At 71.8% G+C, this 56,332-nt stretch carries 51 protein-coding genes and 3 pseudogenes (1 of these 54 only partly in view); 34 read left to right on the top strand and 20 right to left on the bottom strand.

Annotated elements, in window-relative coordinates:
• Positions 1 to 184 precede the first annotated feature (184 nt).
• The 6 genes and pseudogenes from ACIBCU_RS14815 to ACIBCU_RS14790 all read right to left on the bottom strand — a co-directional run bounded on the left by ACIBCU_RS14815 (position 185) and on the right by ACIBCU_RS14790 (position 6,388).
• A complete protein-coding gene (locus ACIBCU_RS14815; protein WP_399231638.1) occupies positions 185 to 847 on the bottom strand; it encodes a lysophospholipid acyltransferase family protein in 663 nt (220 codons plus the stop codon).
• Positions 848 to 981: 134 nt separating this feature from the next.
• Complete coding sequence (locus ACIBCU_RS14810) at positions 982 to 2,154, bottom strand: VWA-like domain-containing protein (RefSeq protein WP_399231636.1); 1,173 nt, start codon at positions 2,152 to 2,154, stop codon at positions 982 to 984.
• Positions 2,147 to 3,346 (bottom strand): AAA family ATPase, encoded by a 1,200-nt coding sequence (locus tag ACIBCU_RS14805; RefSeq protein ID WP_362935735.1) that lies wholly within the window; start codon positions 3,344 to 3,346, stop codon positions 2,147 to 2,149. The genes ACIBCU_RS14810 and ACIBCU_RS14805 overlap by 8 nt, the downstream gene beginning before the upstream one ends.
• Positions 3,343 to 5,085 carry an ankyrin repeat domain-containing protein gene (locus ACIBCU_RS14800; RefSeq protein WP_399231634.1) on the bottom strand — a complete coding sequence of 581 codons (1,743 nt, stop codon included), beginning with the start codon at positions 5,083 to 5,085 and terminating at the stop codon, positions 3,343 to 3,345. The genes ACIBCU_RS14805 and ACIBCU_RS14800 overlap by 4 nt, the downstream gene beginning before the upstream one ends.
• The gene (locus tag ACIBCU_RS14795; RefSeq protein WP_399231632.1) at positions 5,082 to 6,218 is read right to left on the bottom strand and encodes a gala protein; all 1,137 of its coding nucleotides are present in this window, start codon (positions 6,216 to 6,218) and stop codon (positions 5,082 to 5,084) included. Before ACIBCU_RS14795 ends, ACIBCU_RS14800 begins: the two co-directional genes overlap by 4 nt.
• Positions 6,219 to 6,312: 94 nt before the next feature.
• Positions 6,313 to 6,388: pseudogene (locus tag ACIBCU_RS14790) on the bottom strand.
• A gap of 60 nt (positions 6,389 to 6,448) precedes the next feature.
• On the opposite strand from ACIBCU_RS14790, the pseudogene ACIBCU_RS14785 reads away from it, so the two are divergent.
• Positions 6,449 to 7,292 (top strand): annotated as a pseudogene (locus ACIBCU_RS14785) (FAD-dependent oxidoreductase); the annotation flags it as partial.
• Positions 7,293 to 7,323: 31 nt separating this feature from the next.
• On the opposite strand, the gene aceB reads toward ACIBCU_RS14785, so the two are convergent.
• Positions 7,324 to 8,943, bottom strand: coding sequence for a malate synthase A (gene aceB, locus ACIBCU_RS14780; protein WP_399231630.1), 1,620 nt, complete (start codon positions 8,941 to 8,943; stop codon positions 7,324 to 7,326).
• A 255-nt stretch (positions 8,944 to 9,198) separates the two neighbouring features.
• Positions 9,199 to 9,804 carry an NTP transferase domain-containing protein gene (locus ACIBCU_RS14775; protein ID WP_399231628.1) on the bottom strand — a complete coding sequence of 202 codons (606 nt, stop codon included), beginning with the start codon at positions 9,802 to 9,804 and terminating at the stop codon, positions 9,199 to 9,201.
• Between the two features lie 191 nt (positions 9,805 to 9,995).
• Between ACIBCU_RS14775 and ACIBCU_RS14770 the strand changes: the two genes are divergently transcribed.
• A complete protein-coding gene (locus ACIBCU_RS14770; protein ID WP_399231626.1) occupies positions 9,996 to 10,316 on the top strand; it encodes a DUF5955 family protein in 321 nt (106 codons plus the stop codon).
• Positions 10,317 to 10,354: 38 nt separating this feature from the next.
• Here ACIBCU_RS14770 and ACIBCU_RS14765 read toward each other — a convergent pair whose 3' ends face one another.
• Together ACIBCU_RS14765 and ACIBCU_RS14760 are read right to left on the bottom strand one after the other, a co-directional pair.
• Positions 10,355 to 10,987 (bottom strand): response regulator transcription factor, encoded by a 633-nt coding sequence (locus tag ACIBCU_RS14765; RefSeq protein ID WP_362935717.1) that lies wholly within the window; start codon positions 10,985 to 10,987, stop codon positions 10,355 to 10,357.
• Positions 10,984 to 12,210: a sensor histidine kinase gene (locus tag ACIBCU_RS14760; protein ID WP_399231624.1), complete on the bottom strand. Its 1,227-nt coding sequence runs from the start codon at positions 12,208 to 12,210 to the stop codon at positions 10,984 to 10,986. Before ACIBCU_RS14760 ends, ACIBCU_RS14765 begins: the two co-directional genes overlap by 4 nt.
• Positions 12,211 to 12,320: 110 nt before the next feature.
• Between ACIBCU_RS14760 and ACIBCU_RS14755 the strand changes: the two genes are divergently transcribed.
• Together ACIBCU_RS14755 and ACIBCU_RS14750 are read left to right on the top strand one after the other, a co-directional pair.
• On the top strand, positions 12,321 to 13,400 hold the full coding sequence (locus tag ACIBCU_RS14755; protein WP_399231622.1) for an ABC transporter permease: 1,080 nt from the start codon (positions 12,321 to 12,323) through the stop codon (positions 13,398 to 13,400).
• Positions 13,397 to 14,077, top strand: coding sequence for an ABC transporter ATP-binding protein (locus ACIBCU_RS14750; protein WP_362935708.1), 681 nt, complete (start codon positions 13,397 to 13,399; stop codon positions 14,075 to 14,077). The genes ACIBCU_RS14755 and ACIBCU_RS14750 overlap by 4 nt, the downstream gene beginning before the upstream one ends.
• An 18-nt stretch (positions 14,078 to 14,095) precedes the next feature.
• On the opposite strand, the gene ACIBCU_RS14745 is transcribed toward ACIBCU_RS14750, so the two are convergent.
• Positions 14,096 to 14,899: an IclR family transcriptional regulator gene (locus ACIBCU_RS14745; RefSeq protein ID WP_362935705.1), complete on the bottom strand. Its 804-nt coding sequence runs from the start codon at positions 14,897 to 14,899 to the stop codon at positions 14,096 to 14,098.
• Between the two features lie 357 nt (positions 14,900 to 15,256).
• Here ACIBCU_RS14745 and allB point away from each other — a divergent pair, with 357 nt between their 5' ends.
• The 3 genes from allB (at position 15,257) to ACIBCU_RS14730 (ending at position 18,139) form a co-directional block, all read left to right on the top strand.
• A complete protein-coding gene (gene allB, locus ACIBCU_RS14740; protein ID WP_399231619.1) occupies positions 15,257 to 16,600 on the top strand; it encodes an allantoinase AllB in 1,344 nt (447 codons plus the stop codon).
• Positions 16,601 to 16,603: 3 nt separating this feature from the next.
• Positions 16,604 to 17,719 (top strand): allantoicase, encoded by a 1,116-nt coding sequence (alc, locus tag ACIBCU_RS14735; protein WP_362935699.1) that lies wholly within the window; start codon positions 16,604 to 16,606, stop codon positions 17,717 to 17,719.
• 90 nt (positions 17,720 to 17,809) lie between these two features.
• Entirely contained in the window at positions 17,810 to 18,139 is a 330-nt protein-coding gene (locus ACIBCU_RS14730) for a putative quinol monooxygenase (protein ID WP_362935696.1), read from the top strand.
• A gap of 68 nt (positions 18,140 to 18,207) precedes the next feature.
• Here ACIBCU_RS14730 and ACIBCU_RS14725 read toward each other — a convergent pair whose 3' ends face one another.
• Both ACIBCU_RS14725 and ACIBCU_RS14720 read right to left on the bottom strand, forming a co-directional pair.
• Complete coding sequence (locus ACIBCU_RS14725; RefSeq protein ID WP_362935693.1) at positions 18,208 to 19,044, bottom strand: aldo/keto reductase; 837 nt, start codon at positions 19,042 to 19,044, stop codon at positions 18,208 to 18,210.
• An 81-nt stretch (positions 19,045 to 19,125) separates the two neighbouring features.
• On the bottom strand, positions 19,126 to 19,593 hold the full coding sequence (locus ACIBCU_RS14720; RefSeq protein WP_362935690.1) for a hypothetical protein: 468 nt from the start codon (positions 19,591 to 19,593) through the stop codon (positions 19,126 to 19,128).
• A 181-nt stretch (positions 19,594 to 19,774) separates the two neighbouring features.
• Here ACIBCU_RS14720 and ACIBCU_RS14715 point away from each other — a divergent pair, with 181 nt between their 5' ends.
• Positions 19,775 to 20,401 carry a dihydrofolate reductase family protein gene (locus tag ACIBCU_RS14715; RefSeq protein ID WP_362935687.1) on the top strand — a complete coding sequence of 209 codons (627 nt, stop codon included), beginning with the start codon at positions 19,775 to 19,777 and terminating at the stop codon, positions 20,399 to 20,401.
• A gap of 61 nt (positions 20,402 to 20,462) precedes the next feature.
• Here the strand turns inward: ACIBCU_RS14715 and ACIBCU_RS14710 are convergent, their stop codons facing one another.
• On the bottom strand, positions 20,463 to 21,116 hold the full coding sequence (locus ACIBCU_RS14710; protein ID WP_362935684.1) for a TetR/AcrR family transcriptional regulator: 654 nt from the start codon (positions 21,114 to 21,116) through the stop codon (positions 20,463 to 20,465).
• Positions 21,117 to 21,338: 222 nt separating this feature from the next.
• On the opposite strand from ACIBCU_RS14710, the gene ACIBCU_RS14705 reads away from it, so the two are divergent.
• The 4 genes from ACIBCU_RS14705 (at position 21,339) to ACIBCU_RS14690 (ending at position 25,275) form a co-directional block, all read left to right on the top strand.
• The gene (locus tag ACIBCU_RS14705; RefSeq protein ID WP_399231693.1) at positions 21,339 to 22,259 is read left to right on the top strand and encodes a DMT family transporter; all 921 of its coding nucleotides are present in this window, start codon (positions 21,339 to 21,341) and stop codon (positions 22,257 to 22,259) included.
• Positions 22,260 to 22,459: 200 nt separating this feature from the next.
• On the top strand, positions 22,460 to 23,632 hold the full coding sequence (locus ACIBCU_RS14700) for a cytochrome P450 (RefSeq protein WP_399231616.1): 1,173 nt from the start codon (positions 22,460 to 22,462) through the stop codon (positions 23,630 to 23,632).
• 15 nt (positions 23,633 to 23,647) lie between these two features.
• A complete protein-coding gene (locus tag ACIBCU_RS14695) occupies positions 23,648 to 24,067 on the top strand; it encodes a PaaI family thioesterase (protein WP_362935678.1) in 420 nt (139 codons plus the stop codon).
• An 11-nt stretch (positions 24,068 to 24,078) separates the two neighbouring features.
• A complete protein-coding gene (locus ACIBCU_RS14690) occupies positions 24,079 to 25,275 on the top strand; it encodes a cytochrome P450 (protein WP_399231613.1) in 1,197 nt (398 codons plus the stop codon).
• 36 nt (positions 25,276 to 25,311) lie between these two features.
• Here the strand turns inward: ACIBCU_RS14690 and ACIBCU_RS14685 are convergent, their stop codons facing one another.
• Entirely contained in the window at positions 25,312 to 26,316 is a 1,005-nt protein-coding gene (locus ACIBCU_RS14685; RefSeq protein WP_399231611.1) for a Gfo/Idh/MocA family oxidoreductase, read from the bottom strand.
• A 93-nt stretch (positions 26,317 to 26,409) separates the two neighbouring features.
• Between ACIBCU_RS14685 and ACIBCU_RS14680 the strand changes: the two genes are divergently transcribed.
• From ACIBCU_RS14680 to ACIBCU_RS14660, 5 genes are all read left to right on the top strand, one after another.
• Positions 26,410 to 27,171 carry a GntR family transcriptional regulator gene (locus tag ACIBCU_RS14680; RefSeq protein WP_399231608.1) on the top strand — a complete coding sequence of 254 codons (762 nt, stop codon included), beginning with the start codon at positions 26,410 to 26,412 and terminating at the stop codon, positions 27,169 to 27,171.
• Positions 27,172 to 27,411: 240 nt separating this feature from the next.
• Positions 27,412 to 28,392 (top strand): sugar ABC transporter substrate-binding protein, encoded by a 981-nt coding sequence (locus tag ACIBCU_RS14675; RefSeq protein ID WP_362935798.1) that lies wholly within the window; start codon positions 27,412 to 27,414, stop codon positions 28,390 to 28,392.
• The gene (locus ACIBCU_RS14670) at positions 28,389 to 29,438 is read left to right on the top strand and encodes an ABC transporter permease (RefSeq protein WP_362935666.1); all 1,050 of its coding nucleotides are present in this window, start codon (positions 28,389 to 28,391) and stop codon (positions 29,436 to 29,438) included. The genes ACIBCU_RS14675 and ACIBCU_RS14670 overlap by 4 nt, the downstream gene beginning before the upstream one ends.
• Complete coding sequence (locus ACIBCU_RS14665) at positions 29,435 to 30,295, top strand: ATP-binding cassette domain-containing protein (RefSeq protein ID WP_362935663.1); 861 nt, start codon at positions 29,435 to 29,437, stop codon at positions 30,293 to 30,295. The genes ACIBCU_RS14670 and ACIBCU_RS14665 overlap by 4 nt, the downstream gene beginning before the upstream one ends.
• A gap of 132 nt (positions 30,296 to 30,427) precedes the next feature.
• Positions 30,428 to 31,594 carry an ROK family glucokinase gene (locus tag ACIBCU_RS14660; RefSeq protein ID WP_356714477.1) on the top strand — a complete coding sequence of 389 codons (1,167 nt, stop codon included), beginning with the start codon at positions 30,428 to 30,430 and terminating at the stop codon, positions 31,592 to 31,594.
• 90 nt (positions 31,595 to 31,684) lie between these two features.
• On the opposite strand, the gene ACIBCU_RS14655 is transcribed toward ACIBCU_RS14660, so the two are convergent.
• On the bottom strand, positions 31,685 to 31,858 hold the full coding sequence (locus ACIBCU_RS14655; protein WP_399231604.1) for a hypothetical protein: 174 nt from the start codon (positions 31,856 to 31,858) through the stop codon (positions 31,685 to 31,687).
• Between ACIBCU_RS14655 and ACIBCU_RS14650 the strand changes: the two genes are divergently transcribed.
• From ACIBCU_RS14650 to ACIBCU_RS14630, 5 genes are all read left to right on the top strand, one after another.
• Positions 31,836 to 32,345, top strand: coding sequence for a hypothetical protein (locus tag ACIBCU_RS14650; RefSeq protein ID WP_362935656.1), 510 nt, complete (start codon positions 31,836 to 31,838; stop codon positions 32,343 to 32,345). The two genes, ACIBCU_RS14655 and ACIBCU_RS14650, sit on opposite strands and share 23 nt — an antisense overlap.
• A gap of 540 nt (positions 32,346 to 32,885) precedes the next feature.
• Positions 32,886 to 34,163, top strand: coding sequence for an alpha/beta fold hydrolase (locus tag ACIBCU_RS14645; RefSeq protein WP_399231690.1), 1,278 nt, complete (start codon positions 32,886 to 32,888; stop codon positions 34,161 to 34,163).
• 12 nt (positions 34,164 to 34,175) lie between these two features.
• A complete protein-coding gene (locus ACIBCU_RS14640) occupies positions 34,176 to 34,823 on the top strand; it encodes an MBL fold metallo-hydrolase (RefSeq protein ID WP_362935653.1) in 648 nt (215 codons plus the stop codon).
• Between the two features lie 34 nt (positions 34,824 to 34,857).
• Positions 34,858 to 35,637: an exodeoxyribonuclease III gene (locus ACIBCU_RS14635; RefSeq protein ID WP_362935650.1), complete on the top strand. Its 780-nt coding sequence runs from the start codon at positions 34,858 to 34,860 to the stop codon at positions 35,635 to 35,637.
• 62 nt (positions 35,638 to 35,699) lie between these two features.
• Positions 35,700 to 36,449 carry a Clp protease N-terminal domain-containing protein gene (locus tag ACIBCU_RS14630; RefSeq protein ID WP_399231601.1) on the top strand — a complete coding sequence of 250 codons (750 nt, stop codon included), beginning with the start codon at positions 35,700 to 35,702 and terminating at the stop codon, positions 36,447 to 36,449.
• Positions 36,450 to 36,512: 63 nt separating this feature from the next.
• Here the strand turns inward: ACIBCU_RS14630 and ACIBCU_RS14625 are convergent, their stop codons facing one another.
• Positions 36,513 to 37,292, bottom strand: coding sequence for an SDR family oxidoreductase (locus tag ACIBCU_RS14625; RefSeq protein ID WP_362935644.1), 780 nt, complete (start codon positions 37,290 to 37,292; stop codon positions 36,513 to 36,515).
• Positions 37,293 to 37,399: 107 nt separating this feature from the next.
• On the opposite strand from ACIBCU_RS14625, the gene ACIBCU_RS14620 reads away from it, so the two are divergent.
• From ACIBCU_RS14620 to ACIBCU_RS14595, 6 genes are all read left to right on the top strand, one after another.
• Positions 37,400 to 37,861 carry a DUF6278 family protein gene (locus tag ACIBCU_RS14620; protein WP_362935641.1) on the top strand — a complete coding sequence of 154 codons (462 nt, stop codon included), beginning with the start codon at positions 37,400 to 37,402 and terminating at the stop codon, positions 37,859 to 37,861.
• Between the two features lie 102 nt (positions 37,862 to 37,963).
• Positions 37,964 to 38,707: an amino acid ABC transporter ATP-binding protein gene (locus tag ACIBCU_RS14615; protein WP_362935638.1), complete on the top strand. Its 744-nt coding sequence runs from the start codon at positions 37,964 to 37,966 to the stop codon at positions 38,705 to 38,707.
• An 11-nt stretch (positions 38,708 to 38,718) separates the two neighbouring features.
• Positions 38,719 to 39,633 carry a glutamate ABC transporter substrate-binding protein gene (locus ACIBCU_RS14610; RefSeq protein ID WP_362935635.1) on the top strand — a complete coding sequence of 305 codons (915 nt, stop codon included), beginning with the start codon at positions 38,719 to 38,721 and terminating at the stop codon, positions 39,631 to 39,633.
• 16 nt (positions 39,634 to 39,649) lie between these two features.
• Positions 39,650 to 40,294 carry an amino acid ABC transporter permease gene (locus tag ACIBCU_RS14605; RefSeq protein WP_362935632.1) on the top strand — a complete coding sequence of 215 codons (645 nt, stop codon included), beginning with the start codon at positions 39,650 to 39,652 and terminating at the stop codon, positions 40,292 to 40,294.
• The gene (locus ACIBCU_RS14600; protein WP_362935629.1) at positions 40,291 to 41,163 is read left to right on the top strand and encodes an amino acid ABC transporter permease; all 873 of its coding nucleotides are present in this window, start codon (positions 40,291 to 40,293) and stop codon (positions 41,161 to 41,163) included. The genes ACIBCU_RS14605 and ACIBCU_RS14600 overlap by 4 nt, the downstream gene beginning before the upstream one ends.
• A 344-nt stretch (positions 41,164 to 41,507) precedes the next feature.
• Positions 41,508 to 42,041: an SRPBCC family protein gene (locus ACIBCU_RS14595; RefSeq protein WP_362935626.1), complete on the top strand. Its 534-nt coding sequence runs from the start codon at positions 41,508 to 41,510 to the stop codon at positions 42,039 to 42,041.
• Positions 42,042 to 42,073: 32 nt separating this feature from the next.
• Here ACIBCU_RS14595 and ACIBCU_RS14590 read toward each other — a convergent pair whose 3' ends face one another.
• Positions 42,074 to 42,853: an Fpg/Nei family DNA glycosylase gene (locus ACIBCU_RS14590; RefSeq protein ID WP_399231597.1), complete on the bottom strand. Its 780-nt coding sequence runs from the start codon at positions 42,851 to 42,853 to the stop codon at positions 42,074 to 42,076.
• A gap of 27 nt (positions 42,854 to 42,880) precedes the next feature.
• On the bottom strand, positions 42,881 to 44,092 hold the full coding sequence (locus tag ACIBCU_RS14585; protein WP_399231595.1) for an aromatic acid exporter family protein: 1,212 nt from the start codon (positions 44,090 to 44,092) through the stop codon (positions 42,881 to 42,883).
• A gap of 369 nt (positions 44,093 to 44,461) precedes the next feature.
• Between ACIBCU_RS14585 and ACIBCU_RS14580 the strand changes: the two are divergent.
• The 5 genes and pseudogenes from ACIBCU_RS14580 to ACIBCU_RS14560 all read left to right on the top strand — a co-directional run.
• Positions 44,462 to 44,627, top strand: a pseudogene (locus ACIBCU_RS14580) (tripartite tricarboxylate transporter permease); the annotation flags it as partial.
• Between the two features lie 248 nt (positions 44,628 to 44,875).
• A complete protein-coding gene (locus tag ACIBCU_RS14575; RefSeq protein ID WP_399231593.1) occupies positions 44,876 to 45,688 on the top strand; it encodes a type VII secretion system-associated protein in 813 nt (270 codons plus the stop codon).
• Complete coding sequence (locus ACIBCU_RS14570; protein ID WP_399231591.1) at positions 45,685 to 46,926, top strand: ricin-type beta-trefoil lectin domain protein; 1,242 nt, start codon at positions 45,685 to 45,687, stop codon at positions 46,924 to 46,926. The genes ACIBCU_RS14575 and ACIBCU_RS14570 overlap by 4 nt, the downstream gene beginning before the upstream one ends.
• 146 nt (positions 46,927 to 47,072) lie before the next feature.
• Complete coding sequence (locus ACIBCU_RS14565) at positions 47,073 to 50,390, top strand: right-handed parallel beta-helix repeat-containing protein (protein ID WP_399231589.1); 3,318 nt, start codon at positions 47,073 to 47,075, stop codon at positions 50,388 to 50,390.
• Positions 50,387 to 51,625 (top strand): S8 family serine peptidase, encoded by a 1,239-nt coding sequence (locus ACIBCU_RS14560; protein ID WP_399231586.1) that lies wholly within the window; start codon positions 50,387 to 50,389, stop codon positions 51,623 to 51,625. Before ACIBCU_RS14565 ends, ACIBCU_RS14560 begins: the two co-directional genes overlap by 4 nt.
• Positions 51,626 to 51,715: 90 nt before the next feature.
• Here ACIBCU_RS14560 and eccCa read toward each other — a convergent pair whose 3' ends face one another.
• A complete protein-coding gene (gene eccCa, locus ACIBCU_RS14555) occupies positions 51,716 to 55,732 on the bottom strand; it encodes a type VII secretion protein EccCa (RefSeq protein WP_399231584.1) in 4,017 nt (1,338 codons plus the stop codon).
• 454 nt (positions 55,733 to 56,186) lie between these two features.
• Here eccCa and eccD point away from each other — a divergent pair, with 454 nt between their 5' ends.
• Positions 56,187 to 56,332: the start of a type VII secretion integral membrane protein EccD gene (gene eccD, locus ACIBCU_RS14550; RefSeq protein WP_362933374.1), read on the top strand. The gene runs 1,261 nt beyond the window's last position; only the first 146 of its 1,407 coding nucleotides appear in the window; its start codon is at positions 56,187 to 56,189; its stop codon lies off the right edge, out of view.

Below are 56,332 nucleotides of genomic sequence, written 5' to 3'. Positions count from 1 at the left end.
CCCGATCAGTATCGCCCCCGAGCGGGCCGGCACGCTAAGGTACCGGACCCCGGCGGCGGTGCCGGAGCCCGCGGAGGAGGCGGTCGGCAGGCGAGGTGCGCGGGCTTCCCGGCGTGTGGTCACCCGGGGCCATGTCTTCAAGGACTACGTGGACATCCCCTCCGGCGGGTGAGCCGGCGACTCCTCAGGCGGCGAGCGCCGCGGGCTCTCCGAGCCGTGCGGCAGCCGTCCGCCAGGCGGCCGTCACCGCGGTGCGGGCCTGTTCGGTCCGGGCGGCACCATCCGCCGTCAACTCGAGTGGCGCTCCCACGTGTACGTGCAGTTCCGGGCGGCGCAGCGGGGCCGTGAACAGGCCCGCGAGCTGCTTGGCCGTGCTCCCCGAGGTGACCCGGCGTGCGCCGGCCTGGCCCACCGGCACCACCGGGGCCCCGCTGCGCCGGACCAGCCGGGACAGGCCGCTGCGGAAGGCTTCGGGTGCCGCTTCCGCGGCGTCCGTCCGGTGCGGGAGACCGCCCTCGGCGTAGATCAGGACCAGGCGCCCGCGCCCGAGCGCCTCGACGGCTCCGTCCAGGGCGTCCGCCGCGCGCCGGTCGCCCCGGTGGACCGGGATGTGCCCTTCGAGGGCGAGCACACGGCCGAGCAGCGGGACGCGCCACAGTCCGGCGGCCGCCATGACGACCGGACGGACCCCGAGGCGGTGCAGCGCGGCGAGCACGACGGCGGGGTCGGCGAGCGACGTGTGGTTGGCGACGATGATGCTGCCGGGGGCGAGTTCGGCGCCCGCGTCGGTGGTGATCGAAAGGCGGCCGACGGTGGGCACCAGGACGTCGGCGAGGCGGCTGAGCATGTCCGGTCTCCTGAGCTCGACGATGTTGATGCCCATCGTCGGCCGTGGGGGCGCCACGAGCCTGAGTAGCCGCACTCATCTTCCGCGGCCCGGTGCTCAGGAGCGGACCACGGCCCGCTGTCGTCCACCGGGGCTCAGCCCGTGACGCGCACCGTCTCGACCCACGGGGGAGCGGCCGGGGCGGACGGGCCGATGAGGGCGGCGACGAGCCGGCACGCCGGGGGCTCGTCCGGCCACGGCGTATGACCGTCCGTCAGAATCACGATCACGTCCGGGCGTTCGGGCCCCCCAAGCGCCGCCGCGATCCCGGCCCGCATGTCGGTTCCACCGCCGCCGCCCAGCGTGACCTGTTCGGCGGACGTCACCCGGGAGACGGCCTGGACATCGGCGTCGCAGGCCAGGACCGTCACCCGGTTTCCCCGGATCCCCACCTCGCGCAGCACACCGGTGACCTCGGCGAGCGCGGCGGCGATCTCCGCCTCGCCCATCGACCCCGAGGTGTCGATCACGACCGCGACCCTGGGCAGCGGCCGCCGCAGGCTGGGCAGCACGACGCCGCGCAGCGCCGCGCTCCGGCGGGACGGCCGGCGGTAGGTGTAGTCGAGCGCCCCGGCGGCCCAGGCGGCCGCTTCCCGTACGGCGCCCGTGAGCACCTGCCGCCAGTCGACCGTGGGCTCGAGGAGCTCGTCCGCCCAGCGCTGCCAGCCACCGGGCAGGGCGCCCCTGGCACGTACATGGGCGCGCATGGCCTCCGCCGTCGCGCGCCTCAGCGCCTCCGCCTCGACCGGGCCGACTCCCCTCGCCTCCGTACGCCCGCCCGACTCCCAGGGGGACGGCTGCCCATGGGCTCCCGACCCGCAGTCGTGGATGACGGGGGAGGGCGGCAGGGCCGGCAGATACGCCTCGAAGAGCTGCCCCTGCGGAAGGCCGAAGAGACGCGGCTCCAGCCGCCCAGCGGGCAGGGGCAGTCCGTCGGCGATCAGGTCGTCGTTGATCTCGCAGTCCTGCGCGATGTTCACCCGGTGCCGGTCACGCTGCTCCGCCGCGGGCAGCAGCTCCGCCCGCCCGTGGTGGTCGCGCAGCAGGTGCGCCACCTCGTGCACCCACACCGCCGCGAGCTCGGCCACCGGGGTCCGCTCGACGAAGCGGGGCGAGACGTAGCAGCGCCAGTGCCGGTCCACGCCCATGGTCGGCACCTCGTCGCTCGGCACCACGGTCAGGGCGTACAGCGCCGACGCGAGGTACGGACGGTCCGCCGCTGCCCGGTAACGCGCCGCGAGCAGCTTCGTGGTGTCCAGGTCAACCACCGTGCGGCAGGGCGCCGGACTGCCGAAGCAGGTCCAGGAAGCCGTCGATGCCGGGCGGTACCGGCCAGTCGAGGCTGCGCATCCCCGCCAGGTCGACCGCGGCCCGGGCGGCCACGTCGGGCACACCCGCGTCCACGGCCTTCGCCAGCACGGCCCACCCCGCCTCCCAGCGCTCTCGGGTGAGATCACCCTGGACCGCGGCGACGACCGCGATCAGGAAGGCGAGCTGCCGGTCCCCGCGCCCGGGCAGCGCGAACGCGTCAGGATCGGCGAGTACGCGGTCGGGATCGGGCAGGTCCAGGTGCTCCAGGTAGGACAGCAACTCGATGCCGGCACCGTCCCCGACCGCACCGGTGAGCACGGCCGCGACAGCCTCCCGCCCCGCACCCGCCGCGTAGCCCGTGGCCAGCAGCCGCAGAGCCATGTCCCAGGTCCTCGGGGACGGCCAGGCCCGGCCCCGGCTCTCCGCGTCGGCCGGAATGTGGTGGACCAGGCCCGGCCGCGCCGTCAGGAAGCCGGAGACCGCACCCCGGGCCCGTGCCACCGCGCCCGGCACCCTGGCCGGATCGACGACCGGCACGCTCAGGTCGGGCCATGTCCCCGCCATGCCGCGGGCGACGGTGCGCGGGTCGTGCGTCCACCGCAGATGGACGAAACGGTTGGCGAGCGGCGGGCTGAGATGCCAGCCGTCCGCCGCGCTCGACGGAGGGTTGGCCGCCGCCACGACACGTACGGCGTCCGGCAACCGCAGGCTGCCCACCCGCCGTTCGAGCACGACCCGCAGGAGTGCGGCCTGCACCGCGGGAGGCGCCGACGACAACTCGTCGAAGAACAACAGGCCCTGGCCGGTACGGGTGAGCCGGACCGCCCAGTCGGGTGGCGCCATCGGTACACCCGTCACCGCCGGATCGTCCCCCACGACCGGCAGCCCGGCGAAGTCCGACGGCTCGTGGACGCTCGCGATGACCGTCTCCAGCTCCAGGCCGAGACCGGCGGCGAGCTGCTCCATCCCGGCGGACTTGCCGATTCCGGGCTCGCCCCACAGGAGCACCGGCTGATTGGCCGTCACAGCCAGTGCCAGCGCCTCCAGTTGCGGACTCCCGGAGGGCTCGGTGCGGGTGGTGCGCAGCCGCCGGTTGAGCTCGTCGGCCGCGTCCAGCGGTCCGGGGGCGGGCCGGGTGGTGGCGGTCACCGTTCCTCGTCCTCTTCGGCGTTCTCGATCCACTTGTCGTACCCCGCCGACCCGATGCCCGGGTGCTCCGCGACCACCCGCTCCCGGAGGAAGCCGAGCTCCCCGCGCTTGTACCTGCGGATCATCTGGGCCAGCGAGAGCTCCGTCGCGTCGGTCACGTCGATCCGGGCACCGGCGTCGAGCAGCGCCCGCACCAGCGCGGTGGAGCCCCTCTCGCTCACCGCGACGGCCAACGGGGTGCGCTCGATGTGGTCATGGGCCTCCAGATCGAGTCCTGCCGCCAGCAGCCGGGGCAACAACGTCTCGTGATCGAGCAGAGGCAGGACATGCAGCAGGCTCCGCCGTCTGCCGTCCTTCACCCGGAGGTCCACGCCCGCGGCCAGCATCTCGAGAACTCCTGGGGTGTCCCCGTGCTGGGCCCGCTGGAACAGCTCCTGGCGCTGTTCCCGCAGCCCCTTCGGGAGCCGCCCCGTTCCCGACGTGACGGAGTGCTCCGCCGCGAAACAGCCGGCTACGGCACCGCCGAACGCCCGCATTGCACTCTCGCGTCGTCGCTCCTCCTCGGTGTGCGGGGACCGGAGCGCACCGTCCCGGAAGGCGACTTCGTGCCACTCACCGCGGCACCTCACCCGCACGGGACGCGGCGCGGAAGGGCCCGGCGGGCCGAACGGCCCTTCGAGGGAGGGGAACAGAGCACGCGCGACCAGCGGATGCAGCCACCCCGGCGGTATGGCGCCGATCCGCAGCAGGTCGAGGTCGGGGAGACGGCGCCAGGCCGCCTCCGGGAGGGAGGGGGGCTCCGCGGCCGGCCTCCTCGACTCGACGACGCGGGCCCGGAGCCGTCCGCCGCCGCTGTGATCCGTGAGGTCCAGCAGGACGTGCCCCCGATAGAAGTTCGCGACCAGGAAGCGCTCCCTGCCGCTCACGGCCGTCGCGCGCCGCACAGCCGACTCCAGCCGGGGGATGTCGATGGCCGTCCGGCGGACGATCTCCTCGGCGTCCACGCGCCGCCACGATCGCTCGGACGGCGGCAGCGAAGGATCCCAGTCGACACCCGCGGCGGCGAACGCCTCGGAGACCTTGCCCTCCTGATGAAGCAGAGTCACCCGTTCCGCCCGGGCCGCCGCGTCGTCACCGGGAGCGGCGAGTTCCTCGGGGGTGAGCGGCGTGCCGTCGTCGTGGAAGAAGGGAATCCGGCCGCCACCGCCACCGACCGCCGCCCGAAGCCCGTCCGTGTGCCGCGCGTCCCACAGGTGGCGGACCGACCGCCAGTCCTCGATACGCACGGCGAACACACCTGGAGAGGTCTCGCCGGGCACGGCACCGAAGCGCAGTGCGAGCCGCTGCGGGCCGTCGGCCATCGGAGGCGTACGCAGATGGAGATACGGCGCCATGGGCAGTCCGGCCCCGTAACCCGCCAGGACGACCGTGCGGTCGGTGTCGATCGTCGAGCGGCCCCCGAGGACCCGGGGCAGATGCCAGCGCACCAGGTCGGGCACGAGGTGGCGCAGGTCCGACACGAGGGACGCGGCCACGACGCTCCCGTACGTGGCGGCCGCCTCGGCCGGGTCGAAGGCCACGTCGACCCCCGCCACCGCGAGAGCACCCCGCCAGTCACCGGCCAGCCGCCGTTCCGTGGCCTGCTCGATCAGCCGGCGGGGCACCGCGTACCGACGGATCCGCCGCAGGCCGGCCACGTCCTCCGTGGAGATGAACCGCTTCTCGGGACCACGCCTCACCGGTAGACGCTCCGTATCGCACGGAGATCCGCGTGGGCGCCGGCATCCGGACGCAGCCGCGCGGTGAAGGACCGCTTCACCTTGCGGGGGAGTCCGGGGCCGAGACCCACGTACTCCAGCCGGGAGTCCGCGCCGACAGCGCCCAGCAGTTCCTTCGCACCGCGGCCGGTCAGTCCCGTGTGGGCCAGTTCGAGGCGTCGCAGCGGGCTGCCGGGCAGGGCGGCGGCCAGCGCGTGGGCCCCCGCGTCGCCGGTCGCGTTGCCGGTCGCCCCGAGGCTGCGCTGCGACAACGGGCGCCCCAGGTCGAGCGCCTCGATCCCGCCGAGCGCGTCGGCCAGAGCGGACGCCCCGGCAGGCCCGATCCCGTTGCCGCCGAGCCCGAGCCGGACCGGGCGCGCCGGGTCGGCCGCGGCGGCGAGCTGGGCGGCTCCCGCGTCACCGAGGTGGTTGGCCGGCAGGTACAGCTCCCGCACGCCCGCCTCACGGATCAGCGCGGCAAGGAGCGGCGCGGACTCCGCACCGAGCCCGTTGCCGCCGAGGAACAGCCTCTCCAGGGGCTGTTCCCGGGTCCGGAGCACGTCGAGCAGGACCTCCAGCGCGGCAGCCGTGATCCCGCTGTTGACCAGGTCCAGGGTGCGCAGCACGGTGTTGCGGGCCAGCATCGGCGCGAGCGTCCGTACCCCCGCGTCACCCAGCGGATTGCGCTTCAGCCAGAGAGCCCGGACGGTGCTGTCCGGGCCGAGCGCCCCGGCGAGCGCGGCGGCGCCCTCGGCCCCGATGCGATTGCAGCCGAGATAGACCGTCCGCAGCCCGTGCCCGTCCAGCCGCAGTGCGTCCGCGACCGAGCGCGCGCCCTCGTCCCCGAGGGAATTGGTGCCGAGGAGGACATGCGCGGCGTGCGGCGACCGCGCGAGCGCGGGCATCACCCTGGCCGCACCGGAGGCCCCGAGCCCTTGCTTGCAGAGATCGACACGCCCGTCGCCGCGCAGGGTCCCCAGCGGGAACACCTCGTCCGCCCCGACAGGCGGCTCCGCGGCGAGCCGCGTCACCAGCGGATCCAGCAGCGCCGTGTCGGCGAGCGGGATGTCAGGGTGTTCGATCGCCGGGCAGCGCACGGGCATCGGCTGCGACATCACAACTCTCCAGTCCCTTGCCGGCTCACCCGGCCGGAGCGGACACCGCGTCCCCCGCCGCCCGGCATGCCGACGCCATCCCTCCAAGAACAGGTGGCAAGACCGGCCGGATTCGAACCGGCGTCCTCCAGCTTGATGCGTGGGCGCGACGACCTCTGCGCTACAGCCTTGCCGTGCGTGATCATAACGGCGCCCGGTTCGGTGTCGCACGCCAGTACGCGGTTCCCCCGATGCGGGTCCTCGAGCCGGACGGGACGGTCCTGTCCGACCAGGCCGACGACGGCACGGGGGCACGCCCCGAGGTGCTGCGCGGTGAGCTGCGGCAGATCCTGCTCGAATCGCTCCCGGCCGGCACCGTCCGGTGGGGGCACAAGCCGGTCTTCGAGGCCTACCTGTTTCGATGCCGAGACCCGGCACCCCGCTGCCGCGAAAGCGGTCGGCAGCGGGTCGATGATCGTGCTCACACCGGGCAGGGAGAACTTCGCCCACCGGGAGAAGGGCGACACGCTGCACGCCTACGTGGGGCTGACCGAGCCGCAGGACTGGTTCGCCGCCGTCGATTCCACCGATTCCGAAGCGGCCACCGCACGGATCGCCCAGGAGTTCGAGGGATGGGCGCCGGAGCTCACCGCGCCGGTCACCGACGGCGACACCGCGCAGGTCCTGCGCACCCTTCACGCCCTGCCGACCGGCCACCGGTGGGGCCGTGTGCCGGGAGTGACGCTGCTCGGCGACGCCGCCCACCTCTCGGTCCCGAACGGCGAAGGCGCCGACCTGGCCATGCTCGACGGCGCCGAACTCGGCAAGGCCATCGCCGCACACCCCGATGACATCGAGGCCGCGCTCACCGCATACGAACAGGCCATGTTCCCGCGCAGCGCCGCGGCCGCCGTCTTCGAAGGTGCCGAAGCCCACGGAGCCGACTCGGACATCACCACGGCCCATGACCTGACGCCGCGTTCACCAGGCAGGAGGAGCCGCAGTAGGGCATTGCCCCGGCGTGTTCGCCGTCGTGCGGGCTTCGGGGCGCCGGCGGACTCCCCGCATGCCGGAAGCGCCGCACCCGTGCGGTGAATCGCGGGGTGCGGCGCTTCGCGGTGTGCGGTCAGCCCAGCTGCTCGTACGCCGGCAGCGTCAGGAAGTCCGCGTAGTCCTGGTCCAGCGAGACCTGGAGCAGCAGGTCGTGGGCCTGCTGCCACTTGCCGGACTCGAAGGTCTCGTCGCCGATCTCCGCGCGGATCGCGTCGAGCTCCTCGGCGGCGACCTTGCGGGCCAGGTCCGCGGTGGCGTGTTCGCCGTTCTCGAAGACCACGTCCGCGTTGATCCACTGCCAGATCTGCGAGCGCGAGATCTCGGCGGTGGCCGCGTCCTCCATCAGGTTGAAGATGGCGACCGCGCCCATGCCCCGCAGCCACGCCTCGATGTAGCGGATGCCGACCGCGACCGCGTTGCGCAGGCCGTCGTACGAGGGCTTCGCGTCCAGCGTGTCGATGGCGATCAGGTCGCCCGCCGCCACCGTGACGTCCTCGCGCAGCCGGTCCTTCTGGTTCGGCTTGGCGCCCAGGACCGCGTCGAAGGACTCCATCGCGATCGGGACCAGGTCCGGGTGCGCCACCCAGGAGCCGTCGAAGCCGTCGTTCGCCTCGCGGTCCTTGTCGGCCTTGACCTTCTCGAAGGCCACCTTGTTGACCTCGGCGTCACGCCTCGACGGGATGAAGGCCGCCATGCCGCCGATGGCGTGCGCGCCGCGCTTGTGGCAGGTGCGGACCAGGAGTTCGGTGTACGCCCGCATGAACGGGGCGGTCATCGTGACCAGGTTGCGGTCCGGCAGGACGAACTTCGAGCCGCCGTCGCGGAAGTTCTTGACGATGGAGAAGAGGTAGTCCCAGCGGCCCGCGTTCAGCCCGGAGGCGTGGTCGCGGAGCTCGTAGAGGATCTCCTCCATCTCGTACGCGGCGGTGATCGTCTCGATCAGGACGGTCGCGCGGACCGTTCCCTGCGGGATGCCGACGTAGTCCTGGGCGAAGACGAAGATGTCGTTCCAGAGGCGTGCCTCCAGGTGCGACTCCGTCTTCGGCAGGTAGAAGTACGGGCCCTTGCCGAGGTCGATCAGGCGCTGCGCGTTGTGGAAGAAGTAGAGACCGAAGTCGACCAGCGCGCCGGGCACCGGGGTGCCGTCGAGCTGGAGGTGGCGCTCGTTCAGGTGCCAGCCGCGGGGGCGCGTGACGACGGTCGCGAGCTCCTCGGCGGGCTTGAGGGCGTACGACTTGCCGGAGTTCGGGTCGGTGAAGTCGATGTTCCGGGTGTACGCGTCGATCAGGTTGAGCTGGCCGGTGATCACGTTCTCCCACGTGGGGGCGGACGCGTCCTCGAAGTCGGCGAGCCAGACCTTGGCGCCCGAGTTCAGGGCGTTGATGGTCATCTTGCGGTCGGTCGGACCGGTGATCTCCACCCGGCGGTCGTCCAGCGCGGCCGGGGCCGGGGCGACCTTCCAGGTGTCGTCCACGCGGACCGCTTCCGTCTCCGGCAGGAAGTCCAGTGTGGAGGTGCGGGCGATCTCGGCGCGGCGCTCGCCTCGGCGGGCGAGCAGCTCGTCACGCCGGGGCGTGAACCGCCGGTGGAGCTCGGCCACGAACGCGAGGGCCGCATCGGTCAGGACCTCTTCCTGCCTCGGCAGGGGCTCGGCGTCGACGATGGCCAGCGGGGACGGCGCTGGTGCGGACATGAGCTGTCACTCCTTCAGCGGGTGGTGCGGCGGCATCCCACGGCCGCCGGGTCGCCCGGGACGGCACGGGGTGCCAGGGGTCCGAGATACGGCCATGGGTACCGCCGAGGAACCGGAAGCGGAACCATGGGCTTCTGATCAGTGGATATTAGTTTCCTCATGGTGGAAGTTCAATGGTTTGTTGATGTCGAGATTCTCCGGGTCGACAGACGTGCCGCTCCGGTGGCGCGGCGTGCCAGGTCCGGTACGGTCCGTTCACTCCAGGCGCGTCAGGTCCTCCGCCGTGTCGATGTCGTACGCCTGAGCCACATCGGAACACTCGACGAGCGTGATCGCATCGCGATGCGCCCGCAGGTACGCCCGCGCCCCCTGATCGCCGACCGCGGCCGCGGAGATGTCCGGCCACCGGTCGGCCCCGAACAGCACGGGATGGCCGCGCTCCCCGTCGTACGCGGCAGCCGCCAGCGACGCCCGGGAGCGGTACGCCGAGCGCACGCGCGCCACCGCCTCCGCCCCGATGCCCGGCTGGTCGACCAGGAGCACGAGGGCCGCGTCCACGTCCGAACCGGCGAGGGCGCCCAGCCCCGCCCTGAGCGAGGAGCCCATCCCCTCCTCCCACGACGGGTTCACCGTCACCTCGCACGCCGAGAGGTCCGCCAGAGCCTGCACCTCCTCGGCCGCTGCACCCAGGACGACTCGGACGGGTCCGCACCCGCCGTTGCGCAGGGACCGCACCGCGTGCTCGACCAGGGGGCGGCCGCGGTGTTCCAGCAGGGCTTTCGGCCGGCCGCCGAGGCGACGGCCGCCACCGGCGGCGAGCAGCACTCCGGCGATTACGGGGATCGGTTGTGTGAGAGCCATGTGCCCTGGATACCACTGCGCCATGCGTACCGGCGGAGTGGCTGTCACACCCCGGAGGTACCCTGATTCCTTGTCCGCACAGTGGCGCCCGCCACCTCCGGTGGCGTTAACTTGCGGACGGCCCCAGGCACTTGACCGCCGCCCGGGGCCAGGTCGACACACCGGCACAATGACGTGCGAGGGGGAGTGCTTTGTTGCGAAGCGTGGGGCAGGAGCGGTTGACCGGGAGCGGCGAGGACCCGAGGGTGACGGAGCTGCGTACGGCCGTATCCCGGCTCCGCCGCGAACTCGCCGGGCATCCCGCCGAGTTCCCGGACCGGGGTATGGCCGAGGACGAGCTGGCCGCGCTGGACGCCATGGCGGTCAGCGGGAGGCCCGAGATACCCAGGCTGCGCCGTTCGCTGCTGCTGGTCGCGGGGGCGATCGGTTCGGTCAGCGCCCTGGCCCCGGGCCTCCGGGACGTACGGGTCGCCGTGGAGCTCTTCGGGGAGCCGCCGCGCCGCCACCTGTGACGTGAGCGGGGCCCGCGACGTCAGGGGCGCCCGCGACGTCAGCGGCGGATCAGCCGCCGCGCCGTCGCCGCGGCCACGGCCGAGGTGCGTGAGTCGACGCCGAGCTTCGCGTAGATGTGCACCAGATGGGACTTCACCGTCGCCTGGCTCAGGAAGAGCCTCTTGCTGATCTGCTGGTTCGACAGGCCCTCGCCGACCAGCTGGAGCACCTCCAGCTCACGCCTGGTGAGGGCCTGAGCCGGTGTCCGCATGCGGTCCATCAGCCGGTGGGCGACCGCCGGGGCCAGCGCCGAGCGGCCGGCCGCCGCCGTACGCACGGCGGCTGCCAGCTCCTCCGGCGGGGCGTCCTTCAGCAGATAGCCGCCGGCGCCCGCCTCGACGGCGGCCAGGATGTCGGCGTCCGAGTCGTACGTCGTGAGGATCAGTACCCGGGGCGCGTCCGGGGCGGCGGTGATCGCCGCGGTGGCCTCCGCCCCGTGCATGCCCGAGCCGAACTGCAGGTCCATCAGGACCACGTCGCAGACGCCGGTCGCGGCCAGGGCGACGGCGCGTTCGGCGGTGGAGGCCTCGGCGACCACCTGGAAGTCCGGCTCGGTGTCCAGGACCGCGCGCAGCCCCGCGCGGACCACCGGATGGTCGTCGGCGAGCAGCAGCCTGACCGGGCCGGTCACGCCGCCCTGCCTTCCGTGGTTCCGATGTACTCCGCCGCCGGCCCGTCGGCCGACGGGAGCGGCAGTGTGACCGCGACGGCCGTCCCCTGGCCGGAACCCGACTCCACGCTCAGCGTCCCGCCCAGCGAACGGGCCCGTGCGCGCATCGCGGGCAGGCCGAAGCCGCCGCCGCTGCTCGTCACCGGCTCGGCAGCCGTGTCGAAGCCCCGGCCGTCGTCCACCACGTCCAGGGCCACCGAAGTCTCCATGAAACTGAGGGTGATCTCCGCCCGTCGCGCGCCCGAGTGCCGCACGGTGTTGGCCAGCGCCGACTGCGCGGTCCGCAACAGCGCCACCTCGTACGGGGTGGGCAGCTCGGCCGGCCTGCCGCTGACCGCGAACTGCACCGTGAGACCAGGTGCAGAGGTACGGGACGAGAGGCGGGACAGGGCCGCCGCCAGGGAACCCCGCTGCAGGTCCGGCGGGGTCAGGGCCCGGACGAAGCGGCGGGCCTCGGCCAGATTGTCCTGGGCGGCCTCGCGGGCCCGCCGGACGTGCGTGGTCGCGGGGGAGTCCCCGGGGAGCGAACGCTCGGCGGCCCGCAGCAGGAGCTGGATGCTCGACAGGCCCTGGGCGAGGGTGTCGTGGATCTCCCGGGCCAGTCGCTCCCGCTCGGCCAGGGTGCCCGCGGCGCGCTCCGCGGCGGCGAGCTCCGCCCGGGTGGAGACGAGCTCGTCGATGAGCTCGCGGCGCCGCTCGCTCTCGCGGAACAGGGCGTCGTAGCCGAACACGGTCGCGACGGCCACCGCCGCGCCCAGCAGCGGGCCGATGAAGGAGCCGGGCGTGACCTCCTGCCCGTGCAGCACGAAACTGGCGATCGCCGCCGCGGCCGTCACCGCGACGGCGGGCAGGCCCCACCGCGCCGGCAGCAGATGCAGCTGGAGGAAGTAGAGCGGGAAGGCGACCCACAGCGCGTCGGACGACAGGACGAGCAACGCCAGCCACACGGCGCCCAGCGCGGTGAGCCAGACGGCGGCGGCGCGGGTGTGCGGCCGGACGACAGGGGCGAGCGCGCCCGCCCCGTACAGCGCGGCCATCACACCCGCCAGCACGACGACGGCCGTGTCGTGCCGGGCGCCGTCGCCGGTCGCGCGGAGCGCGGCGAGCAGCAGCAGCCCCACCAGCAGCGCGTGCAGACAGAGCCGCAGCGCGGTGGTGACGGAGGTGGGTGCTCGCGAATCCATGACCGTTCCAGCGTAGACGCGCCGGGCGCCGGGCCGGTCAATCGAAAGGTTGATGCCGGCCCCGTCCGACGCGCGATGTTCTCGCAGGTCCGGGGGTCGAACCTGGAGGCATGTTCGTCGCATGGAGAGATCTACGGTTCGCCAGGGGCAGGTTCGCCCTCATGGGCACGGTCGTCGTGCTGATCACGCTGCTCGTGGGGCTGCTGTCCGGCCTCACAGCCGGCCTGGGAAGGGAGAACACCTCGGCCGTCACCGGCCTGGACGCCGACCGTGTCGCGTTCGCCGCGCCACCGGACGGCCGGTCGGTGTCCTTCTCCGACTCGGCCGTGAAGGAGAGCGCCTGGCGCACCTGGGCGGAGCGGCCGGGCGTCACCGCCGCCCGGCCGTTGGGCATCCGGACGCTGAACGCCGCAGCCGGCGACGGGAACCGCACGGCCGCGGTGTCTGCCTTCGGCGCCGAACCGGACGGCGGGCTCGCGCCCGACGGTCTGGGAGAGGGCCGGGTCGTGCTCTCCGCGCAGGCGGCCGACGAGCTCGGTACCGCGGCAGGCGACTCCCTCGTCCTGGGCGGTTCCCGGATGACCGTGTCGGCGGTCGGCGGTGACGCCTCGTACAGCCACACACCGGTGGTGTGGACCTCGCTCGCCGACTGGCAGCGCATCGGCGGGACCGGGCGGCAGGCCACCGTGATCGCCCTGACCACGACCGCCGGCGCCGATCTCCCCGCCGGTGACAGGGCGGCGGGCACCAGCACGCTGACCCTGGAGGACTCCCTCACGGCGATCGGCTCCTACCAGGCGGAGAACGGCTCGCTCCAGCTGATGCGCGGCTTCCTCTTCGCCATCTCCGCGCTCGTCATCGGCGCCTTCTTCACGGTCTGGACGATCCAGCGCAGCGGCGACGTGGCCGTGCTCAAGGCGCTGGGCGCCTCCACGCCGTATCTGCTGAAGGACGCGCTCGGGCAGGCCGTGGTGATGCTGGCCGTCGGCACGGGCGTGGGCACCGTGCTCGCCTCGGGGATCGGCGCGCTGGTCGGCGGGGACGGCGGCGCGGTGCCGTTCGTCCTCGACGCGTCGACCGTGCTCGTCCCGGGCGGCGTGATGATCGTCCTCGGCGCACTCGGGGCCGCCCTGTCCATCCGGCGGATCACCGCCGTCGACCCCCTCACCGCACTCGGGAGCGCCCGATGACCCTCACACTCACCGATGTCACCCTCACCTACCCGGACGGCGACGCCCGGCTCACCGCACTCGACCGGGTCTCCCTGGAGGTGCCGGCGGGCACGCTCACGGCGGTCGTCGGACCGTCCGGTTCGGGCAAGTCCAGCCTTCTCGCGGTGGCCGCCACGCTCGTCACCCCGGACCGCGGACGCGTCGTCGTCGCCGGTACGGAGACCGCAGGGCTCAGCCGTGCCGACAAGGCGGCCCTGCGCAGGGACCGTATCGGCATCGTCTTCCAGCAGCCCCATCTGCTGCCGTCGCTCACGGCCGTGGAGCAGCTCCAGGTGATGGCGCATCTGTCGCACGGCTCGGTACGCGCGGCCCGGGGCCGGGCGCTGGAACTCCTGGAGTCGGTGGGCCTGGCCGACAGGGCCGGCCGCAGGCCGCACCAGCTGTCGGGCGGTCAGCGCCAGCGGATCAACATCGCCCGCGCCCTGATGAACGAACCGGCGGTGCTGCTCGTCGACGAGCCGACCAGCGCGCTCGACCACGAACGCGGCGCGGCGGTCCTCGACCTGCTGCTCGGGCTGACCCGGGAGCGCTCGACGGCCACGGTCATGGTCACCCACGACCGGGCGCACCTGGACAGGGTGGACGCCACGGTGACCATGGTGGACGGACGCCTCTCGGTGCCCGCCCCGGCCTGAGGGGCCGCCCGGCGGGGCTCAGCCCGTCGAGCCGCCGCTGCTGGCCAGTGCCTCCGAGAGCTCCTTCGCGATCTGCTGCAGGATCGGCACGATCCGCTCGGTCGCCGTCTCCGTCACCCGGCCCGCGGGCCCGGAGATGGAGATGGCCGCCGAGGTGGGGGAGTCCGGCACCGATACCGCGAGGCAGCGGACCCCGATCTCCTGCTCGTTGTCGTCCACCGCGTAGCCCGCCCTCCGCACCTGTTCGAGCGCGTCGAGGAAGCCGTCCGGAGTGGTGATCGTCTTCTCGGTGGCCGCCGGCATGCCCGTACGGGCCAGCAGGGCACGCACCTCGTCCGCCGGGGTGTGCGCGAGGAGGGCCTTGCCCACACCGGTGGAGTGGGGGAGCACCCGCCGGCCGACCTCGGTGAACATCCGCATCGAGTGCTTCGAGGGCACCTGGGCGACGTACACGATCTCGTCCCCGTCGAGCAGCGCCATGTTCGCCGTCTCGCCGGTCTCCTCGACCAGCCGCTGGAGGTAAGGCCGCGCCCATGTGCCCAGCAGGCGGGCCGAGGACTCGCCGAGGCGGATCAGACGGGGGCCCAGCGCGTAACGCCGGTTGGGCTGCTGGCGCACGTAGCCGCAGACGACCAGGGTGCGCATCAGCCGGTGGATGGTCGGGAGGGGGAGTCCGCTGCTCGCGGAGAGCTCGCTGAGCCCGACCTCGCCCCCGGCGTCCGCCATGCGCTCCAGCAGATCGAAGGCGCGCTCGAGGGACTGCACGCCGCCGCTCGGACCGGCGGGCTTGGAGTCGGATGTGCTGGCGTGGGACGGCGGCACGTCAACGGTCCTTTCGAAGCGGAGGCAAGGCAGCAGCCTACCGGGCTGTTCCCGATCGGCCCACTGCTCCCGGTGCGGCGTCCTTGCCGGTCAGGACCTGTTTTGTCCTGGTGTCGGCGGTCCGGGACGCGTACGGCCCGAAGCGCGGTGGTGCCGCTCATGGCCCATTCTACGTTTCGCATGTCGAAAATGAACTTTTACTTCGTGGAAATATCCAATCAGTGTCACGGGTGCTCCGATGGGTGCTCCACGGGTCCGTCCACGGGGGCGCCCAGGGCGGGGGAGGGGTCTTGACGGGCCGCCGCCCCGAGTGAAGACTCCTTCAACAAATCGTTGAAGTCTGCGTGAGGAGCACAGGTGTCCGGAGTGGGCAAGAAGCAGGTACTCCGCTCGACGCGCGTGGTCACCCCCGAGGGAACCCGCGCGGCGGCGGTCCTCGTCGCCGGCGGGGAGATCGAGGCGGTCCTGCCGTACGACACCGAGGTGCCCGACGGCGCCCACGTCGAGGACTTCGGGGACGACGTCCTGCTGCCCGGCCTCGTCGACACCCACGTCCATGTGAACGACCCCGGCCGCACCGAGTGGGAGGGCTTCTGGACCGCCACCCGCGCCGCGGCGGCGGGTGGCATCACGACCCTCCTCGACATGCCGCTCAACTCCCTCCCGCCGACCACCACCGTCGAGCATCTGCGCGTCAAGCAGGGTGTGGCCGCCCCCAAGGCGCATATCGACACCGGCTTCTGGGGCGGTGCGATCCCCTCCAACACGAAGGATCTGCGCCCCCTGCACGAGGCCGGGGTCTTCGGCTTCAAGTGCTTCCTCTCGCCCTCCGGCGTCGAGGAGTTCCCCGAGCTGGACCAGGAGCAGCTGGCCCGCTCGATGGCCGAGATCGCGGGCTTCGGCGGGCTCCTGATCGTGCACGCGGAGGATCCCCACCACCTGGCCGAGGCTCCGCAGAAGAGCGGGGAGAAGTACACAGACTTCCTCGCCTCCCGCCCCCGTGACGCGGAGAACGCCGCCATCGAGGGCCTCATCGCCCACGCGAAGCGGCTGAACGCCCGCGTGCACGTCCTGCACCTCTCCTCCAGCGACGCCCTGCCGCTGATCGCCGCCGCCAAGCGCGAGGGCGTACGCGTCACCGTCGAGTCGTGCCCGCACTTCCTCACCCTGACCGCGGAGGAAGTCCCCGACGGTGCCACCGAGTTCAAGTGCTGCCCGCCCATCCGGGAGGCCGCGAACCAGGACGCGCTCTGGGCCGGGCTCGCCGACGGCACGATCGACTGCATCGTCTCCGACCACTCGCCCTGCACCACGGACCTCAAGACCCCCGACTTCGCCTCCGCCTGGGGAGGGATCTCCTCGCTGCAGCTGGGCCTGCCCGCCATCTGGACCGAGGCACGCCGGCGCGGCCACACCCTCGACGACGTGGCGCGTTGGATGTCCGCCGCCCCCGCCGGCCTCGCCGGGCTCACCCGCAAGGGCGCCATCGAGGCCGGACGGGACGCGGACTTCGCGGTTCTCGCCCCCGACGAGACCTTCACCGTCGATCCGGCCGGACTCTTCCACCGCAACCAGGTCACCGCCTACGCGGGCAAGACCCTGCACGGCGTCGTCAGGTCCACCTGGCTGCGCGGCACGCGGATCGCGGCCGACGGCGTACTCGCCGAACCCACCGGCCGCCTCCTCGAAAGGAACCGCTGATCCATGACGGCGACACCGCACTTCACCGGCGACGCGAGCCCTTACGGGGGAGGCGACCCGTACGCCGACTACCGCACCGCCGACTTTCCCTTCACCCACCTCGTGGACCTCGCCGACCGGCGTCTCGGCGCAGGGGTCATCGCCGCCAACGACGAGTTCTTCGCCGAGCGGGAGAACCTGCTGAAGCCGGAGCCCGCGGAGTTCGATCCCGAGCGCTTCGGGCACAAGGGCAAGATCATGGACGGCTGGGAGACCCGCCGCCGGCGCGGTACGGGCGCCGCAGAGCCGCACCCCACCGACGAGGACCACGACTGGGCCCTCGTACGCCTCGGCGCTCCCGGTGTGGTCCGTGGGCTGGTCGTCGACACCGCGCACTTCCGCGGCAACTACCCGCAGTCGGTCTCCGTCGAGGCGACCTCGCTGCCCGGCTCCCCGTCGCCCGAGGACCTCCTCGCGCCCGGCGTGAAGTGGACGACCCTCGTCCCCCGTACGGCCGTCGGCGGCCACGCGGCCAACGGCTTCGCCGTCGACGCGGGGCAGCGGTTCACCCACCTCCGGGTCAATCAGCACCCCGACGGAGGCATAGCCCGCCTGCGCGTCCACGGCGAGGTGGCCCCCGACCCGGCATGGCTCGCCGCGCTCGGTACGTTCGACCTGGCGGCCCTGGAGAACGGCGGCCAGGTCGAGGACGCCTCCGACCGCTTCTACTCCCCGGCCACCAACACGATCGCGCCGGGCCGCTCCCACAAGATGGACGACGGCTGGGAGACCCGCCGCCGGCGCGACAAGGGCAATGACTGGATCCGCTACCGGCTGGCGGAGCAGTCGGAGATCCGGGCGGTCGAGATCGACACGGCCTACCTCAAGGGCAACGCGGCGGGCTGGGCGGAGATCTCGGTCAGTGACGGCGATGACGGCGAGTGGTCGGAGATCCTGCCCCGCACCCGGCTCCAGCCCGACACGAACCACCGCTTCGTCCTGCCTGAGCCCGTGCGCTCCACGCACGTCCGGATCGACATCTTCCCGGACGGCGGGATCTCCCGGCTGCGGCTCTTCGGCTCGCTCACCGAGGAGGGGGCGGCGCGGCTGACCGCCCGTCACGAGGCGCTCGGCGGCTGACGGCCCCGGGGCTGGTGTGCCGGTTCACGCCCGGCCTGTACGGATATGGGACCCTGGTCGGGACGCCGCCGCCCCCGACCAGGAGTCCCCATGATCTTCATCGTCGTCAAGTTCACCGTGCGTACCGCCGAGCGGGACAACTGGCTCCCGGCCGTCGAGGACTTCACCCTCGCCACCCGCCAGGAGGAGGGCAACCTCTTCTTCGACTGGTCCTACAGCGTCGAGAACCCGGACCAGTTCGTCCTGCTGGAGGCGTTCGCGTCGGAGGAGGCGGGTGTGGCGCATGTGAACTCCGAGCACTTCAAGAAGGCGATCGACACCATGTCGGAGCTCGTCAGCGAGGTACCGGAGATCATCAACGTCGAGGTGCCCGGGGACGACTGGTTCCGGATGTCGGAGGTCACCCCGCGCAACCGGTGACCGCGGCCCCGCGCGGCCGGTGGCGGCCGGGGCGCCCCGGCCGCCACCGGTGACGCCCGCGACCGCGGTCAGAACTCCTCGTGCGTATCGGGGTCGCCGCCGAAACGGTGAGGCGGCCGGGCCCCGATCAGGTCCAGTTCCCGCTGTGTCAGCTCGAAACCGAACAGGTCGAGATTCTCCCGCTGCCGCCCGGGATCCGCGGACTTCGGGATCGGCACCGCCCCCAGCTGCGTGTGCCACCGCAGCACGACCTGGCCAGGCGTCACGCCGTGGGCCTCGGCGGTGGCGACCACCTCGGGCGCCTCGAGCACCTGGCGCCCCCGGGCCAGCGGACTCCAGCTCTCCGTGACGATGCCCTTCGCGTCGTGCACCGCCCGCAGCTCCTCCTGCGGGAGCAGCGGATGCATCTCGATCTGGTTCACCACAGGCAGCACGCCCGTCTCCCGCTCCAGCCGCTCCAGGTGCTCCGCTGTGAAGTTGGAGACACCGATGGAGCGGACGAGGCCGTCCTCACGGAGCTTGATCATCGCCTTCCAGGTGTCGACGTACTTGTCCACCCGGGGTAGCGGCCAGTGGATGAGATACAGATCGACGTACTCCAGCCCCAGCTTGCCGCGCGACTCCTCGAAGGAGGCCAGCGTCTCCTCGTAACCGTGGTGGCGGCCGGGCACCTTGGTCGTGACGAAGACGTCCTGCCGCGGCACTCCGGAGCTCGCGATGCCGCGGCCGGTGCCGGTCTCGTTCCCGTAGTTCAGCGCGGTGTCCACGAGTCGGTAGCCGGCCCGCAGCGCCCCGGCGACGGCCTGCTCGGCCGCCTCGTCGTCGAGCGGCCAGGTGCCGAGGCCCACCGCGGGGATGGTGCTGCCGTCGTGGAGATTGCGGACCGGGGGCGGTGTCTGGCTCATGGTCTCCCGTTTCGTTCGCGTACCGTCCCCGCCAGCGTAGGACGGGCCGTCGGGCGCGGCGCGCGGCGGCGCGGCCCCCCGTCAGCAGAGGTCGTTGTGCCACTCACCGTCCTCCCGCACCCAGGAGGACCGCTCGTCGTACTTCGGCTCGCCCACGCCGTAGGTCACCTCTGCGTCGTTCTCGTGGAGGCTGTCCACGGACAGCCGCTTCAGGGTGTAGGTCTTCCCCAGCTGCTCGGCCGTCTGCGTCGCCCGGTCGACGAGCGCCTCGAACTGCGCATCGGACATGTCCTTCCGGCAGCGCGTGGAGACGAGCGCGTAGGCGGCGTCGGCGTCCGGCTCGTAGTAGGCCGTCACGTACACGCGTACGGACGATTCCAGTGCCGCCGTGTCCACCGGGGCGGTGGGGGACGACGTGGAGGGACCGGTGGAGCGGGACGAGGACGGCGCGGCTCCGGGGGTCCCTTCGGGTTCCTCGGTGCAGGCGGTCAGCGCGGCCATGGCGACGAGCACGGAGAGTCCGGCACGAGTGATGTGTGTGGTGCGCATGCACTCTATGTATCGAAGGTATGTGCGAGACATCGGCGATGTAGTCGATCTGTGACCGTGGAATCGCGGCTGACCTCGGCGGGCGTACAGATGACTTTCGCCCGAAAGTGGGGTCGGAACAGGTGGAAGCGGACGGACTGCCGGGACCCATGACCCTGGCACGACGCGAAGGAGCGGGACCATGGCGAAGCTGACTCTCACCACGTTCGTGTCCCTCGACGGCGTGATGCAGGCGCCCGGAGGCACCGACGAGGACACCAGCGGCGGGTTCGAGTACGGCGGCTGGCTGGTGCCCTTCGCGGACGACGGCATGGCGGCCTTCACCAACGAGGTCTTCGACCGGTCGGGCGCCTTTCTCCTGGGACGGCGTACGTACGACATCTTCGCGTCCTACTGGCCCAGGGTCACCGACCCGCAGGACCCGATCGCCGCACGTCTCAACACCCTGCCCAAGCATGTCGTCTCCACCACCCTGACCGCCCCGGAGTGGGAGAACACGACAGTGGTCTCCGGCGACGTGCCGGCCGAGGTCGCCCGGCTCAAGGAGCGGACGGCGGAGGGTGAGCTGCAGATCCACGGCAGCGGCATGCTGGCGCGATCCCTCCTGGCGCACGGCCTGATCGACGAGGTCAACCTGCTCGTCCACCCGGTCTATCTGGGGAGCGGCAAGCGGCTCTTCGCGGAAGGCGGGAAGCCGACGGCCTTCGAGCTGATCGGTGCCCGGACCACCGGAAGCGGGATCGCGATCCACACCTACCGGCCCGAGGGACCTGCCCGGTTCGGAGACTTCGACCCGCCAGGCGTGTGACACGGGCCTACGTGCGTCCTGCTCTCCCCACGGCCCGGCGAGCCGATGAACGGACGTGCGGCTACTTCGGTCCGGGGGCCGCCGGCAGCGCGGACGGGTCGGTGGCGACCGTGTGCAGACGCCCCAGGATGGCCCGCGTCGCCTTGGTGTAGCCGGGGTTGTTGTTGTGCAGCACGGACTCGGCGTTGGCCAGTTCCATGAACGCGATGAGCTCGAAGGCCAGCTGCGAGACGTCCGTGTCCGCGACGAGTTCCCCCCGCACCCTGGCCTCCTCGAGCGTCTCCTCCACGAAGGTGACCCAGCCCGTCTGCGTGGAGGCCAGCGCGTCGTGCACCTTGCCCTCCCGGGAGTCGAACTCGGCGATGGTCGCGTAGAAGAAGCAACCGCCACTGAACACCCGGCGCTGCGAGTAGGAGAGCCAGCTCTCGCACATCCGCCAGACGCGGCCCAGCCCGGGCGGAACCGCCCTGGTCGGAGTCAGCACGTGCTCGACGAAGACGGTCACAGCCGCGCGCACCGTGGCGAGCTGCAGCTCCTCCTTGGAGCCGAAGAGGGCGAACACCCCGCTCTTGCTCAGCTTCAGCTCCGTGGCCAGCCGGCCGAGCGACAGGCCCTCCAGCCCCTCGGTCGAGGCGACGTGGACCGCGCGCCCCAGCACCAGCTGCCTGGTCTGGTTCCCCCGCTCGACCCGTCCGTCCAGCCGCGCTCCACCCATGTGCCAACTCCGTGTGTCCGAGCGTCCCAAGACCGACATTCTAGGAGGAGCCGGCACCGCCGGGGGCCCGCTTCCAGCGGTGACGACTCCTGCGAACAGGTGGCCGAACCACCCTGCGGACAGAGGTTCCCGAGCGCGGCGGCGTTCGGTACCGTGAGCGCTTCCCGTGTGAGCCGGCGAGGTCTCCACATCGTTCCCGCTGTGGAGAACCAGGAGAACCAGGTGTCCGCTGCCGTCCTGCCCGCTCTCGCCCCGCCCCGCCGCGCGTGGGTCACCGATCTGCCGCTCCTGCTCGTCGCCGCCGTCTGGGGGGCCAGCTACCTCGCGGCCAAGGGCATCACCACGACGCACACCGTGATCGCCGTCCTCGTGCTCCGCTTCGCGATCGTGCTGCCCGCCCTGGCCGTCGCCGGGTGGCGCGGCCTGCGGGCGCTGAGCGGCGCGCAGTGGCGGGGCGCCGGTCTGCTGGGACTGGTGCTCAGCGGGATCTTCCTGCTGGAGACGTACGGGGTCGTGCACACGTCGGCCACCAACGCGGGGCTCATCATCAGCCTCACCATGGTCTTCACCCCGCTGGCCGAGGCCGCCGTCACCCGGGTCAGGCCGCCGGCCGCCTTCCTGGCGGCGGCGGGCCTCTCCGTCACGGGTGTGGTGCTGCTGACCCAGGGCGCCGGCTTCACCAGCCCTTCGGCAGGGGACCTCCTGATGCTGCTCGCGGCCGTCGCCCGTACGGTCCACGTCCTCGCGATGGCGCGCATCAAGGCGGTCCAGGACGCCGACTCGCTCTCCCTGACCACGGTGCAGCTCGGCAGCGCGGTCGCCGTCTTCGCCGTACTGGCCGCCGTGCCCGGGACCGGCCCCGCGCCCTGGACGGTGGCGGCGGACTTCGGCGCCGCCGAGTGGGCGGGGCTGCTGTTCCTGTCCGTCTTCTGCACGCTGTTCGCGTTCTTCGTGCAGATGTGGTCGGTACGCCGCACCTCTCCGTCCCGCGTCAGCCTGCTCCTCGGGACGGAGCCGCTCTGGGCCGCCGCCGCCGGCATGGCGATCGGCGGAGAGCGCCTCGGCGTGCTGGGGGCGCTCGGCGCGGTGCTCGTGCTGACGGGCACCGCGTGGGGGCGCCGCCGCGCGGACGTCACGTCCTGACGCCGCGTCCTGCCGTCGCGTCCTGCGTCACGTCCTGATCGAGTCCGCCGCGACCATCACGGCTCCGCCGGTCACGAGCAGCACGATGTTGACGAAGAGCCCGTGGTCGTCGAGGACGCGGGTCTCCTCCATGAGGACGAGGACGGGGCGCCGGACAGCCGCCTAGGCTGAACCGGTCAGACCGGAGGAGGGGGCGGACGATGACAGTGGTCGATCTGCGCGGGGTGGCGGACTTCAGCGCGAATCCGTATCCGTACTACGCGAAAATGCGCGCCGAGGGGCCGGTGCACCAGGTCCGTACCGACGACTTCGAGCGCATCTGGATGATCGTCGGTTACGAGGATGCCCGTGCGGCCCTCGCCGACCAGCGGTTCAGCAAGGACTGGCGTACGACGGAGCTCTTGTCCGCGTCGAGCAACCCGATCAACGCCAACATGCTGGAGATGGACGCCCCGCACCACACCAGGCTGCGCAAACTCGTCGCACGCGAATTCACGGCCCGGCGGATCGAGGCGCTGCGTCCGCGCGTCGAGCAGATCACCCGGGACCTCCTCGACGCGATGGTGCCCGCCGGGAGCGCCGATCTCATCGACGCGTTCGCCTTCCCGCTGCCGATGACCGTGATCTGCGAGCTCCTCGGCGTACCCGACATCGACCGGGACGCCTTCCGCCTGCTGTCCAACGCCATCGTCACGCCCGTCTCGCCGGAGAAGGAGAGCGAGGCGGTCCACGCGATGGGCGCCTACCTGGAAGAGCTGGTCGAGGACAAGCGGTGTGCCCCGGGCGACGACCTGATGAGCGCCCTGATCCAGGCGCACGACGACGAGGGCGACCGCCTGTCGCCGGACGAACTGATCGGCATGGCCTTCCTGCTCCTGGTCGCCGGACACGAGACGACCGTGAACCTGATCGCCAACGGCGTGCGCGCGCTGCTCGACCACCCGGACCAGCTGGCCCTGCTCCGCGCCCGGCCGGAGCTGATCGACGGCGCCGTCGAGGAGATGCTCCGCTACGACGGGCCGGTGGAGACGGCCACCTTCCGCTTCACCCGCGGACCCGTCGCGATCGGCCCGGTCGTCATACCGCGGGGCGAGGCCGTGCTGGTCGCCCTGGGCTCCGGGGACCGGGACCCCGGCCGCTATCCGGACCCGGACACCTTCGACATCCGGCGCGAGGCGCAGGGGCACCTGGCCTTCGGGCACGGCATCCACTTCTGCCTGGGCGCTCCACTGGCCCGGATGGAGGGCCGCATCGCGATCCGCGCCCTGCTGGAGCGCTGCCCCGGACTCGTCCGTGACCCGGACGGAGGGGAGCCCGACTGGCTGCCCGGGCTGCTGCTCCGGGGCGTCCGCCGCCTTCCGGTGCGCTGGTGAGGTGAGATGGCGTCCATGACCGAACTCACCCTGGACACGGCGCAGCAGATCCTCGACAGCCAGCCGTTCAGCGGGCTCGTCGGCGCGCGGATCACGGCGTTCGGGGGCGGCGCGGCCGCCCTCGAGGTCGACGTGCGCAAGGAGCTCACCCAGCAGAACGGGTTCCTGCACGGCGGGGTGCTCTCCTACGCGGCCGACAACGCGCTGACCTTCGCCGCCGGGACGACGCTCGGAGCGGCCGTCCTGACCGGCGGATTCTCGATCCAGTACGTCCGGCCGGCGAGCGGCCGCACCCTGAGCGCCCGTGCCGAGGTGGTCCACACCGGCCGCAGACAGGCCGTCGTGCGCTGCGACCTGTACACCGTGGACGACGAGGGGGCGGAGACCCTGTGCGCGGTCGCGCAGGGGACCGTTCTCTCCGCCCGCCCGGTCTGAAGGGAAACGCGTTGACCACCCAGGCCCTGCTCGACCTCGGAGCCCTCGGCGAGGACTTCATCCGCGACCCGTATCCCGTCTACGCGCGCTTACGTGCCCTCGGTCCGGTCCACCGGGTCCGCATCCCGGAGGGCGCCGAGGCCTGGCTGGTCGTCGGGTACGACGCGGGGAGAGCCCTCCTCGCCGACCAGCGGCTCTCCAAGGACTGGCGCGCCGCGTCGCCCTCGCTCGGCGTCGGCAAGGTGTCCGTGGGCACGTCCATGCTGGGCAGCGACGCCCCGGTCCACACCCGGCTGCGCAGGCTCGTGGCCCGGGAGTTCACCCCGCGCCGTATGGAACGGCTCGCCCCGCGCGTCCAGGAGATGACGGACGGATTCCTCGACTCCATGACCGGCGGCCCCGGCCGGTCCGCCGACCTGGTCAAGTCGCTGTCGGTCCCCCTGCCGATGGCCGTCATCTGCGAACTGCTGGGTGTGCCGTCCCTGGACCGGCAGGCCTTCCGCGCATGGTCCGACACCGCCGTCTCGTCCCTCGACGCCGAGGCGCGCGGCCGGGCCAAAGCAGCGATGACCGCGTACCTCGCCGGGCTGGTCGAGGAGAAGCGCGCGGCCCCCGGGGACGACCTGATGAGCGCGCTCATCCACACGTCGGACGACGACGGCGACCAGCTCTCCGCCGACGAACTCATGGGCATGGCCTGGCTGCTGCTCGTCGCCGGACACGAGACCACGGTCAACCTCATCTCCAACGGCGTCCTGAGTCTGCTGACGCATCCCGGCCAACTCGCCGCGCTGCGCACGGATTTCGGGCTGATCGACAACGCGGTCGAGGAGACGCTCCGCTACGAGGGGCCGGTCGAGACCCCCACCTACCGCTTCACCACCGACCCGCTCGACGTCTCGGGCACGGTGATCCCCGGCGGTGGCGAGCTCGTCCTGGTCGCGATGGCCGACTGCGACCGCGATCCCGCCCGCTACCCGGACGCCGACCGCTTCGACATCACGCGGGACGCCCGCGGGCACGTCGCCTTCGGCCACGGCATCCACTACTGCCTGGGTGCGCCACTGGCCCGCATCGAGGCCCGCATCGCCATCCGGTCGCTCCTCGAACGCTGCCCGGAGCTGCGGCTCGACGTGGACCCGGCCGGCCTGTCCTGGCGTACGGGCATGCTGATCCGGGGCCCGCTGAGCCTGCCGGTGGCCTGGTAGAGGCCTCACCGCCCGGTGCGCGGCGGGGGAGGACGGTCAGGCCTCGGCGATCTCCGCCATCCGTACGGGACGGCGCTCCCGGCGCGACAGCTCGCACGCCTCGGCGACGCGCAGCGCGTGCAGCGCCTCCCGGCCGTCGCACGGGTTCGGAAGCTCTCCGCGTACGACGGCGAGGAACGCGTCCAGCTCCGCCTCGTACGCCGGGGCGAACCGCTCCAGGAAGCCCGGCCACGGCTTGGCGGGAGCGGGCGGCCCCTGCGGCTCGACGGACGTGAGCGGCGTACGGTCGTCGAGGCCGACCGCGATCTGGTCCCGCTCACCCGCCAGTTCCATGCGTACGTCGTAACCGGCCCCGTTGCACCGGGTGGCCGTCGCCGTGGCGAGCGTGCCGTCGTCCAGGGTCAGCAGCGCCGCTGCCGTGTCCACGTCGCCCGCCTCCCGGAACATCGCAGGGCCCGCGTCGGACCCGGTCGCGTACACCTCGGTCACCTCGCGGCCCGTCACCCAGCGCAGGATGTCGAAGTCGTGCACCAGGCAGTCCCTGAACAGCCCGCCGGAGAGCGGGAGATAGGCGGCGGGTGGGGGAGCGGGGTCGGAGGTCGCCGCCCTCACGGTGTGCAGCCGGCCCAGGGACCCGCCGCGCACGGCGGCGCGCGCCGCGGCGTAGCCCGTGTCGAACCGGCGCATGAAGCCGAGCTGGAGCACACTGCCGGCCCGGTCGACCTCGCGCAGCGCGCCCAGCGTGCCCGCCAGGTCCAGTGCGACGGGCTTCTCGCAGAAGGCGGGCAGGCCGGCCCGGGCCGCCCGGCCGATGAGATCCGCGTGCGCCGCGGTGGCCGAGGTGATCACGACGGCGTCCACTCCCGCACCGAGGACCTCCTCCGCGGACGCGAGGGCTGTGGCCCCCGTCCGTGCCGCGACCACCGAGGCGCGGGCGGCGTCGGGATCCGTCACCACCAGGGAGGCGACCGCGGGGTGGCGTGCCAGGGCGCCCGCGTGGAAGGAACCGATGCGGCCCGTGCCGATGAGTCCGATGCGCATGGACCCAACGTGCCGCCCCCCAGGCGCACTGTCAACTATATGTCCTGACAAATCGAAGGGTGCGGTGCGCCCGTACGGGGTACGCTCCGTGCCGTGCCCAAACCCGCCGCCGACTCCGCCGCCCTCGGGCTGGGCGTGGACCGCACCAGCCCCGTCCCGCTCTACTACCAGCTGGCCCAGCAGCTGGAGGCGGCCATCGAGCAGGGGCGGCTCGCACCGGGCAGCCTTCTCGGCAACGAACTCGAGCTCGCCGCACGGCTCGGACTCTCCCGGCCCACCGTCCGCCAGGCCATCCAGTCCCTCGTCGACAAGGGGCTGATGGTGCGACGGCGCGGTGTCGGCACCCAGGTCGTGCACAGCCGCATCAAGCGCCCGCTCGAACTGAGCAGCCTCTACGACGACCTGGACACGGCCGGCCGGAAACCGGCGACCCGCGTCCTGAGCAACACGGTCGAGCCGGCGGCACCCGAGGTGGCCGCCGCGCTCGGTGTCGAGGAGGGCAGTGACGTCCATCTCGTCGAGCGGGTGCGCTACGCGCACGACGAGCCCGTGGCGCTCCTGCGCAACCACCTGCCGCCGCAGCTGCTCGACCTCTCCACCGAGCGGCTGGAGTCGACCGGCCTGTACCGGATGATGCGTGCCACAGGAATCACCCTGCACAGTGCCCGGCAGACCGTGGGAGCCCGCGCCGCCACCGCCGAGGAGGGTGAGCTGCTCGCGGAGCCCGCGGGCGCCCCGCTGCTGACCATGGAACGCACCACCTTCGACGACGGCGGGCGGACGGTCGAATTCGGCTCGCACGTCTACCGGGCCTCGCGGTACGCCTTCGAGTTCCAGCTGCTCGTCCGGCCCTGAACCCCGGGCCGGCGGCCTCCGGTAAGAATGTTCGGACAAAAACATTGACGCGGTCATGCTAGGTCGCTAGAACGACGGGAGGGCGCGGACCGCGCCCCTGCCGGTCCACGCCGGTCCGGGCTCGGGGATACTTGGCCCGCCGGGCGGCGAGTCCGCCCTCCCCGGCTTCACCAGGCAGCACAGCGAGCAGCACAAGAAGGGCACGGCGTCGTGGCAAGGGTTCGGACAGGGGTACGCGCGATGGGCGCCGTGCTGGCAGCGGTACTGGCAGCCTCCCTCGCGGGATGCAGCAGCACCGGCGGCAAGCGGGCGGAGGAGCGCGCCGCTCAGGCCGCCGAAGGCCGGTCCGCGGTGAACACGCCCCGCTGGACGTTCGCCATGGTCACCCACTCGGGTGATGGCGACACCTTCTGGGACATCGTCCAGAAGGGCGCCAAGCAGGCGGCCGTCAAGGACAACATCAACTTCCTCTACTCGCACAGCGACGAGGGCCAGCAGCAAGCGGAGCTCGTCCAGACCGCGATCGACAAGAAGGTCGACGGCCTGATCGTCTCGCTGGCCAAGCCCGACTCGATGAAGACCGTCGTGGCCAAGGCGGTGAAGGCGGGCATCCCCGTGATCACCGTGAACTCCGGCTCCGCCGAGTCCAAGGCCTTCGGCGCGCTCACCCACATCGGCCAGGACGAGTCCATCGCGGGCGAGGCCGTCGGCGACGAGCTCGACAAGCGGGACCGCAAGAAGGTGCTCTGCGTCCTGCACGAGCAGGGCAACGTCGGCCACGAGCAGCGGTGCGCCGGGGCGAAGAAGACCTTCGGCGGAACGATGCAGAACCTCTATGTCGACGGCACCAACATGCCCGACGTCCAGGCGTCCATCGAGGCCAAGCTCGACTCCGACCAGGACATCGACGCGGTCGTCACCCTCGGTGCCCCCTTCGCCGCCGCCGCCGTCAAGGCGAAGCAGACCGCGGGCAGCAAGGCCGAGATCGACACCTTCGACCTCAACGCGAGCGTCGTGACCGGCCTCCAGAACAAGACGCTCGGCTTCGCGGTCGACCAGCAGCCCTACCTCCAGGGGTACGAGGCCGTCGACCTGCTCTGGCTCTACCGCTACAACCAGAACGTGCTCGGCGGCGGCCTGCCCGTCCTGACCGGCCCGCAGGTCATCACCCGCGACGACGCCGACGCGCTGGCGGAGTACACGAACCGGGGGACCCGATGACCGCGACCGGGCAACCGGCGGCGCCCCACACCGACGAACGCCTGCTGCGCACCTCCCCGCTGCGCAAGCTCCTCGGCCGGCCCGAGCTCGGCTCGGTCGTCGGCGCCGCGGCCGTCTTCCTCTTCTTCGCGATCGTCGCCGACAGCTTCCTCCAGGCCTCCAGCCTCGGCACGGTGCTGTACGCGGCCTCCACCATCGGGATCATGGCGGCGCCCGTCGCGCTCCTGATGATCGGCGGCGAGTTCGACCTCTCCGCGGGTGTGATGGTGACCAGCTCGGCGCTGATCTCCTCGATGTTCAGCTACCAGATGACCGCCAACGTCTGGGTCGGCGTCTTCGTGTCGCTGCTGGTCACCCTGGGCTTCGGCGCGTTCAACGGCTTCATGCTGACCCGCACCAAGCTCCCGAGCTTCATCATCACGCTCGGCACGTTCCTCATGCTGACCGGCCTGAACCTCGGCTTCACCAAGCTGATCAGCGGCACCGTGTCGACCAAGGCCATCGGGAACATGGAGGGTTTCGACTCCGCCCGCAAGGTCTTCGCGTCCTACCTCACCATCGGCGACGTCGAGCTGAAGGTCACCATCCTGTGGTGGGCGGCGCTCGTCGCGATCGCCACCTGGATCCTGATCCGCACCCGCTTCGGCAACTGGATCTTCGCCGTCGGCGGCGAGGCCGACGCCGCACGCGCGGTCGGCGTCCCGGTGATCCGTACGCGGATCGGGCTCTACCTCGGGGTCGCCTTCGCCGCATGGGTCTCCGGACAGCACCTGCTCTTCTCGTACGACGTGGTCCAGTCCGGCGAGGGCGTCGGCAACGAGCTGATCTACATCATCGCGGCCGTCATCGGCGGCTGCCTGATCACCGGCGGCTACGGCTCCGCGATCGGGTCCGCCATCGGCGCGATCATCTTCGGCATGACCAGCAAGGGCATCGTCTACGCGGAGTGGAACCCCGACTGGTTCAAGTTCTTCCTGGGAGCGATGCTGCTCCTGGCCACCCTGCTCAACGCATGGGTACGCAAGCGTGCGGAGGCGACGAAATGACGGCCACCCAGGCTCCGGCCCCCCGGGACACGGCCGGCCCGGCGCTCGTCGAGCTCGACGGCGTCAGCAAGTACTACGGCAACATCAAGGCCCTGGAGAACGTCTCGCTGGAGGTGCGCGCGGGGGAGATCTCCTGCGTCCTCGGCGACAACGGCGCCGGCAAGTCCACTCTCATCAAGATCATCGCGGGGCTGCACCGGCACGACGCCGGTACCTTCCTGATCGAGGGCGAGGAGACCACGCTCGCCAACCCCCGCGACGCCCTGGACCGGGGCATCGCCACCGTCTACCAGGACCTGGCCGTCGTTCCGCTGATGCCGGTCTGGCGCAACTTCTTCCTCGGCTCCGAGCCGACGAAGGGCTCCGGCCCCTTCAAGCGCCTCGACGTACGGCGGATGCGCGAGACGACCCGCGCGGAACTGCTGCGCATGGGCATCGACCTGCGTGACGTCGATCAACCCATCGGCACCCTGTCAGGCGGTGAACGCCAGTGCGTGGCCATCGCCCGTGCCGTGTACTTCGGCGCCAAGGTCCTCGTCCTCGACGAGCCGACCGCGGCGCTGGGCGTCAAGCAGTCGGGGGTCGTGCTCAAGTACGTCGCGGCCGCCAGGGACGCCGGGCTCGGCGTGGTCCTCATCACGCACAACCCTCACCACGCGTACCTCGTGGGTGACCGGTTCGTGCTGCTCAAGCGTGGCGCGATGTCCGCAAGCCACACGAAGGACGACGTCACACTCGACGAACTGACCCGCCAGATGGCCGGTGGGAGCGAGCTCGACGAGCTCAGCCACGAGCTCGAACGAGCCCCCTCGCCGGACGACCTCGGCGGCCGGCCAGTCGGTGACGACACCCCGTAAACCCCGTTCCGCACCCCCCGCCCCGGAGCCGGAGACCGGTTCCGGGGCGGGGGGAATGGCAGAATCGTGTGCGGCGGGCGCCGTCCGCCGCCGGACGGATCACCGACCGGCCCCCCGACCTGCGCAGGGACGATGAGCACGTACCGCGACTTCACACACCGCGGCTCCGCCCGCGCCACCGTCCTGCGGACCGTCGGCACCAAGGAGCGGCGTTCGCACCTCACGGCACCCAGGGTTCCCACGGTCGGCATCGACATCGGCGGGACGAAGGTGATGGCCGGAGTCGTCGATGCCGACGGCAACATCCTGGAGACCCTGCGCACCGAAACGCCGGACAAGTCCAAGAGCCCCAAGGTCGTCGAGGACACCATCGTCGAGCTGGTCCTGGACCTCTCCGACCGGCACGATGTGCACGCCGTCGGGATCGGTGCGGCGGGCTGGGTCGACGCGGACCGCTCCAAGGTGCTGTTCGCCCCGCACCTGGCGTGGCGCGACGAACCCCTCCGCGACGCCATCGCCTCCCGGCTGGTGGTCCCCGTGATGGTCGACAACGACGCCAACACGGCGGCCTGGGCGGAGTGGCGCTTCGGCGCCGGCCGCGGCGAGGACCATCTGGTCATGATCACGCTGGGCACCGGCATCGGCGGCGCGATCCTCGAGGACGGGCACGTCAAGCGGGGCAAGTACGGCGTCGCGGGTGAGTTCGGCCATATGCAGGTGGTGCCCGGCGGGCACCGCTGCCCGTGCGGCAACCGCGGCTGCTGGGAGCAGTACAGCTCGGGCAACGCCCTCGTGCGCGAGGCCAGGGAGCTGGCCGCGGCGGACTCCCCGGTGGCGCACGGCATCATCGAGCGGGTCAAGGGCAACATCCCCGACATCACCGGGCCGCTCATCACCGAGCTGGCCCGCGAGGGCGACGCCATGTGCGTCGAGCTCCTCCAGGACATCGGCCAGTGGCTCGGCGTGGGCATCGCCAATCTCGCTGCCGCCCTCGACCCGTCCTGCTTCGTCATCGGCGGGGGCGTCAGCGCCGCCGACGACCTGCTGATCGGCCCGGCCAGGGACGCCTTCAAACGCCACCTCACCGGCCGCGGCTACCGCCCGGAGGCCCGCATCGCGAAGGCCCAGCTCGGCCCCGAGGCGGGTATGGTCGGCGCCGCGGACCTCGCCCGTCTGGTCGCCCGCAGGTTCCGGCGGACCAACCGCCGCCGGGTCGAGCGCTACGAGCGGTACGCGCAGTTCTACGACCAGGCCGCGAGCACCATCCGGAACACGCGCAGCACCCGCCCCGTCGAGTGACCGGGGGTCGCGCGCCGCGGCTTCCGGCGCTCCGCACCCCGCTCCGTACCGCAGCTTCGAGGGATCACCGATCATGACCGCAGCCGAGCATCACATCGTGCCGCGCCAGCCTCCTACGTCCGGCCCTTCCGGGTCATCCGGGTCGTCCGGTTCCTCGGGCTCCTCCGGCGCCTCGGGTTCTTCGGGGTCGTCCGGGTCCTCCGGGGACGGCGACGGCACGCCCCCGGAGGACCGGCGCAGGGTGATCAGACGGCGCCTGATCACGCTGACCATCATCGTGCTGCTCATCGGCATCCCGGCCGGCTACCTGGTGATCTCCGCGGGCCAGAGCCGCCGCTCCGGCAAGGACAAGGAAGCCGAGGCCGCAGCCCAGGGGCTGCGCGAGGACTGGCCGTCCGGCATGCAGCGCCGGATCTTCGAGCTGCCCATTCCGGGCAATGCGCAGGGGGTCCAGTACTACGAGACGAACAACTGGAAAGCCAGCCGGATGTACGTGAAGTTCCGTACGACATCCGCCGGGCTCGACCGCTTCCTGAGCGGTGTCGGCACCGGCCGTGCCGCGCTGGAGACCGGCAAGGTCACCATCGGCGAACGGGACATCAAGATCACCGGGTGGTACTTCGGACCGGGCGTCGACTGGGCCGGCACGGTCCACAAGAACAAGGACCCGCGCCCCACCCAGAACATCACCGTCAACATGACCGATCCGGCGGCCCCGGTCGTCTACGTGGTCTCCGCGTCGACCCCCTGACGGGGAGCGGACGGGCTGCTCATTACCCTGGAGCGAGTGAGTGAAGTGAGCGAGACGACCCCGCAGCCCGCCCGGCCCCCGCGGACGGCCAACCCCGAGCCCCTGCAGGGCGAAGTGATCCGGCAGTTGCCCCAGGCCCCCCAGCCCGTGCCCGGCCAGGTGTACGCGCAGGCCCCAGGGCCGGCGGCTGCGCAGCCGCCGCAGGCGGCCGCCCCGCCTCCGCAGCAGGCGCCCGTCCCGGCTCCGCAGCTCGCTTCCGGGCCGCAGTACGCCCAGCCGTACGCAGGTCAGTCCGCCCCGGCGCAGCCGTACGACCAGCCGCAGGTCCCGCAGCCGGCGCCCGCCCAGCCGCACTCGCCGCAGCCCCCCGGGCCGCAGGACACCCAGCCGCAGGCCCCGCCGCCCGCCCCCGGCCCGCAGCACGCCCAGCCGCAGGTACCGCGGCAGCCCCAGGGGCCCGGCGGTGCGCAGCCGGCCGGTCCTGCGGCGCAGGCCCCGCAGCCCGCCCCGGGCCCGCAGACGGCACAGGGGCCCGGGCGGCTGCTGCAGTACCGCTTCGACGGTCCGGAGGACGCCCCCGTCCTGGTCATCGGGCCCTCGCTCGGCACCACCTGGCACATGTGGGACCGCCAGATACCGGAGCTCTCCCAGCACTGGAGGATCTTCCGCTACGACCTCCCCGGGCACGGCGGAGCCCCCGCGTACCCCGCCGCCGCGGTCACCGACCTGGCCGACCGCCTCCTCGCCACACTGGACAGCGTCGGCGTCCAGCGCTTCGGATACGCCGGCTGTTCCATCGGCGGCGCCGTGGGCGCCGACCTCGCGCTGCGCCACCCGCACCGGGTCGCCGCCCTCGCGCTCGTCGCCGCGTCGCCCCGCTTCGGCACCGCCGACGAATTCCGGCAGCGTGGGGTGATCGTCCGCAGCAACGGCCTGGAGCCGATCGCCCGGACCTCCCCGGAGCGCTGGTTCACCCCCGGCTTCGCCGCCGCCCAGCCGGCCATCGTCGAGTGGGCCGTCCAGATGGTCCGCACCACCGACCCCGGCTGCTACATCGCCTCCTGCGAGGCCCTGGCCGCCTTCGACATCCGTACGGAACTGCCCCGCATCGGAGTGCCGACCCTCGTCCTGGTCGGGGCGGAGGACAAGGTCACCGGCCCCGCCGAGGCCCGGACCCTCGTCGCGGGCATCCCGGACGCCCGGCTCGCCCTTGTCCCCGGAGCCTCCCACCTGGCCCCGGTCGAGCAGCCCGCCGCCGTCACCGACCTGCTGCTGATGCACTTCTCGACCGCCTGGCAGGACACCCTGGCGTCGATCCCCGTGCCGCCGTCCCCGGGCTTCTCCGCCCCCGGCTTCTCCGCCCCGTTCGCCCCCGTCGTCCCCGTCGCGGAGATCGCGGCCGCGGCCGACCTGCCCGACGCCTCCCCTACGGGACGAAGCGACCGGTACGACCGGGGGATGAAGGTCCGGCGCGAGGTGCTGGGCGACGCGCACGTGGACGCCGCGACGGCCGCGTCCGACCCCTTCACCGACGACTTCCAGGACCTCCTCACCCGCTACGCCTGGGGCGAGATCTGGAGCAGGGAGGGCCTCGATCGCAGGGCCCGCAGCTGCGTCTCCCTCACCGCCGTCGTCGCGTCCGGACACCTGGGCGGGCTCGCGCAGCACGTCAGGGCGGCCCTGCGCAACGGGCTCACACCGGTCGAGATCAAGGAGGTGCTGCTCCAGACCGCCGTCTACTGCGGCATCCCGGCGGCAAGCGCGGCGTTCGAGATCGCGCAGTCCGTGATCCAGGAGGAAACCACCCCGCCCGCGTAGCAGGATGGGTGCATGAACGCTTCGTCTCTCACCCTCACCAAGAAGATTCACTCCTGCGTCCGCCTGGAGCGGGACGGGCAGACGCTCGTCATCGACCCCGGTGGGTTCGCCGAGGACGACGCCGCGGTCGGTGCCGACGCGATCCTGGTGACGCACGAACACCCGGATCACTTCAACGAGGCGCGGCTGCGCGCGGCGTTGGCGTCCAATCCCGCCGCGCGCGTGTGGACCCTGCGCAGCGTGGCCGAGCAGGTGTCCGCCGCGTTCCCGGGGCGCGTGCACACGGTCGGCCACGGCGACACGTTCACCGCCGCGGGGCTCGACGTACAGGTGCACGGAGAACTGCACGCGGTGATCCACCCGGACATCCCGAGGATCACCAACATCGGTTTCCTCGTGGACGGTTCGGTCTTCCACCCCGGCGACGCCTTCACGGTGCCCGACCACCCCGTGGACACGCTGATGCTGCCGGTCATGGCCCCCTGGAGCAAGATCTCGGAGGTCATCGACTACGTACGCGAGGTGAAGCCGCGCCGTGCGATCGACATCCACGACGCCCTGCTCACCGACCTCGCCCGCCCGATCTACGACACGCAGATCGGCGCACTGGGCGGCGCGGACCACGGCCGGCTGGCACCGGGCGACGCGACCCGTCTCTGACCCGGCTGTCAGTGGGAGCGGTTAGGTTTACTGCATGCGCATCGCCACGTGGAACGTCAACTCGATCACCGCCCGGCTCCCCAGGCTGCTGGCCTGGCTGGAGAGCAGCGGCACGGACGTGCTCTGCCTCCAGGAGACCAAATGCACGCTGGAGCAGTTCCCCTCCGAAGCGCTGCGCGAGGCGGGTTACGAGTCCGCGGTCAACGCCACGGGCCGGTGGAACGGCGTGGCGCTGCTCTCCCGCGTCGGCCTCGCGGACGTCGTGACGGGCCTGCCCGACGGCCCGGACTACGAGGGAGTGCAGGAGCCGAGGGCCGTCTCGGCGACGTGCGGCCCCGCCCGCGTCTGGTCGGTCTACGTCCCCAACGGCCGCGAGGTCGCCCACGATCACTACGCCTACAAGCTGCGCTGGCTGGAGGCCCTGCAGAAGGCCGTCGCCGCGGACGCGGCGGGGACGCTGCCGTTCGCGGTCCTCGGCGACTTCAACATCGCGCCGACGGACGACGACGTCTGGGACCCGGCGCTGTTCGTCGGCGCCACCCACGTCACCCCCGCCGAGCGGGCCGCGCTCGCGACGCTGCGCGAGGAAGGGCTCTCCGACGTGGTGCCGCGCCCCCTCAAGTACGACCACCCGTACACCTACTGGGACTATCGCCAGCTCAGCTTCCCGAAGAACAAGGGCATGCGCATCGACCTGGTCTACGGCAACGCCCCCTTCGCGGCGGCGGTCAAGGACAGCTACGTCGATCGCGAGGAGCGCAAGGGCAAGGGAGCCTCCGACCACGCCCCGGTGGTCGTGGACCTCGACGTCTGACGGCCGGTTTCAAGTGTCAACTTCGGGTTGACGAGTCATGGGTGTCAACCTAGGGTTGCCTCATGACGAAGCCGCTGCGCGCCAATCCGCCCATCCGCCTCGACGACCTGATCGACGCGATCAAGGAGTCCCATAGCGACACCCTGGAACAGCTCTCCGGAGCGGTGGTCGCCGCGGATCACCTGGGTGAGATCGCCGACCACCTCATCGGTCACTTCGTGGACCAGGCGCGCCGCTCCGGTGCGTCGTGGACGGACATCGGCCGGAGCATGGGCGTCACCCGGCAGGCGGCCCAGAAGAGGTTCGTGCCCAAGAAGCCCGGCGAGGCCTCGGACCTGGATCCGAGCCAGGGCTTCGGCCAGTTCGACCAGCAGGCCAGGAACGTCGTCATGGGCGCCAGCAACGAGGCCCACGCCGCCCGCAACGACGAGGTGGGGGTGGGGCACCTGGTCCTGGGCCTCCTGGCCGAGCCGGACTCCCTCGGTGCCCAGGTGATCGTAGGGCAGGGGGTCTCACTGGAAGCGGTCCGGGAGGCGGCGGCACTCGCCCTGCCCGCTGCGGCCGGCGAGGTGCCCGATCTGATCCCGTACGACGTGGGGGCCCGCAAGGTCCTCGAACTCACCTTCCGGGAGGCCCTGCGCCTCGGCCACGACTTCATCGGGACCGGGCACATCGTGCTGGCCGTGCTGGAGTTCGAGGGAGGCGCGGGCGTGCTCACAGGGCTGGGCGTCGACAAGGACGTGGCGTCGTCCGACGTCGCCGCGGCGGTCGCCGCCGAAACCGGGGAGCCGGCCCCGGACGCCCGGAGCTGAGAACGCGAACGCGCTGCGGATGCCGCCCCTTGCCGGGGCGGCATCCCGCGTATCCGGATCGCCTCAGTGCACGGAGAACCCGCCGTCGACGAACAGCGACTGCCCGGTGACGTAGGTGGAGGCGGCACTCGCGAGGAACACCGCGGCGCCCGCGAAGTCCTGGGCCAGCCCGTTGCGTCCCACCATCGTGCGGGCGGCCAGCGCCGCCACCCGCTCGGGGTCGGACGACAGCCGCTCGTTGAGCGGCGTCATCACGAATCCGGGCACCAGTGTGTTGCAGGTGACCCCGTACGGCGACCATGCCTCGGCCTGCGAGCGGGCCAGTGACTCCAGCGCGCCCTTGGAGACCCCGTACGCCCCGCTCTGCACGAACGCCCGGTGCGCCTGCTGGGAGGTGATGTGGATGATCCGGCCGAAGCCGCGCTCCGCCATGCCCGGTCCGAACCGGCGGCCCAGCAGGTAGGGGGCCTTGAGGTTCACCGTCATCGTGGTGTCCCAGACGTCCTCGTCGAGCTCGCTCATCGGCGGCCGCAGGTTGATGCCCGCGCAGTTGACGAGAATGTCGGGCTCGCCGAACGCGGCGGCCGCCCCCTCGCCGGCCGTACGCACGCCTTCGGTGGTCCCGAGGTCGGCGCTCACCCAGGCCGCCCGGCAGCCGTCGGCTTCCAGTTCACCGACGGTCCGCACCAGTTCCGCCTCCCTGCGTGCCACGACCACGACGCTCGCGCCGGCGTGCGCGAGGGCGCCTGTGATGGCCCGGCCGATGCCGGAGCTGCCGCCGGTCACCACGGCGACCCGGCCTTCCAGCGAGAAGAGTTCGGAAAGATAGTTCTGCGACGTCATCCTCTTACCCTAAAGAGGTGGCCGGCGGGTGTACGGGGTGGGTCCCGGGACCGGAACAATCGCGCGCCCTGCGGTGCGGAAGCCGTCCGGGATGGGATCCTGGTGGTATGAACATTCCCTTCCTGGACAACTGGCGGAAGCGCCAAGGCGGTACACGGGCGATGGCTCTGGCGGCCGCCGTCGAGACCGATCCGGACGGGGTGGCCGAGCTGTTCGCGGAATGCGAGTTGCTGCGCGCCCGGGCAGGGCAGTGCGGCCTCGAACTCGACGACAGCCCCGCCTCGTTGTCCGCGCTCGACCAGCTGACGCCGATCTGGCGGGACGACCCGGAGGAGCTGCCCTGGGTGGGCAACGACGCGGGCCTCTACCTCGGCACCGTACTGGTGCGGACCGTCCCCGGGGCCGCCTGGGACATCCTGGCCGGCGGAAAGCCCGTGGTGCGCCTGGGTTCCGGGCGGGAGATCGATGTGGTCACCGCCGGCCTGGACTGGGCGATGTCGGGAAGCCCCGAGCTCTCCGAGATGTACGCGGAGTCGGCGGAGAGCGGCCCCGAGGCCAAAACGCGATAAACAGCCTTATGTGCCGCCGGTGCGTGTCGGCCCCGAAGCGCGTGTTCACCCCGGATAGTTTGCGCTGACCTCGACACAAGCGATAAGTGGGTAGGGCAGCGTATGGCCGTCGATCCGTTGATCGAGCTGCGGGACGTCAACAAGCACTTCGGGAAGTTGCACGTACTGCAGAACATCAATCTCACCGTCGGCCGCGGGGAGGTGGTGGTGGTCATCGGCCCCTCCGGATCGGGTAAATCAACGCTCTGCCGGACGATCAACCGGCTCGAGACGATCGAGTCCGGTCATATCGCCATCGACGGCAGGCCGCTCCCCGAGGAGGGGAAGGGCCTCGCGGAGCTCCGGGCCGAAGTGGGCATGGTCTTCCAGTCGTTCAACCTGTTCGCCCACAAGACCGTGCTGGCGAACGTCTCGCTCGCCCAGCTCAAGGTCCGCAAGCGCAAGAAGGACGAGGCCGACCAGCGCTCCCGGGAACTTCTGGAGCGGGTCGGGCTGGCCTCGCAGGCGGACAAGTTTCCCGCGCAGCTCTCCGGCGGCCAGCAGCAGCGCGTCGCCATCGCCCGCGCCCTCGCGATGGACCCCAAGGCGCTCCTCTTCGACGAGCCCACCTCCGCCCTGGACCCGGAGATGATCAACGAGGTCCTCGAAGTCATGCAGCAGCTCGCCCGCGAGGGCATGACCATGGTGGTCGTCACGCACGAGATGGGCTTCGCCCGGTCCGCGGCCAACCGCGTCGTCTTCATGTCCGACGGATGCATCATCGAGGACCGCACGCCGGAGGACTTCTTCACCTCCCCGGAGAGCGACCGCGCCAAGGACTTCCTGTCCAAGATCCTCAAGCACTGACAGGGGGCACCGTGTTGCGTACGAGGAACATCGCGGCCGTGCTGGTCTGCCTCCTGATCGCCGCGCTCTCCGCCGGCTGCGGCAGGGAGGGCAGCCCGCCGGTCAAGGGGCCGAAGGCCGGGGCGCTGCCCCGGTACAAGGTCGACACCAACTTCTCACTGCCGGAATCCAAGACCTGGAAGAAGGCCAAGAGGCGTGGCTATCTCGTCGTCGGCGCCAAGGAGGACCAGCCCTACCTCGGCGAGAAGGACCCGGCCACCGGGATCTACTCCGGCTTCGACATCGAGATCGCCCGCATGATGGCGGCCTCCCTCGGCTTCGATCCGGACACGATCCGCTTCCGGACCATCGCCTCAGCCAACCGGGAGACGGCACTCCAGAACGGGCAGATCGACTACTACGTCGGCACCTACACGATCAACGACATGCGCAAGAAGCTCGTCGGCTTCGCGGGGCCCTACTACATGGCCGGCCAGGGGCTGCTGGTGCGCACCGACGAGAACGACATCCACGGCCCGCAGGACCTGGCGGGCAAGACGGTCTGCTCGGCAGCCGGGTCCACGCCGTACCAGCGCATCGCCGCCGACTACCCCGAGGCGAAACTCGTCGCCTATGACACGTACTCGATCTGCGTCGACAACCTGCTGACCTTCCAGGTCGACGCCGTCACCACCGACGACGCCATCCTGCTGGGCTTCGCCGCCAAGGCACCGGACGAGATGAAGGTGGTCGGCAAGCCCTTCTCCGAGGAGCCGTACGGCATCGGCCTCCCGCGCGGTGACAACGCGCTGCGCGCCGCACTCAACGACGCCCTGGAGGCCAACGAGAAGAACGGCAACTGGAAGAAGGCGTTCGAGGCGACTCTGGGCCTGTCCGGGGTACCCGCCCCGAAACCGCCGCCCATCGACCGCTACCCGTCGAACTGAGGGGCCGGCCACCACCATGGATGTACTGACAGAGAACTGGTCGCTCTACGGCAAGGGCTTCCTCGGCACCGTCGAACTCACCGTCTACGCCTCGATCCTGGCGCTGGTGCTCGGCTTCGTCATGGCCTCGTTCCGGGTCGCGCCGGTCGGCTCGCTCCGGGTGATCGGCACCGTCTGGGTCGCGGTGCTCCGCAACACCCCGCTGACCCTGCTGTTCTTCGCCGTGCTGCTCGGTCTGCCGCGCTTCGGCCTGGTCCTGCCCTTCCAGGTCTTCGCGGTCCTCGCCCTCGGCTGCTACACCTCGGCCTTCATCTGCGAGGCCCTGCGCTCCGGCATCAACACCGTGCCCACAGGACAGGGCGAGGCGGCCCGGAGCCTCGGGATGTCCTTCGGGCAGACCCTGGGCAACGTGGTGCTGCCCCAGGCCTTCCGCTCCGTGATCCCGCCGGTGGGCTCGACGCTCATCGCCCTCGCCAAGAACTCCGCGATCGCCGGGGCATTCAGCGTCACCGAGCTGCTGGGCACCTACAAGACCCTCAACGAACTCGGCTACAGCATCATCTGGTCCTTCATCTGGATCGCCGTCGGCTACCTGATCATCACCCTCGCCATCAGCGCGATCTTCAACGTGTTGGAGAAGCGCTGGGGAGTCGCCCGATGACCCACTCCACCGCCTCCGCCTCCGCGCTCTACGACATCCCCGGGCCCGCCACCCGCAAGCGGCACTTCCTCTACGGCATCGTCTCGACGGCCGTGATCCTCGTGGTGCTCGGCTGGATCCTCTATCTCCTCTTCGACACCGACCAGTTCACCAGCGACAAGTGGACGCCCTTCACCTACAAGGGCATCCAGGAACTGCTGCTGCGCGGACTCGGCAACACCCTGAAGGCCTTCGCGTACGCCGCGGTCCTCTCCCTCGCGCTCGGGGCGGTGCTCGCCGTCGGGCGGCTCTCCGACCACAGACCGGTGCGCTGGATCTCGACGCTGCTGGTCGAATTCTTCCGGGCCATGCCCGTGCTGGTGATGATCTTCTTCATCTTCGTCGCCCTCAAGGTCCAGCCGCTGCCGGCGCTGGTGGCCGGACTGACCCTCTACAACGGGTCCGTGCTCGCCGAGGTCTTCCGGACCGGGATCAACTCCGTGGAGCGGGGACAGCGGGAGGCGGCGTACGCGCTGGGCATGCGCAAGACGCAGGTCACCACCCACGTCCTGGCCCCGCAGGCCGTCCGAGCGATGCTGCCCACCATCATCAGCCAGCTGGTGGTGGCGCTCAAGGACACCTCGCTGGGCTATCTGATCACCTACGAGGAGTTCCTCCACGCAGGCAAGCTGATCGCGTCGAACCTCGACTACGATCTGCCGTTCATCCCCGTGGTCATGGTGATCTCGCCCATCTACATCGGTATGTGCATGCTGCTCTCCTGGTTCGCCACCTGGGTGGCCAGACGGCAGCGGCGCAATCCGAAGACGGAGGGGACGGGCGTCGCCGCCGCCGAACCCGGAACGGTGCTGCCGGGCCGTCTGCAGTAGCCCTGGATCCGCCCGGCAGCAGCCGGTGATCACTCCTCGACCCGGCACCGGTACACGATCCGTACCGGTGCCCGGTGGGGGAGAAGGTCAGCTGCGCGCCGGCCGGGTCGCGGCCGCTGCGGCGAGGACCGGCGAAGGTCACGAGGCGACGTGTGACCGGCCTGGACGCCGTGGGCGTGGAGCGCGGCTCCACGCCCACGGGGAAACGGCCGTCCCGATGCCGGACCGCGGCGATCCGCGAAGAGGCGAGGGGGTGTCGCACCCCCGGTCGCACCCCGGGAGGGAGCTCGTGGAATCCTCCCTCGCGGAAACGGCGAACGACCGTTTCCGCAGGGGGAGTTGTCATGCGATACGCCGATGGGCCCAGCACGCACCGTGAGATCCGGATCTCCGCCGGACCCGCGCGCGTCTGGGAGATCGTGGCCGATGTCGAGGCCATGGCCGGATGGAGTCCCGAGCTGCTGGAGGTGGAGTGGCAGGACGGCGCCACCTCCCCGGCGGCGGGCGCGCGCTACATCGGGCACAACGAGCACCCCGTGAACGGCCGTTGGCGCACCATCGCCCACGTCACCGAGTTCGAGCCCGGCCGGACCCTCACCTGGTGCGTCCTGGACGTCGACGGCCGCTACGGCGAGTCGGCCGAGGCGCCGGAACACCGGATGGCGACCTGGTCCTTCACGCTCGCCCCCGACGGCGACGGCACCGTGCTGCGTCAGTCGGTCACGATCGGGCCCGGTCGCAGCGGACTCAGCGCCTACATCGAGCGTACGCCCGAGCACGAGGAGGCGATCATCGCCTACCGCTTCGACGAACTGGGCAAGGGCATGGACGCCACCCTCGAGGGCATCAGGGCCGCGGCGGAGCACCGGCAGGGCTGAGGGCGGGCCGGGATCCTCACGGCCTGCCCTCGTCAGGTCTGGCAGTGCGGGCACCAGACCGTGCGGCGGCCGGCCATGCGCATCGATTCCAGGGGCCTGCCACAACGAGGACAGGTCGGTTCCGACGCGTCTCTCCGGCCGGTCAGCCATGAGGGCTCGGGGGGTACACGCTCGGCCCTCACGGACGTACGCAGGACGCGTTCCATCGTCCCGTGGACGCGTCGGCGGGCTGCGGCGTCCAGGTCGCGTGCCGGCGTCCGCGGGTCGACACGCGCCTGCCAGAGGATCTCGTCGCAGAGCAGATTTCCGAGGCCGGCCACGACCGACTGGTTCATGAGCGCGTTCTTGACCGGGGCCCGTCGCCGGGACAGCGCGTCCTCGAACTCCGTCGGCGTCACGGTCAGGGCGTCCGGACCGAGCTTGCCCAGAAGGCGGTCGAGGGCGGGGCCCCGCATCCAGGAGATCCCTTTCAGCTTGCGCTGGTCGCGGTAGCGCAATTGCGGCCCGTCGTCGAGCGTCACGATCAGGCGGTCGTGCCGGTGGATCCGTTCCTGAGGGGAGCAGCACCGCAGTGAGCCCGTCATACCGAAGTGCCAGGCGAGGGTCCGGCCGTCGCCCGCGGGAACCAGCAGCCACTTGCCGTGGCGCCGGGGCACGCCGAGCCGCGCCCCCGTCAATTCCCTGCGGAGCCGCTGTTCGGAGACTCCCTGGAGCACCCCGGCGTCGAGCACGTCCACACCGGTGACACGCCGCTGTCCGCCGCAGACGGCCAGTTGCCGGCGGAACCCTTCGACATCAGGCAGTTCGGGCATGGGCCCCGGCCGGTCCGGTGTCCTTCTTCAGGCACCCCGTGTCGTCCATGACCCCTCCTTCGCCGCATCGAGCAGGACCTGGCAGGTGTAGCGGAACTCCTCCGTGAGCCGGGTCGCCTCGGTGACGAGGACGCCGTACGGGACGGTGGGGTCGGCGAGGGACAAGGACAGGCGGTCGGTCACCTCGATCACCTCGTCGCGGCGCGCTTCGGCCTCGTCGGTGAGGCGGTCCAGCCGTTTCGCCTGCTGCAGCAGGGTCGTCTCGTCCAGCGTGGTCAGCACCTCGGTGACCGCGCCGCCCGCCTCCAGGAACGCCCCGTACCGCTGCAGGAAGGGCTGGAGGGCCTCGCCCCCCTCGCGGGACCGGTCGAGGCCGCGGGTGAGGGCGGCGACCTGGTAGAGCATGCGCTCCAGGGCGCCGAGCACGGCCTCGTACCCCTGGAAGCCCGGGTGGCCCCGGTAGCGGCGCCACAGGCGGCGCGGATTGAGCAGGGTGCTCTCCTTGGCTGTCCGGAGCCCCGACTGGGCCTGTTTGATCATCTCGCCGGTACGCGCCGCGCGGGTTCGCCACTTCGCGGCGGTGTCCTGGTCCGGCACCTGATCGGCGAGCACCGGATAGATGTCGGTGAGGAGGTCGTGGAGGGTCCGAGCGAGGTTGTGGATGCTGTACTCGGCGCTCCGGTAGCGCAGGGGAGGGGCCACGAGGATGTTGACGGCGGTGCCGATCGCGCAGCCGATGAGCACGAGCACCACGATCTCTCCCAGCCGGAAGAACCGTTGCGCGTCCCCTGACGACGACGTGTAGGTCGAGAAGGCGAAGAAGGCGGCGGTGGCGACCTGCGGCCCCTGGACACCCAGAACGCTCCAGCGGCCGATCGCGAGGGCGATGAGGGCCACCAGCACGAAGGTCAGCAGATCCGGGCCCGCGAGGTAGCCGAGTGCGGCTTGGACCAGTACTCCCGCGACGACCGCGCCGACGTACCGGAGCGACTGTACGACCGAGCGGTAGACCGTCACCTGCATGATCAGTACGGCGGAGAACGGCGCGAATGCGGGCGAGGCGGCGTCCAGGACGTCGTACGCGATCACCCAGGCGAGGGTGGCGGCGAGGGTGCTCTTCCCGACGACCATCAGGGTGGCGCGCTCGTCACCCGCGTACGAGAAGGCGCGCCGCCACCACCGGGCCGCGGCGGTGAGCCGCCCTGCTCCCGCTCGCTCGTTCACGAAGCCGTCAGCCATGAACGTCCACGTCCTCCTTCGATCAGAACCCGTTGGGCCGGCGCCCCGGGCAGGGGGCGGAGGACATATTCGTTCCCGAAACGGAGCGACCGAATCCACGATCCGGGCGGAAGACACATGCAGGACGCGCGGGTCTCCGACGCGGCGACATGTCGTGCGGCAGGGGCGCAATCCTGCCGGGCAGTTGATCGCCAAGAAATAACTGGCGTGGTGCCGGCTCCCGCACGCCGGACCGGTCGGTGATCTCGTCCGCGACACGCGGGGAACAGGCGAGGTGGGCCATCCGGCCGGGGCACGACCTCTGGATGGGCCGCCACCAACACCGCCTGCAATGCCGACTTCGTCCGCTGGTCCTGGGAGCGCGGGGGCGCCACCACCGCCGTTCTGCTCGGCGCGTTCACGATCTACGGAATCCAGCCCGGCCCGCTCCTGTTCGACAACCAGCCCACCCTCGTCCGGGGCCTCCTCGCCTCCTTCTTCATCGGCAATGTCACCCTGCTCCCTGCTGAACCTGCCACTCGGCCCGGTCGCGGCGTCTCCGGGTGGCTACGGTTGCTTCCACGCCGACGGTTACCGTCATTTTGTCCGTCGGTGCCTGACCCCTCCCGGATCGTTCTCGATTCGGGCAGCAGGCGGGCGCGCGGGGTCCCGATACGGAGCTGTGGCGGGCGCCCACGGACGGGGCCGGTGTGGCATCCTGTTGGCTCGGTTTGATCAATGTCGGCGTGCGCTCATATCGTCCGGCACTCAAGGATTCGTACGGACCCAAGAGTTCAGGTGGAGATGCGGCCCGGAGAACGGCAAGAGGGCGGGCAGGGCGCCCAGTCATTCGTGCCTGATGCCTCCGCTCCGTCCGCTGACCATCAGTCATTCGCGACCGGTGCCGACGAGGTCGCGGACCTGCCCGAGATACCCGAGGCCGTGCGGGACGCTGCCCGCCAGGCGCCGGGGCACTGGATCGGGGTGGCGGACCCGGAGTGGGCCGAGGACCGGACGCCGCCGGAGTGGGCGGTGCTGGGGGAGTGGCGGTCGGACGACGAGGGGAGCGTGGGGGAGTACCGCTCCAATCCCGTGTACCGCCCCTCGGCGCGGATGCTCGGCTGGCCTGAGCCCACCGACCCGGTGGACGCGGCGGCGCAGCGGGCCGCCACCGGCTACGGCACGGTGGAAGCGGCGCTCGCGGCGCTCGTGGACGCGGACATCACCGTGGTGCGCCGACCGGACGGTGGGCCGCTCATGGCCGCCGGGCGGGACGGGGTCCCTGTGGTGCTGCTGTTCACCTCGCCGGCACACGAGTTCATGTCCACGGCACTTCACCATGACACGCTGCCGGCAGAAGAACTGGTCCGCTCGCTGAGCGATCCCGGCACGCTGTTGATGGTCAACGCCGGAGCCGCGGCGCCCCTGCTCGTGCCGGCAGGCAGTCTGCCCGCCCCCGTCCGCGGGGCGGGTGGCGAGAAGGCGCCCGCCGAAGAGATGACCGAAACACCTTCCGGCGCGGCGGACCGTGCCGGTGCTCCGGCCGCGGGCCCCTCCGCGGACCGGGCCGACAGCCCTTCTGAACCCTGGCCCCACACCACAGGGAGAACCCCGTGACGCGTTCGGCTCAGCAACCCCCTGCCTCCCCGCGGGTTCGCGCGGAGTCCGGTTCCGAGAGCGAGGAGACGGCCGCGGCCGCCCTTGCCGAGCCCAGGTCCGGGACCGAGCCCAAGTCCGAGCCTGGGCCCAGGACCGGGACCGAGCCCAAGTCCGGTCCTGGGCCCGGGCCGGCGGAGGCGAAGACCGGGGCGGAGGCCCGCGCGGAAGCAGGTGAGGCGGAGGAGACGCCGAAGGCCGGTGCGGAAGCCGGTGAGGCCGAGAAGAAGACCAGCGAGGGCGCGACCGCCGAGCCCGAGTCCGAGGCCGAGCCACGGACCGGGACCTCCTCCGGGACCCGGTCCGAGGCCGACCCCGGTGCCGCTGCCGCAGCGCAGAGCCGGCTGCCCGGGCTCGTGCGTACCATGACCGCCACCGCGATCGGCCGGCCGCAGCAGACCGGGCCGGTGGGGCGACCGGGCAAGGCTGTGCTGGCCGGGGCCGCGATCGCGGGCGCGCTGCTTGTGTCGGTGCCGTTCCTGGTGCTTGCCGCGGACGACGACAAGGACCCCGAGCAGCCGGCCGTGGCGGCCGGGACCGTGCTCACCGGCAGCGGACAGGAGACGCCGGGCGAGTTCGCGGTGACTCCGACCGAGGCCGGTTCCCCGAGCGCCGGCAAGGACGACACCGACAAGACCGAGAAGCCGGCGAAGACGGTGCAGCAGGCCCCCGCGTCCGCCCCGGCGGCGGGCACGTCCAAGGAGACACCGAAGAAGGACGACGCCGAAAAGCCGGCCGCGCCGAAGAAGCAGAGCACCGAGCAGAAGTCCGGCAGCACCAAGAACAAGCCGGCCGCTCCTCCGGCCGTCACCTTCAGCGCCCCCGTCTCCTTCCGCAGTCATCTCTCGGGCCGTTGCATCGACGTACCGGGCCATGACTTCAGCGACGGCAAGGCGCTGCACATGTGGGACTGCAACAACGCCCCCGCCCAGAAATGGCAGTTCGCGTCCGACGGCACCATCCGCATCCAGGGCCTGTGCCTGGACGTGGCCAACGCCAACTTCAGCGACGGCACCGTCATCCAGATCGCCCGGTGCAACGGCAACAACGCCCAGAAGTTCGCCCTGAACGGCGCGCACGACCTGGTCAACACCGTCGTCGGCATGTGCGTCGACATCGCGGGCGCCAACCGGGAGAACCGGGCAGCCCTGCAACTGCTGAAATGCTCGGGGAACCCCGCCCAGAAGTGGAGCACCTGACCGCGACCCTCGACGCCCGGAGCGGCGCTCCAGAACCCGCAGGTCCCGGGGGCGAGGCATGATGGCACCGTCGGCTCCCCGACACGCGTCCCCGGCGAAGAGGGGGGCGCTCGCTGAAGACGTTGCCGTAGCAAGGAGGTTGGTGCGTGTCGCGCCAGGTACTGTCGGTCGGCCCCGATAGCAGGGACCGCTACCGGACGATCGGTGAGGCACTCGCCGCTGCCCGTACCGGTGCGCTCATCAGCATCCGGCCCGGGACGTACGCGGAGAACCTCGTCATCCACACCAGGGTCACCCTCACCGCCGCCGACGGGCGGGGCACCGTGGAGATCCGGCCGCGTTCGGGCAGCGCGGTCGCGCTGCGCGCCGACGCCGTGATGCTCTCCGAGCTGACCCTGCGCGGCGGCGACGCCGAGCTGCCGGCCGTGGACGTGCGGCGCGGTCAGGCCGCGTTCGACGGCTGCGAGATCGTCGGCGCCGCCTGGACCGCGATGCTGGCCGGGGGCACGGGCTCCCTCGCGCTGCGCGACTGCCGGGTGAGCAACCCCCAGGGCGCTGGCATCGTGGTGACCTCGAACGCGCCCACCACCGTGGAGTCCTGCACCTTCGAGCACCTGGGCACCAGTGGCATGGTCCTCGCGGAGCAGGGGGAGGCACGCATCCGTGACTGCACGGTGCGCGGCGCCCGTGGAAACGGCCTGCTCGCCAACGGTGAGGCCCGTGGCAGCGTCGAGGACTGCGACATCTCCTCCACCGACAAGCCCTCCATCGCCCTGGAGGAGAGCTGCGCCGTCTCGGTGATGCGCACCGTGGTGCACGACACCAGCACCGGTGTGCACCTGAGCAGCGCGGGCCGTACGACGCTCGAGGACGTCCGCGTCACCGGTGCCTCGGGGAACGGGATCACGCTGGCCAGGGGCACCGATCCGGTGTTGCGCCGCTGCCGCGTCTCGCGCACCCGCGGCCACGGCGTACTGGTCACCGACCGGGCGCGCGGCACCTTCGAGGACTGCTGGGTGGACGGCGCGCAGGGCGCGGCTGTGAGGGTCGCCGGGGCCGCCTCCCCGGCGCTGACCGGACTGACGGTCCGCGACTGCGACGGGGCGGGGCTGCTCCTGGAGGAGGACTCGGCGCCGGAACTGGACCGCCTGGAGGTGATCGGCGGTTCGCCCGCGGTCGCGGTGCTGGGCGGCGCCAACCCGCTGCTGCGCCGGGCCCGGCTGGTGGAGCCCACCGGCGACGGCATCGCTGCCACCAAGGACGCCAGGGGCCGCGTCGAGGACTGTGAGATCGTCCGGCCCAAGGGCGCGGGTGTGCGCGTGGCCTCCGGCAGCACCCTCTACCTGGCCGGTGGAGGGGTCTCCGACACCGCCACCAGCGGCCTGGTCGTGGAGGACGGGGGCAACGTCACCGTCCGCGACTTCCGCGTGGAGATATCCGGCGAGGAAGGTGTGGTGGTCGCAGCGGGCGGCGAGCTGACCGCCAACCGCACCGCCGCGCACGCCCCCAGGGGGCACGGCTTCCTGCTCCGTGAGGGCGCGCTCGCCTCGCTCAGCGGTTGCGAGGCCACCGGTGGCGCTCAGGACGGCTTCCGGGTGGAGTCCACCGCGCCGGTCTCGCTCGTCAACTGCCTCGCCCGGGAGAACGAGGGCGGCGGCCTGGTGCAGACCGCGCCCGGCGAACGGCTCGCGGTGGAAGGCCTGAACAGTGTGGGCAACGGCAAGCGGGACGCCTGGGGCACCGGCAGCGCCGAGAACACCGACCCGGCCGGCTCCGGCGCTGCGGACGCGCCCCCGCCGGACCGCGCGGACGGCCCGCTCGGCGCCCTCAACGCGCTGATCGGCCTGGAGAACGTCAAGCAGCAGGTGGGCACCCTGGTCAATCTGACCCAGCTCGCCCAGCGCCGCGAACAACTCGGCATGTCCGCACCGCCGATGAGCAGACACCTGATCTTCGCGGGCCCGCCCGGCACCGGCAAGACCACCGTCGCCCGTCTCTACGGCGCGATCCTGGCCGAGCTGGGTTCGCTGCGCAGCGGGCATCTGGTGGAGGTCTCACGTGCCGACCTGGTCGCACAGATCGTCGGCGGCACCGCGATCAAGACCACCGAGACCTTCCAGAAGGCGCTCGGCGGCGTGCTGTTCATCGACGAGGCGTACACCCTCACCTCGGACAGCGGTAACGGCGGGGCCGACTTCGGCCGCGAGGCGGTGGACACCCTGCTGAAGCTGATGGAGGACCACCGCGACGACGTGGTGGTGGTCGCGGCCGGCTACTCCCGTGAGATGGATTCCTTCCTCGGCTCCAACCCGGGTCTGGCCTCCCGTTTCTCGCGGACCGTCGAGTTCGAGAACTACTCGGTGCCCGACCTGGTCGCGATCATGGAGAGCATGTGCGCCCAACATCAGTACGAGCTGGGCGAGGGAACAGCGGCGGCGCTGGCCGCGCACTTCGGGGCGATGCCGAGGGACGCCGGCTTCGGTAACGGCCGTGCCGCACGGGGGGTGTTCGAGGAGATGGTGGACAGGCAGGCGGTCCGGCTCTCCGCGCAGCCGCAGGTCAGTGAGCGCGATCTCCGGCTGCTGCTGCCGGACGACGTCTCCGCCACCGCCGCCGCGGCGGCCACCGACACCGCAGTGCCGGACGACGACCCGCTGACCCGTCTCGGCGACATGATCGGCCTGGCCGAGGTGAAACGCGAGGTGGCGGACCTGGTCAACCTCATCACCACAGCCCGCCACAGGGCCGCGGCCGGGCTGCCGGTCCCCTCGCTCAGCAACCACCTGGTCTTCACCGGCCCGCCCGGCACCGGCAAGACCACGGTCGCCCGTCTCTACGGGGAGGTCCTGACCCAGCTCGGCATCCTCGACAGGGGCCAGCTGATCGAGGCCGCCCGCGCCGACCTGGTCGGCCGCTACATCGGCCACACCGCCCAGCTCACCCGCGAGGTCTTCGAACGGGCACGCGGCGGTGTGCTGTTCATCGACGAGGCGTACACCCTCACCCCGCGCGGCGCGGGCGCGGACTTCGGCCAGGAGGCGGTGGACACCCTGCTGAAGCTGATGGAGGACCATCGCGACGAGGTGGTCGTCATCGTCGCCGGCTACACCGACGAGATGGAGCGCTTCCTCGGTTCCAACCCGGGCCTGGCCTCCCGCTTTCCGCGCCGGATCGCATTCGCCGACTACTCCTCCGAAGAACTGGTCACCATCGTGCGCGCGCAGGCCGCGAACATGGGCTACGAGTGCGGGCCCGGCACCGGCCCGTTGCTCAAGGAGTACTTCGACGGGCTGCCGAGGGACCGCTCCTTCGGCAACGCCCGCCTGGCCCGTCAGGTGGTCGAGTCGATGGTCACCCGCCAGGCGGGACGGCTCAGCTCGCTGGCCGCGCCCACGCTGGACGACCTGCGCATCCTCCGCCCCGAGGACGTCACGGCCGCGGCACCGAAGGTGACTCCCCGGTGAGGCCGCCCGCCCGCCGGGCCGCCCGCCTGCTGTCCGGCGCCGGTGTCGCCGCCGCCCTGCTGCTGCCCGCGGGCGTTCCGGCCCAGGCGACGCCCCCCTCGCGCATACCGGCGGCCGACGGAGCGAAGGGCCAGGAACTGCCCGGTATGCCCTCCGCACTCGATCCGGAGGCCGAGGAGGTGGCCTGCACCCCCGCTTCCAGGGAGCAGGCGAAGAAGCAGGACTGGTCACGTCAGCGCCTCGACCTGGACCGGCTGCACGGGCACAGCACCGGTGAGGGCATGACCGTCGCACTGATCGACACCGGAGTCGCCACCGGGGCCGCCGGCCTCGACGGCCGGGTCTCGGCCCAGGGCGCGGCCGGTGACGACTGCGTCGGGCACGGCACCTTCCTGGCGGGGCTGATCGCCGGGACCGGCGGGGACAACCCGCGACTGGCCGGGGTCGCCCCGAACGCGAAGGTCCTGGCCCTGCGCGGCACCGACCCGCGTGGGCAGGCAAGTCCCGCTCTGGTGACGGAGGCGCTGCGCGAGGCGACCGCGGCCCGGGCCGATGTGATCGCGGTCGCGGTGGCCCTGCCGCGCCGGGACGCGGCGCTGACCCGTGCGGTGGCCGAGGCCCGCCGCGCGGGCGTGGTGGTGGTGGCCGCGGCCACCCCGGATCCGCCCCGGAGCGGTACCGACGAGATCCCGTCCCGTACCTACTGGCCGGCCGGTGAACCCGGCGTTCTCTCGGTCGCCGACATGCTTCGCACCGGCGTCCGCCCGGACGGCTCCCTGCGCACCGACGGCGTCGACCTGGTCGCCCCCGGCGCCGGGGTGGTCTCCGGCGGCCCGCGCGGCGACGGCCACTACCTCGGCGCGGGCGCCTCGGTGGCCACCGCCTACGCGGCCGGGGCTGTCGCGGTGGTTCGTGCCGCCTATCCGGGTGAGGCGCCCGACGACGTCATCCGCCGCCTGACGGCCACCGCCTACCCCGCCGACATCCCTCAGCTCGACCCCTATGCCGCCGTCACCACGGTCCTCGGCGCCCCCGCTCCATCCGTCGGCGGCGAGCGCGCCGCCGATCCCGTGACCGTACGCGACACCGCTGCCGCCGACCGCGCCACCAGCCGTGCCACGCTCCTCGTCCTCATCGGCGCCGCCGCCGTCCTCGCCGTCCTCTGGGCAGGTTTCGCCGTCTCCCGGGCCCGCGCCCGGGGCTGGCGTCCGGCGGGAGCGGGCGGAACGGAATGAGCAGAAGCCCGGAGCACGACGGCTGAAGCCGTAAGCACGACACCCTCCCGAGGCGCTCCGCGGGAGGGTGTCGTCGTGTGCGAACCCGGCCTACTGCCCCTGGTTCTCCTCGACCAGCGCCGTCTGCATCAGCCGCGGCTTGCGGCGGGCGATGTGAAGGGCGCGGCCGGGAGGCAGGTTGAGGGGCTTCGCGTTGCCGAAGAGACGGCCTTCCGTGGGCGGGCAGGAGAGCAGGACGGCGGGGTTGTTGGCCTCGTCGAGGCGGCGGATGAGGGCATCGCTGAGGCCGCGGCCGGCGCCCATCGCGCTGCGGGCGACGACCAGGTGCAGACCCATCTCGAAGCCGAGGGTGAGGCTTTCGAAGAGCGGCTCGAAGGGGCTCTGGAAGGAGTTGCCCGAGACCATGTCGTAGTCGTCGACCAGGACGAAGAGACGCGGTCCGGTCCACCAGTCGCACTGGCGCATACGGCCGGGTGCGATGTCCGCGCCGGGGACACGGGTCTTCATCGCGCGGGCAGCACCCTCGATGGTTTCCTTGAGGTTGTCCAGGGAGATCACGTGCCCGATGCGGTACTCCTCCGGGATGGCATCCACCAGGGTGCGGCGGTAGTCCACCGCGATGATCTTCGCTTCGGTGGGGGAGTATCGGGCGGTGACGCCCTTGGTGACGAGGCGCAGCAGGTTGGTCTTGCCGCTCTCGGTGTCGCCGACCGCGATCAAGTGCGGCGTACGGCTGAAGTCGTGCCAGACCGGCTCCAGGGAATCCTGGTCGATGCCGAGCGGAAGACGCATGCCGCCGCCCTCGGTGGCCTCGGGCGCGGGGAGTTCGGCGAGCGGGAGCCGGTGAGGCAGCATCCGGACCTGCGGGGCGGGTGCGCCGGACCAGTGCCGGGCGACTTCGGCGACCAGGTGGGCGACACCTTCGCCGAGGTCGTCGAGGGAGCCGCTGCCGTCCAGGCGGGGCAGGCCGGCGAGGAAGTGCATCTTGCTGTCGGCGGTGATGCCCCGGCCGCCGCTGCGCGGCACCGAGCGGGCCTTGCGGGTGTCGATCTCGGAGTCCATCGGGTCGCCCATCCGCAGTTCGAGGCGGGTGGCGGCCTGGTCACGGACCTGGGCGGACAGCTCCACCCAACGGGTTGTGGTGATGATCAGGTGGATGCCGTAGTTGAGGCCGCGGGCGGCGAGTTCGTTGAACTTCGGGATCAGGTCGTCGTAGTCCTGACGGACCGTGGACCAGCCGTCGACCACCATGAACACGTCTCCGAAGGGCTCGTCGGGGAACTCCCCGGCGGCCCGGCGGCGGCGGTAGGACTGCATGGAATCGAGGGTGTGGTCCACGAAGAACTGCTCGCGGCGGGCGAGCAGCGTCATCACCTCGGCGACGGCCCGGTGGACCCGCTCGGGGTTGAGCCGTGCCGCGACACCGCCGACGTGCGGGAGAGCGGCGAGCTGTGAGAGGCCGCCACCGCCGAAGTCCAGGCAGTAGAACTGGATCTCGGCGGGGGTGTGGGTGAGGGCGAGAGCGGTGATCAACGTGCGAGTGAGGGTGGACTTGCCGCTCTGCGAGCCGCCCGCGACGGCGACGTGGCCGCCCGCTCCGGAGAGGTCCACGACCAGCGGGTCGCGGCGCTGCTCGAAGGGCTTGTCCACGAGGCCGACCGGGACCCGCAGCCCTCCGGCGCCGGGCCAGCCGCCGGCGGTGAGGCCGCGGTCAGGATCGGGCGCGATGCCGGGCAGCAGGGCGTCCAGCGGGGACGGCTCCCTCAGCGGCGGCAACCACACCTGGTGGGCGGCGAGACCCGAGTCGCGCAGCCGGTCGAGAGCCACGTCGAGCAGGGCCTCCTCGTCGCCGGTCTCCTCGGTCTCCGGCTCGGCCGCCGGCTCCAAGGTGCGCGGCACCACCCAGCCGCTGGTCCACGGCACCACCTGGCTGGCCACCCGGGCCTGCGCCACCGCGCCGGTGCGGCGCCGGTACGTCCCGGAGGAATAGGCGGCGCGGAACCGGGTCAGGGCCTCCACGCCGGACTTCAGGTAGCCGCTGCCGGGCTGGGCCGGCAACTCGTAGGCGTCCGGCACGCCGAGCACGCCGCGGCTCTCCATGGCGGAGAAGGTGCGCAGACCGATGCGGTACGACAGATGACTCTCGAGCTGGTGCATGCGGCCCTCGTCCAGGCGCTGCGAGGCGAGCAGCAGGTGTACCCCGAGGGAGCGGCCGAGGCGGCCGATCATCACGAACAGATCCATGAACTCACGGTGGGCGGAGAGCAGCTCGCTGAACTCGTCGACCACGACGAACAGGCTGGGCAGCGGGGCGAGGTCCGCCCCGGCGGCGCGGGCCCGCTCGTACTCCAGGGCGGAGGTGTAGTTGCCGGCGGAGCGCAAGAGTTCCTGCCGGCGGATGAGTTCGCCGTGCAGGGCGTCCTGCATGCGTTCCACCAGCGCGACTTCGTTGGCGAGGTTGGTGATGACGGCGGATGTGTGCGGGAGTTCCTCCAGGCCGAGGAAGGTGGCGCCGCCCTTGAAGTCGACCAGGATGAAGTTGAGCGTCTCCGACGAGTTGGTCAGGGCGAGGCCGAGGACGAGGGTGCGCAGGAGTTCGCTCTTGCCGGAACCGGTGGCACCGATGAGCATGCCGTGCGGACCCATGCCGCCCTGCGCGGACTCCTTGATGTCGAGCTCCACCGGGCGGCCGTCCACACCGACCGCGATCGGCACCCGCAGCCGGGCGGAGCCGGTGTGCCGGTCGAAGAGGGTCTGCGGCTCGTGCCGGTGCAGGTCGGGGATGCCGAGCAGAGTGGTCAGCTCGACATCGGTGTCGAGCGGCTGCGCGATGTCGGTGCCCAGGCTCATCCGGCGGGAGGTGACCAGCCTGGCCAGGGACTCCGCGCCGAGCGGGCCGAGCCGGTCCGGCCGCCCGAGCGGCACGGAGCGCTCCTTGCGACTGCGGTCGGTGCGTACCAGGTTCACCTCGTCGGGACCGACGGTCAGCCGCAGCGTGTTGCGGCCGGGGCGCCAGCGGAGCGCCCCGGAGATGTCGAGGGCCAGGGCGTTGCGATAGCCGTGTCCCTCCCAGCGGTGCCCCTCGGGGACCGTGACGCCGTCCAGGACGACGACCGTGTAGGGCTCGTCGCGGCCGGGGCGTGCGTCCGGGTCGAAGTCGGGGCGCTCGGCGAACTCGGCGCCGAGCAGATCGTCCAGCTCGTTGAGATCGGCGGTGATCCGGCGGACCTGGCCCGCACCGTCCTCCTCGTGCGGGTCGAGGGTGTGCGGCAGCCACTTGACCCACTCCCAGTCGGGCCGCCGCTCGTCGCTGACGCAGAAGGCGAGCCACAGCTCCTCGGGAGCGTGGAACACCGCGAGCTGTCCGAGCACGGCGCGCACCAGGGCGCGTACCGCCTCGGCGCCGGGGTCGACGGCCCGGCCGCCCTCCGCCCCGCCGCTCTCCCCGGGCGACGCGGAGCCCGGCACGGCGGGCTCCTGGTCCGGTGCCTCCTCGGGGCGCAGCATGATCCGGGCCGACGAGCGCAGATAGAGGCCGAGGGGCTGGTCGGGGATGGTGGAGTAGGCGCGGATGAAACGGCGCAGCGCATGCGCGCAGAGGGGTTCGAGGTCCTCCACCGGGCGGGTGGAGACCGGGTCCAGGGTGAGTGCGAGCTGCTGTTCACCCACGGCGAGACGGACCTCGCCGAAGTCCTCGTCGGCCGGGCGGCGTTCCCACAGCCGGGAAGTGCGGGTCAGCGAGCGCAGTGAGCCGGGCTCCGGGTGGCGCCAGGCGAGTGCCCGCTGCTGCTCCGCGATGGTGGTCCGGACCCGCTTGCGGGTCTGCGCCAGGTAGCGGAGGTAGTCGCGGCGTTCGCCCCTCAGGCGCTGCTTGCGCTCGCTGGAGCGGCGCATCAGCTGACCCAGCAGCATGGCACCGGCGGAGAGCGCCATGACGCCCATCGCCAGATACATGAAGACGCCGTTCCCACCGCCGGGCCGCAGGAACATGAGCATCATCGACACCGACATCAGTGCCATCGGCAAATAGGTCCATATTGCCGAAGTGTCCGGCACGCTCTCGGCGAGGACCGGCGGCTCCTGGAGGGTCAATTGCCCCTCGGGCATCTCCGGTCCGCGCCGACGGGCCGGCCGACGAAACAGCACCACACTCAAGGGAACAGAACCTCCGGTTTTACGGCTTTCCGGCCCGTACCGAATACCGGTGCACCCGGTAGTGGGAAAGACCGCACCGCGCTGATTCTCCGGGTCCCGCGTGACGCGGTGGACGCCGGGTGAATGTTTCGGGCGGACAGATGGGGGAGAAGCAACTCCCTTGGTGGCAATTGCATACCGGATAGCGAGTCCGGTCCGCAATACGACCCGGTGGTCGTAGGCAGTAGTCTGCATTCACGGAACGCGAACTGTCCACGCGGCAGTTGTCGTCGCCGGGCGCGCCGACGTAATTTCCTTGCCAGGCAGCCGTTCCCGGGCGTGCGGACCTTCCGTACTGTTCGCACATCCCCTCGCCCCGGGGGGAGACCTCCTGCCAAAGCCTCCACGGAAGCCGAGAGTTCAGCTGATGACCGACAGTGCGGTGGCCGAATCGTGCCGCCTGACCGTACGGGCGCCGAGCGTCACCGTTGATCTGGCCGTGCCCGCCGATGTTCCGGTCGCCGACCTACTGCCCACCCTGCTGCGTTACGTCGGCGAGGAGGCGGAGGAGGC

Origin of the sequence: Streptomyces sp. NPDC051064 (genome assembly GCF_044455985.1) — a bacterium.
Classification (GTDB): domain Bacteria; phylum Actinomycetota; class Actinomycetes; order Streptomycetales; family Streptomycetaceae; genus Streptomyces.
Note: the sequence above shows the minus strand (reverse complement) of the source record. Positions and strands in the feature narration are given on the sequence as shown.

Coding starts and splice junctions, on each gene's coding strand:
- ACIBCU_RS14815 (WP_399231638.1), bottom strand. CDS start 847: ATGCTCAGCCGCCTCGCCGACGTCCTGGTGCCCACCGTCGGCCGCCTT.
- ACIBCU_RS14795 (WP_399231632.1), bottom strand. CDS start 6,218: ATGTCGCAGCCGATGCCCGTGCGCTGCCCGGCGATCGAACACCCTGAC.
- aceB (WP_399231630.1), bottom strand. CDS start 8,943: ATGTCCGCACCAGCGCCGTCCCCGCTGGCCATCGTCGACGCCGAGCCC.
- ACIBCU_RS14775 (WP_399231628.1), bottom strand. CDS start 9,804: ATGGCTCTCACACAACCGATCCCCGTAATCGCCGGAGTGCTGCTCGCC.
- ACIBCU_RS14760 (WP_399231624.1), bottom strand. CDS start 12,210: ATGGATTCGCGAGCACCCACCTCCGTCACCACCGCGCTGCGGCTCTGT.
- ACIBCU_RS14755 (WP_399231622.1), top strand. CDS start 12,321: ATGTTCGTCGCATGGAGAGATCTACGGTTCGCCAGGGGCAGGTTCGCC.
- ACIBCU_RS14750 (WP_362935708.1), top strand. CDS start 13,397: ATGACCCTCACACTCACCGATGTCACCCTCACCTACCCGGACGGCGAC.
- alc (WP_362935699.1), top strand. CDS start 16,604: ATGACGGCGACACCGCACTTCACCGGCGACGCGAGCCCTTACGGGGGA.
- ACIBCU_RS14730 (WP_362935696.1), top strand. CDS start 17,810: ATGATCTTCATCGTCGTCAAGTTCACCGTGCGTACCGCCGAGCGGGAC.
- ACIBCU_RS14725 (WP_362935693.1), bottom strand. CDS start 19,044: ATGAGCCAGACACCGCCCCCGGTCCGCAATCTCCACGACGGCAGCACC.
- ACIBCU_RS14720 (WP_362935690.1), bottom strand. CDS start 19,593: ATGCGCACCACACACATCACTCGTGCCGGACTCTCCGTGCTCGTCGCC.
- ACIBCU_RS14715 (WP_362935687.1), top strand. CDS start 19,775: ATGGCGAAGCTGACTCTCACCACGTTCGTGTCCCTCGACGGCGTGATG.
- ACIBCU_RS14710 (WP_362935684.1), bottom strand. CDS start 21,116: ATGGGTGGAGCGCGGCTGGACGGACGGGTCGAGCGGGGGAACCAGACC.
- ACIBCU_RS14700 (WP_399231616.1), top strand. CDS start 22,460: ATGACAGTGGTCGATCTGCGCGGGGTGGCGGACTTCAGCGCGAATCCG.
- ACIBCU_RS14695 (WP_362935678.1), top strand. CDS start 23,648: ATGACCGAACTCACCCTGGACACGGCGCAGCAGATCCTCGACAGCCAG.
- ACIBCU_RS14685 (WP_399231611.1), bottom strand. CDS start 26,316: ATGCGCATCGGACTCATCGGCACGGGCCGCATCGGTTCCTTCCACGCG.
- ACIBCU_RS14675 (WP_362935798.1), top strand. CDS start 27,412: ATGGGCGCCGTGCTGGCAGCGGTACTGGCAGCCTCCCTCGCGGGATGC.
- ACIBCU_RS14670 (WP_362935666.1), top strand. CDS start 28,389: ATGACCGCGACCGGGCAACCGGCGGCGCCCCACACCGACGAACGCCTG.
- ACIBCU_RS14665 (WP_362935663.1), top strand. CDS start 29,435: ATGACGGCCACCCAGGCTCCGGCCCCCCGGGACACGGCCGGCCCGGCG.
- ACIBCU_RS14660 (WP_356714477.1), top strand. CDS start 30,428: ATGAGCACGTACCGCGACTTCACACACCGCGGCTCCGCCCGCGCCACC.
- ACIBCU_RS14640 (WP_362935653.1), top strand. CDS start 34,176: ATGAACGCTTCGTCTCTCACCCTCACCAAGAAGATTCACTCCTGCGTC.
- ACIBCU_RS14635 (WP_362935650.1), top strand. CDS start 34,858: ATGCGCATCGCCACGTGGAACGTCAACTCGATCACCGCCCGGCTCCCC.
- ACIBCU_RS14630 (WP_399231601.1), top strand. CDS start 35,700: ATGACGAAGCCGCTGCGCGCCAATCCGCCCATCCGCCTCGACGACCTG.
- ACIBCU_RS14625 (WP_362935644.1), bottom strand. CDS start 37,292: ATGACGTCGCAGAACTATCTTTCCGAACTCTTCTCGCTGGAAGGCCGG.
- ACIBCU_RS14620 (WP_362935641.1), top strand. CDS start 37,400: ATGAACATTCCCTTCCTGGACAACTGGCGGAAGCGCCAAGGCGGTACA.
- ACIBCU_RS14615 (WP_362935638.1), top strand. CDS start 37,964: ATGGCCGTCGATCCGTTGATCGAGCTGCGGGACGTCAACAAGCACTTC.
- ACIBCU_RS14605 (WP_362935632.1), top strand. CDS start 39,650: ATGGATGTACTGACAGAGAACTGGTCGCTCTACGGCAAGGGCTTCCTC.
- ACIBCU_RS14600 (WP_362935629.1), top strand. CDS start 40,291: ATGACCCACTCCACCGCCTCCGCCTCCGCGCTCTACGACATCCCCGGG.
- ACIBCU_RS14595 (WP_362935626.1), top strand. CDS start 41,508: ATGCGATACGCCGATGGGCCCAGCACGCACCGTGAGATCCGGATCTCC.
- ACIBCU_RS14590 (WP_399231597.1), bottom strand. CDS start 42,853: ATGCCCGAACTGCCTGATGTCGAAGGGTTCCGCCGGCAACTGGCCGTC.
- ACIBCU_RS14585 (WP_399231595.1), bottom strand. CDS start 44,092: ATGGCTGACGGCTTCGTGAACGAGCGAGCGGGAGCAGGGCGGCTCACC.
- ACIBCU_RS14575 (WP_399231593.1), top strand. CDS start 44,876: ATGCGGCCCGGAGAACGGCAAGAGGGCGGGCAGGGCGCCCAGTCATTC.
- eccCa (WP_399231584.1), bottom strand. CDS start 55,732: ATGCCCGAGGGGCAATTGACCCTCCAGGAGCCGCCGGTCCTCGCCGAG.